General features: G+C 66.2%; 52 protein-coding genes, 2 other RNA genes and 3 pseudogenes (2 of these 57 running past the window's edge). 23 read left to right on the plus strand and 34 right to left on the minus strand.

What is annotated here, in order from left to right; translation table 11 throughout:
- The 6 genes from rpsA to gyrA all read right to left on the minus strand — a co-directional run.
- Positions 1-150, minus strand: the start of a protein-coding gene (gene rpsA, locus AVS7_RS08500) for a 30S ribosomal protein S1 (RefSeq protein WP_020228018.1). It extends 1,536 nt beyond the left edge of the window; 150 of the gene's 1,686 nt are visible here — the first part of the coding sequence; its start codon is at positions 148-150; its stop codon lies off the left edge, out of view.
- Positions 151-326: 176 nt separating this feature from the next.
- On the minus strand, positions 327-2,348 hold the full coding sequence (locus tag AVS7_RS08505; protein WP_020228019.1) for a bifunctional 3-phosphoshikimate 1-carboxyvinyltransferase/cytidylate kinase: 2,022 nt from the start codon (positions 2,346-2,348) through the stop codon (positions 327-329).
- Positions 2,348-3,247, minus strand: coding sequence for a prephenate dehydrogenase/arogenate dehydrogenase family protein (locus tag AVS7_RS08510; protein WP_020228020.1), 900 nt, complete (start codon positions 3,245-3,247; stop codon positions 2,348-2,350). The genes AVS7_RS08505 and AVS7_RS08510 overlap by 1 nt, the downstream gene beginning before the upstream one ends.
- Positions 3,248-3,259: 12 nt before the next feature.
- Positions 3,260-4,375: a prephenate dehydratase gene (gene pheA / locus AVS7_RS08515; protein ID WP_020228021.1), complete on the minus strand. Its 1,116-nt coding sequence runs from the start codon at positions 4,373-4,375 to the stop codon at positions 3,260-3,262.
- A 104-nt stretch (positions 4,376-4,479) separates the two neighbouring features.
- Positions 4,480-5,589, minus strand: coding sequence for a 3-phosphoserine/phosphohydroxythreonine transaminase (serC, locus tag AVS7_RS08520; RefSeq protein WP_020228022.1), 1,110 nt, complete (start codon positions 5,587-5,589; stop codon positions 4,480-4,482).
- Between the two features lie 67 nt (positions 5,590-5,656).
- Complete coding sequence (gyrA, locus tag AVS7_RS08525; RefSeq protein WP_020228023.1) at positions 5,657-8,287, minus strand: DNA gyrase subunit A; 2,631 nt, start codon at positions 8,285-8,287, stop codon at positions 5,657-5,659.
- A 231-nt stretch (positions 8,288-8,518) separates the two neighbouring features.
- Between gyrA and ompA the strand changes: the two genes are divergently transcribed.
- The 12 genes from ompA (at position 8,519) to AVS7_RS23595 (ending at position 19,185) form a co-directional block, all read left to right on the plus strand.
- On the plus strand, positions 8,519-9,181 hold the full coding sequence (ompA, locus tag AVS7_RS08530; protein WP_020228024.1) for an outer membrane protein OmpA: 663 nt from the start codon (positions 8,519-8,521) through the stop codon (positions 9,179-9,181).
- Positions 9,182-9,257: 76 nt separating this feature from the next.
- Positions 9,258-9,971: a bifunctional 2-polyprenyl-6-hydroxyphenol methylase/3-demethylubiquinol 3-O-methyltransferase UbiG gene (gene ubiG, locus AVS7_RS08535; RefSeq protein WP_020228025.1), complete on the plus strand. Its 714-nt coding sequence runs from the start codon at positions 9,258-9,260 to the stop codon at positions 9,969-9,971.
- On the plus strand, positions 9,968-10,645 hold the full coding sequence (locus AVS7_RS08540; protein WP_020228026.1) for an HAD family hydrolase: 678 nt from the start codon (positions 9,968-9,970) through the stop codon (positions 10,643-10,645). The genes ubiG and AVS7_RS08540 overlap by 4 nt, the downstream gene beginning before the upstream one ends.
- Positions 10,646-10,665: 20 nt before the next feature.
- Positions 10,666-11,014: a transfer-messenger RNA gene (gene ssrA, locus AVS7_RS23580) on the plus strand.
- Positions 11,015-11,149: 135 nt separating this feature from the next.
- Complete coding sequence (locus AVS7_RS08545; protein ID WP_020228027.1) at positions 11,150-12,622, plus strand: site-specific integrase; 1,473 nt, start codon at positions 11,150-11,152, stop codon at positions 12,620-12,622.
- Positions 12,619-14,862 carry a hypothetical protein gene (locus AVS7_RS08550; protein ID WP_024001181.1) on the plus strand — a complete coding sequence of 748 codons (2,244 nt, stop codon included), beginning with the start codon at positions 12,619-12,621 and terminating at the stop codon, positions 14,860-14,862. Before AVS7_RS08545 ends, AVS7_RS08550 begins: the two co-directional genes overlap by 4 nt.
- A gap of 120 nt (positions 14,863-14,982) precedes the next feature.
- Entirely contained in the window at positions 14,983-15,591 is a 609-nt protein-coding gene (locus AVS7_RS25110) for a hypothetical protein (protein WP_020228029.1), read from the plus strand.
- Positions 15,507-16,502, plus strand: coding sequence for a BREX system Lon protease-like protein BrxL (locus tag AVS7_RS08555; protein ID WP_234449986.1), 996 nt, complete (start codon positions 15,507-15,509; stop codon positions 16,500-16,502). The genes AVS7_RS25110 and AVS7_RS08555 overlap by 85 nt, the downstream gene beginning before the upstream one ends.
- Positions 16,503-16,539: 37 nt before the next feature.
- Entirely contained in the window at positions 16,540-16,707 is a 168-nt protein-coding gene (locus AVS7_RS24715; protein WP_159402781.1) for a hypothetical protein, read from the plus strand.
- Positions 16,708-16,844: 137 nt separating this feature from the next.
- Positions 16,845-17,078, plus strand: a complete 234-nt coding sequence (locus AVS7_RS25430) for a helix-turn-helix domain-containing protein (protein ID WP_369799094.1) — start codon at positions 16,845-16,847, stop codon at positions 17,076-17,078.
- Positions 17,079-17,186: 108 nt separating this feature from the next.
- Positions 17,187-17,559: a transfer-messenger RNA gene (ssrA, locus tag AVS7_RS23590) on the plus strand.
- A 411-nt stretch (positions 17,560-17,970) separates the two neighbouring features.
- Positions 17,971-19,185 (plus strand): integrase arm-type DNA-binding domain-containing protein, encoded by a 1,215-nt coding sequence (locus AVS7_RS23595; protein WP_020228032.1) that lies wholly within the window; start codon positions 17,971-17,973, stop codon positions 19,183-19,185.
- A 210-nt stretch (positions 19,186-19,395) separates the two neighbouring features.
- Here AVS7_RS23595 and AVS7_RS24325 read toward each other — a convergent pair whose 3' ends face one another.
- Positions 19,396-19,887, minus strand: a complete 492-nt coding sequence (locus AVS7_RS24325) for a hypothetical protein (protein ID WP_024001186.1) — start codon at positions 19,885-19,887, stop codon at positions 19,396-19,398.
- A gap of 13 nt (positions 19,888-19,900) precedes the next feature.
- Complete coding sequence (locus tag AVS7_RS25115) at positions 19,901-20,329, minus strand: hypothetical protein (RefSeq protein ID WP_024001187.1); 429 nt, start codon at positions 20,327-20,329, stop codon at positions 19,901-19,903.
- 586 nt (positions 20,330-20,915) lie between these two features.
- On the opposite strand from AVS7_RS25115, the gene AVS7_RS23600 reads away from it, so the two are divergent.
- Both AVS7_RS23600 and AVS7_RS08560 read left to right on the plus strand, forming a co-directional pair.
- Positions 20,916-21,098 (plus strand): AlpA family transcriptional regulator, encoded by a 183-nt coding sequence (locus tag AVS7_RS23600; RefSeq protein WP_034690361.1) that lies wholly within the window; start codon positions 20,916-20,918, stop codon positions 21,096-21,098.
- A 227-nt stretch (positions 21,099-21,325) separates the two neighbouring features.
- Positions 21,326-21,988 (plus strand): inovirus Gp2 family protein, encoded by a 663-nt coding sequence (locus AVS7_RS08560; RefSeq protein ID WP_020228033.1) that lies wholly within the window; start codon positions 21,326-21,328, stop codon positions 21,986-21,988.
- A gap of 126 nt (positions 21,989-22,114) precedes the next feature.
- On the opposite strand, the pseudogene AVS7_RS25120 reads toward AVS7_RS08560, so the two are convergent.
- A pseudogene (locus AVS7_RS25120) lies at positions 22,115-22,615 on the minus strand (transposase); the annotation flags it as partial.
- Between AVS7_RS25120 and AVS7_RS08570 the strand changes: the two are divergent.
- Both AVS7_RS08570 and AVS7_RS08575 read left to right on the plus strand, forming a co-directional pair.
- Positions 22,537-23,037, plus strand: a complete 501-nt coding sequence (locus AVS7_RS08570) for a DUF2779 domain-containing protein (RefSeq protein WP_082176424.1) — start codon at positions 22,537-22,539, stop codon at positions 23,035-23,037. The pseudogene AVS7_RS25120 and the gene AVS7_RS08570 overlap by 79 nt on opposite strands.
- A 130-nt stretch (positions 23,038-23,167) precedes the next feature.
- Positions 23,168-23,356: pseudogene (locus tag AVS7_RS08575) on the plus strand (hypothetical protein); the annotation flags it as partial.
- Here the strand turns inward: AVS7_RS08575 and AVS7_RS08580 are convergent.
- The 13 genes from AVS7_RS08580 to AVS7_RS08640 form a co-directional block, all read right to left on the minus strand.
- A complete protein-coding gene (locus AVS7_RS08580) occupies positions 23,337-23,735 on the minus strand; it encodes an ATP-binding cassette domain-containing protein (protein ID WP_020228036.1) in 399 nt (132 codons plus the stop codon). The pseudogene AVS7_RS08575 and the gene AVS7_RS08580 sit on opposite strands and share 20 nt — an antisense overlap.
- Positions 23,735-24,517, minus strand: a complete 783-nt coding sequence (locus AVS7_RS08585) for an ABC transporter ATP-binding protein (RefSeq protein ID WP_020228037.1) — start codon at positions 24,515-24,517, stop codon at positions 23,735-23,737. Before AVS7_RS08585 ends, AVS7_RS08580 begins: the two co-directional genes overlap by 1 nt.
- Entirely contained in the window at positions 24,514-25,401 is an 888-nt protein-coding gene (locus tag AVS7_RS08590; RefSeq protein WP_020228038.1) for a branched-chain amino acid ABC transporter permease, read from the minus strand. The genes AVS7_RS08585 and AVS7_RS08590 overlap by 4 nt, the downstream gene beginning before the upstream one ends.
- Positions 25,394-26,287: a branched-chain amino acid ABC transporter permease gene (locus AVS7_RS08595; protein ID WP_020228039.1), complete on the minus strand. Its 894-nt coding sequence runs from the start codon at positions 26,285-26,287 to the stop codon at positions 25,394-25,396. Before AVS7_RS08595 ends, AVS7_RS08590 begins: the two co-directional genes overlap by 8 nt.
- A gap of 57 nt (positions 26,288-26,344) precedes the next feature.
- Positions 26,345-27,475 (minus strand): ABC transporter substrate-binding protein, encoded by a 1,131-nt coding sequence (locus AVS7_RS08600; protein WP_020228040.1) that lies wholly within the window; start codon positions 27,473-27,475, stop codon positions 26,345-26,347.
- A 49-nt stretch (positions 27,476-27,524) separates the two neighbouring features.
- Positions 27,525-28,304 carry an aspartate/glutamate racemase family protein gene (locus AVS7_RS08605; protein WP_020228041.1) on the minus strand — a complete coding sequence of 260 codons (780 nt, stop codon included), beginning with the start codon at positions 28,302-28,304 and terminating at the stop codon, positions 27,525-27,527.
- Positions 28,301-29,545 carry a D-amino acid dehydrogenase gene (locus AVS7_RS08610; protein ID WP_020228042.1) on the minus strand — a complete coding sequence of 415 codons (1,245 nt, stop codon included), beginning with the start codon at positions 29,543-29,545 and terminating at the stop codon, positions 28,301-28,303. Before AVS7_RS08610 ends, AVS7_RS08605 begins: the two co-directional genes overlap by 4 nt.
- Before the next feature lie 26 nt (positions 29,546-29,571).
- Positions 29,572-29,919 carry a RidA family protein gene (locus AVS7_RS08615; RefSeq protein ID WP_024001189.1) on the minus strand — a complete coding sequence of 116 codons (348 nt, stop codon included), beginning with the start codon at positions 29,917-29,919 and terminating at the stop codon, positions 29,572-29,574.
- Between the two features lie 391 nt (positions 29,920-30,310).
- The gene (locus AVS7_RS08620; protein ID WP_020228044.1) at positions 30,311-31,198 is read right to left on the minus strand and encodes a LysR family transcriptional regulator; all 888 of its coding nucleotides are present in this window, start codon (positions 31,196-31,198) and stop codon (positions 30,311-30,313) included.
- 42 nt (positions 31,199-31,240) lie between these two features.
- Positions 31,241-32,065 (minus strand): CoA ester lyase, encoded by an 825-nt coding sequence (locus tag AVS7_RS08625; RefSeq protein ID WP_020228045.1) that lies wholly within the window; start codon positions 32,063-32,065, stop codon positions 31,241-31,243.
- Complete coding sequence (locus AVS7_RS08630) at positions 32,062-33,033, minus strand: tripartite tricarboxylate transporter substrate binding protein (RefSeq protein ID WP_020228046.1); 972 nt, start codon at positions 33,031-33,033, stop codon at positions 32,062-32,064. The genes AVS7_RS08625 and AVS7_RS08630 overlap by 4 nt, the downstream gene beginning before the upstream one ends.
- A gap of 42 nt (positions 33,034-33,075) precedes the next feature.
- A complete protein-coding gene (locus AVS7_RS08635; protein WP_020228047.1) occupies positions 33,076-34,290 on the minus strand; it encodes a CaiB/BaiF CoA-transferase family protein in 1,215 nt (404 codons plus the stop codon).
- A gap of 110 nt (positions 34,291-34,400) precedes the next feature.
- Positions 34,401-35,267 carry a LysR family transcriptional regulator gene (locus tag AVS7_RS08640; protein ID WP_020228048.1) on the minus strand — a complete coding sequence of 289 codons (867 nt, stop codon included), beginning with the start codon at positions 35,265-35,267 and terminating at the stop codon, positions 34,401-34,403.
- Positions 35,268-35,370: 103 nt separating this feature from the next.
- Here AVS7_RS08640 and bla point away from each other — a divergent pair, with 103 nt between their 5' ends.
- Positions 35,371-36,258 (plus strand): class A beta-lactamase, encoded by an 888-nt coding sequence (bla, locus tag AVS7_RS08645; protein ID WP_024001190.1) that lies wholly within the window; start codon positions 35,371-35,373, stop codon positions 36,256-36,258.
- Here bla and argA read toward each other — a convergent pair.
- Positions 36,245-37,591, minus strand: coding sequence for an amino-acid N-acetyltransferase (argA, locus tag AVS7_RS08650; protein WP_024001191.1), 1,347 nt, complete (start codon positions 37,589-37,591; stop codon positions 36,245-36,247). The genes bla and argA overlap by 14 nt on opposite strands.
- A 474-nt stretch (positions 37,592-38,065) precedes the next feature.
- On the opposite strand from argA, the pseudogene AVS7_RS08655 reads away from it, so the two are divergent.
- Positions 38,066-39,211: pseudogene (locus AVS7_RS08655) on the plus strand (PAS domain S-box protein); the annotation flags it as partial.
- 115 nt (positions 39,212-39,326) lie between these two features.
- Positions 39,327-39,797: a GGDEF domain-containing protein gene (locus AVS7_RS24855; protein WP_024001192.1), complete on the plus strand. Its 471-nt coding sequence runs from the start codon at positions 39,327-39,329 to the stop codon at positions 39,795-39,797.
- A gap of 35 nt (positions 39,798-39,832) precedes the next feature.
- On the opposite strand, the gene AVS7_RS08660 is transcribed toward AVS7_RS24855, so the two are convergent.
- The 11 genes from AVS7_RS08660 to AVS7_RS08710 form a co-directional block, all read right to left on the minus strand.
- Positions 39,833-40,987 (minus strand): acyltransferase, encoded by a 1,155-nt coding sequence (locus tag AVS7_RS08660; protein ID WP_020228055.1) that lies wholly within the window; start codon positions 40,985-40,987, stop codon positions 39,833-39,835.
- Positions 40,988-41,111: 124 nt separating this feature from the next.
- A complete protein-coding gene (locus tag AVS7_RS08665) occupies positions 41,112-41,717 on the minus strand; it encodes a class I SAM-dependent methyltransferase (protein WP_020228056.1) in 606 nt (201 codons plus the stop codon).
- A 34-nt stretch (positions 41,718-41,751) separates the two neighbouring features.
- Positions 41,752-42,495, minus strand: coding sequence for a Crp/Fnr family transcriptional regulator (locus AVS7_RS08670; protein ID WP_020228057.1), 744 nt, complete (start codon positions 42,493-42,495; stop codon positions 41,752-41,754).
- 45 nt (positions 42,496-42,540) lie between these two features.
- Positions 42,541-44,124: a nitrite reductase gene (locus AVS7_RS08675; RefSeq protein ID WP_020228058.1), complete on the minus strand. Its 1,584-nt coding sequence runs from the start codon at positions 44,122-44,124 to the stop codon at positions 42,541-42,543.
- Positions 44,117-45,337, minus strand: a complete 1,221-nt coding sequence (nirJ, locus tag AVS7_RS08680) for a heme d1 biosynthesis radical SAM protein NirJ (RefSeq protein ID WP_020228059.1) — start codon at positions 45,335-45,337, stop codon at positions 44,117-44,119. Before nirJ ends, AVS7_RS08675 begins: the two co-directional genes overlap by 8 nt.
- 3 nt (positions 45,338-45,340) lie before the next feature.
- The gene (locus AVS7_RS08685) at positions 45,341-45,820 is read right to left on the minus strand and encodes an Lrp/AsnC family transcriptional regulator (RefSeq protein WP_020228060.1); all 480 of its coding nucleotides are present in this window, start codon (positions 45,818-45,820) and stop codon (positions 45,341-45,343) included.
- Positions 45,810-46,286, minus strand: coding sequence for an Lrp/AsnC family transcriptional regulator (locus AVS7_RS08690; RefSeq protein WP_020228061.1), 477 nt, complete (start codon positions 46,284-46,286; stop codon positions 45,810-45,812). The genes AVS7_RS08685 and AVS7_RS08690 overlap by 11 nt, the downstream gene beginning before the upstream one ends.
- Positions 46,273-47,301: an Lrp/AsnC family transcriptional regulator gene (locus tag AVS7_RS08695; RefSeq protein WP_020228062.1), complete on the minus strand. Its 1,029-nt coding sequence runs from the start codon at positions 47,299-47,301 to the stop codon at positions 46,273-46,275. The genes AVS7_RS08690 and AVS7_RS08695 overlap by 14 nt, the downstream gene beginning before the upstream one ends.
- Positions 47,302-48,510, minus strand: coding sequence for a cytochrome D1 domain-containing protein (locus AVS7_RS08700; RefSeq protein ID WP_020228063.1), 1,209 nt, complete (start codon positions 48,508-48,510; stop codon positions 47,302-47,304).
- A 5-nt stretch (positions 48,511-48,515) separates the two neighbouring features.
- Positions 48,516-48,863, minus strand: a complete 348-nt coding sequence (locus AVS7_RS08705) for a cytochrome c (protein WP_020228064.1) — start codon at positions 48,861-48,863, stop codon at positions 48,516-48,518.
- Positions 48,864-48,880: 17 nt separating this feature from the next.
- The gene (locus tag AVS7_RS08710) at positions 48,881-50,599 is read right to left on the minus strand and encodes a nitrite reductase (protein WP_020228065.1); all 1,719 of its coding nucleotides are present in this window, start codon (positions 50,597-50,599) and stop codon (positions 48,881-48,883) included.
- 212 nt (positions 50,600-50,811) lie between these two features.
- Here AVS7_RS08710 and cobA point away from each other — a divergent pair, with 212 nt between their 5' ends.
- The 4 genes in view from cobA to AVS7_RS08730 are tightly spaced (at most 55 nt apart) and all read left to right on the plus strand, a layout consistent with a single transcriptional unit that may run on beyond the window.
- Positions 50,812-51,630 carry a uroporphyrinogen-III C-methyltransferase gene (cobA, locus tag AVS7_RS08715; RefSeq protein ID WP_020228066.1) on the plus strand — a complete coding sequence of 273 codons (819 nt, stop codon included), beginning with the start codon at positions 50,812-50,814 and terminating at the stop codon, positions 51,628-51,630.
- Between the two features lie 44 nt (positions 51,631-51,674).
- Positions 51,675-53,162 carry a ribonuclease G gene (gene rng, locus AVS7_RS08720; RefSeq protein ID WP_020228067.1) on the plus strand — a complete coding sequence of 496 codons (1,488 nt, stop codon included), beginning with the start codon at positions 51,675-51,677 and terminating at the stop codon, positions 53,160-53,162.
- Between the two features lie 30 nt (positions 53,163-53,192).
- Complete coding sequence (locus AVS7_RS08725; protein WP_024001196.1) at positions 53,193-54,827, plus strand: phosphoethanolamine transferase; 1,635 nt, start codon at positions 53,193-53,195, stop codon at positions 54,825-54,827.
- A gap of 55 nt (positions 54,828-54,882) precedes the next feature.
- On the plus strand, positions 54,883-55,552 hold the 5' portion of the coding sequence (locus AVS7_RS08730) for an alpha/beta fold hydrolase (protein ID WP_020228069.1). 164 nt of this gene lie beyond the right edge of the window; 670 of the gene's 834 nt are visible here — the first part of the coding sequence; its start codon is at positions 54,883-54,885; its stop codon lies beyond the right edge, outside the window.

The raw sequence follows: 55,552 nt of genomic DNA on the forward strand, positions 1-55,552 counted from the left end.
GATCGGCACGTAGGCTTCGGACTTCAGGCCAGCGTTCACGACGACGAAGTTGTGCTCCACGCGCACGACTTCGGCGGTGATGACCTCGCCCGGACGCATTTCGGTGCGTTGCAGCGATTCTTCAAACAGGGCGGCAAAAGATTCAGACATGTATTTCCTCAAGCCACGGACAGGTTTCCGGCGGCACCATTGCCACCGTTTCTAAGACTGCCTGCGGAGGTTGTGCGGTAGTTGCACCGCGGGTCAGGGTGGATGAACCGCACGGCCGGTGCGCTGTCAGGGCGCGGAGGGAGCCGTGCGGGCCGTTTGCCGGCCGTGCGGACGTGTTACGTGCCGAACGGCTGGCGTGCCTGCCACCAGTCCAGCACCTGCGCCACGGCCTCGTCGATCGTGAGCGCGGAGCTGTCCAGCAGCGCGGCGTCTTCAGCGGGCTTCAAGGGCGCGACGCTGCGGGTGCTGTCCCGTGCGTCACGCGCTTCCAAGTCCGCGCGAAGGTCGAAGATATTAGCCGAAATCCCCTTGGAAATCAACTGCTTATGGCGCCGCTCGGCGCGGCAGGCGGCGCTGGCCGTGAGGAAGACCTTGAGCGGCGCCGCGGGAAAGATCACCGTGCCCATGTCGCGCCCGTCGGCGACGAGCCCCGGCAGGCGCCTGAAGCCGTGCTGCAACCCTACCAGGGCCTCGCGCACGGCGGGCAGGGCGGAGACGCGCGAGGCGTTCATGCCCGCTTCCTCGGTGCGGATGGCGTCGGTCACGTCGTCCTCGCCCAGCAGGATGCGGCCGCCCTCGAAGCGCACGGGCAGGCCACGCGCCAGTTGGGCGATGCGCGTCTCGTGCGCGGCGTCGATCGCCAGGCCGGCGCGCAGGGCGGCCAGCGCGGCGATGCGGTAGAGGCTGCCCGAATCGAGGAAGTGGTAGCCCAGCCGCTCGGCCACCGCCGCCGCCACCGTGCCCTTGCCCGAGGCGGTGGGACCGTCGATGCACAGCACGGGGATGCGCGCATCCGGCGTGCGGGCCACCTGGAACAGCGCCTCGAAGTAGTCGGGGAAGGTCTTGGCCACGCACTGCGGGTCTTCGATGCGCACGGGCAGGCCCGCCGGGTTGAAGGCCGCGAGCGAGAAGCACATGGCCACGCGGTGGTCGTCGTAGGTGTGGATGCTGGCGGCGCGCCAATCGGCCGCGGTGGCGGGCGGGGTGACGCGCAGGTAGTCGGCGCCTTCCTCGACCGTGGCGCCCAGCTTGCGCAGCTCGGCCGTCATGGCGGCGATGCGGTCGGTTTCCTTTACGCGCCAGCTCGCGATGTTGCGCAGGGTGGTGGTGCCCTCGGCGTAGAGCGCCATCACGGCCAGGGTCATCGCTGCGTCGGGGATGTGGTTGCAGTCCAGGTCGATGGCCTTGAGCGGCCATGCGCCGCGCGAGACGTGCAGCCAGTTGGGCCCGCCTTCGACGCGCGCGCCCATGGCCTGCGCGGCTTCGACGAAGCGGATGTCGCCCTGGATGGAGTCCAGTCCTACCCCCAGGATCTTGATGCCATTTTGGCCATCAGCGCCCGTGGATAAAGCGCCAAGCGCTATGAAATAACTAGCGGAAGAGGCATCCGCCTCGACATGGATGCGCCCTGGCGAGCGGTAGCGGCTGCCCGCGGGGATGGTGAAGCGCTGCCACGCCTCGTGCCGCACGGCGATGCCGAAGCGCGCCAGCAGCTCCAGGGTGATGTGGATGTAGGGCCTGGAGATCAGCTCGCCCACCACCTCAATCACCACGTCCTGCGTGCGCGCCACCAGCGGCAGCGCCATGAGCAGCGCGGTGAGGAACTGGCTGGACACGTCGCCGCGCACGCGGATGGGCGCATCCAGGCGCAGGAGCGGCACGCCGCCGCCCTGGGCGATGGACAGGGGCGGGTAGCCCTCGTTGCCGAGGTAGTCGATGCGGCAGCCGAGCTGGCGCAGGGCGTCCACCAGGTCGCCGATGGGGCGCTCGTGCATGCGCGGCACGCCCGACAGCGTGAACTGGCCGCCCAGCAGCGCCAGCGCCGCGGTGAGCGGGCGCATGGCCGTGCCGGCGTTGCCCATGAACAGCTCGGCGGGCGAGCGCGGCACGGCTTGTCCCAGGCCGGTGATGCGCACCAGGCCGCCGCCGGCTTCCTCCACGGCGCAGCCGAGCTGGCGCAGCGCGTCGAGCATGACGCGCGTGTCGTCTGAGGCGAGCAGGTCGTGCACCTCGGTCGTGCCCTCGCTCAGGGCGGCAAGCAGCAGCACGCGGTTGGAGATGCTCTTGGAGCCCGGCAGCCGCACGTCGCCGCTGGCGTGCGCCAGCGGGGGCAGGTCGAGAAACGCGGTGCGGTACATCAGGCTTCCTTGTGTGGCTGCGCTGCGCTCTTGCGTTGCGCGCCCATGCGCCAGTGGGCGCGGGTCTGGCTGGCCAGCGTGATCAGGTCTTCCAGCGGCTGCTCGCTGCCCTCCTGCATGGCGGCCTCCAGGTCGTGCAGCGCCTTCTGGAACAGGCGCGACTGGGCCAGCACCTCGGCGCTGTTGGCGCGCAGGATGTCGCGCCACATCTTCGGGTCGCTGGCGGCGATGCGCGTGAAGTCGCGGAAGCCTGGCCCCGCCAGCGAGAGGAAGTCGTCGGCCTCGGGCTGCGCGGTGATGCTGCCCATCATGGCGAACGCCAGCAGGTGGGGCAGGTGGCTCACGGCGGCGAAGGCGGCGTCGTGCGCCTCGGGCGCCATGCTGCTCACGCGGCAGCCCAGCTGGGTCCACAGCGCCTCGGCGCGCTGCAGGTGGGCGGTGAGGGTGCGCTCGGTGGGGGTGAGGATGACCTGGCGGCCGTGGTACAGCTCGGCGTCGGCATGCTCCACGCCCGACACTTCGCGCCCGGTGATCGGGTGGGCGGGCACGAAGGAGGCGACCTGGCTTTGCAGCGCGCGGCGCGCGGCCAGCACCACGTCGGCCTTGGTGGAGCCCACGTCCATGATGAGCATCTGCGGCGTGACCAGGTGGCGGATGGCCTTGAGCGTCGATTCGGTGGCGGCCACGGGCACGGCCAGCAGCACGATGTCGGCGCCGGCGGCGGCCAGCAGGGCCGAGGGCGCCTCCACGTCGATCACGCCGAGCTGGCGCGCGCGGTCGGTGGTGGAGGGCGACTTGCTGTAGCCCACCACGCGCTTGACCAGGCCGGCCTTCTTCATCGCCAGGGCGAACGAGCCGCCCATGAGGCCGCAGCCGATGAGGCCGAGTTGCTCAAACATGGCGGCCCTTCCTCACGCGGCCACCGGGTACGTGCCCAGCACCTTGTAGAAGGCGGCGAGCTCCTGCAGCTCGGCCAGCGCGGCGGCCACGTTGGCCTGGGCGGGGTGGCCCTCGATGTCGATGTAGAAGTAGTACTCCCACTGGCCGGTGCGCGCGGGGCGCGACTCGAAGCGCGTCATGGACACGCCGTGCTTCTTGAGCGGCACCAGCAGGTCGTGCACGGCGCCGGGGCGGTTGGGCACGGAGATGATGAGGCTGGTGCAGTCCTTGGCCGAGGGGGCGGGCGTGGCCAGCGTGTGCGGCAGGCAGATGACGGCGAAGCGGGTGCGGTTGTAGGCGTCGTCCTGGATGGCGTGGGCCACCACGTGCAGGCCGTACTGCTGGGCCGCGCGCTCGCTGGAGATGCCGGCCCAGGCCGGGTTGGTGGCGGCCAGGCGGGCGCCCTCGGCGTTGCTGGACACCGGGCGGCGCTCGGCGTGCGGCAGGTGCTTGGACAGCCAGGCCTGGCACTGCGCCAGCGCCTGGGGGTGGGCCAGCACGGCCTCGATGCCTCCGGCGGAGGGGATCTGGCGCAGCAGGTTGTGGCGCACCAGCAGGCTCACCTCGCCCACCACGTGGCAGGGGGTGTGCAGGAACATGTCGAGCGAGCGCGTGACCACGCCCTCGTTGGAGTTCTCCACGCCCACCACGCCGTACTGCGCGCTGCCCGCGGCGGTGGCGTGGAACACCTCGTCGAAGTTGGCGCAGTACATCAGGTCGGCCGCGCCGCCGAAGTATTCGATGGCCGCCTGCTCGCAGAACGTGCCCTCGGGGCCCAGCACGGCCACGCGCTGGGGCGACTCCAGCGCCAGGCAGGCGGACATGATCTCGCGCCAGATGGCGGCCACGTGCGCGCCCTTGAGCGGGCCGGGGTTGGCGCGGGTGATCTTCTCGATCACCTGGGCCACGCGGTCGGGGCGGAAGAAGGGCGTGCCCTCGCGTTTCTTCAGCTCGCCCACCTGCTCGGCCACGTGGGCGCGCTGGTTCAGGAGGGTGAGCAGCTGGTGGTCCAGCGAGTCGATCTGCACGCGCAGGTCGGCCAGGGCGGGACTGGCCTGGGGGGTGATGCTTGAAGGGTTGTCTGCCATGGTTTTGATAGCTGCCTGCGCTTGCTGGTAGTGGGTTCTGGTATGAAAACTACCTGAAACCCTGGTCCTTCAAGCGCAAGCAGCTCATTTTTTATGAGTGGTTTTCAGGCGGCGCTGCGCTCGAAGTCGCGCATGTAGTCCACCAGTGCCTGCACGCCGGCCAGCGGCATCGCGTTGTAGATGCTGGCGCGCATGCCGCCCACGGACTTGTGGCCCTTGAGCTGCAGCAGCCCGCGCTCCCTGGCGCCGGCCAGGAAGGCGTCGTTGCGCGATTCGTCGCGCAGGAAGAAGGGCACGTTCATGCGTGAGCGGCAGGTGGGCGCCACCTTGTTCACGTAGAACTGCGACTGGTCGATGAAGCCGTAGAGCAGCGCGGCCTTGGCGATGTTGCGTGCCTCCATCGCCGCCACACCGGTGGCGTCGCCCTCGCGCTGGCGCTTGAGCCACTGGAAGGTGAGCCCGGCCACATAGATGCCCCAGGTGGGCGGCGTGTTGAACATGGAGCGGTTCTCGGCCACCACGCGGTAGTCGAAGGCCGTGGGGCAGGCGGGCAGGGCGTGACCCAGCAGGTCCTCGCGCACCACCACCAGCGTCAGGCCGGCCGGGCCCAGGTTCTTCTGCGCGCCGCCGAAGGCCAGGCCCACGCGGCTCCAGTCGACGGGGCGCGAGGCCACGTGCGAGGAGAAGTCGATGACCAGCGGCGCGTCGCTGCCGAGTGCGCGCAGGTCGGGCAGCTGCTGGAACTCGACGCCGTGGATGGTCTCGTTGCTGCACAGGTGCACGTAGCTCGCGCCGCGCGAGAGCTGCCAGGTGGCCGGGTCGGGCAGGGTGGTGAAGTGGCTGTCCTCGCCCGATGCGGCGGTATGGACCTCGGCCGCGTACTTCTGCGCTTCCTTGCGCGACTTCTGGCTCCACGCGCCCGTGACCACGAAGTCCACCGTGGCCGCGCGCGAGAGGTTCAGCGGCACGATGGCGTTCTCGGCCAGACCGCCGCCCTGCATGAACAGGATCTTGAACTGCGGCGGGATGGCCAGCAGCTCGCGCAGGTCGGCCTCGGCCTGCTCGCAGATGGCGATGAATTCCTTGCCGCGGTGGCTCATCTCCATCACCCCCATGCCGCTGCCGTGCCAGTCGAGCATTTCGGCGGCGGCCTGTTGCAGCACTTCCTCCGGGATGGCGGCCGGGCCGGCCGAGAAGTTGTAGGGGCGGTTCATGGTCTATGGGTCAAATAGGCCTCCAGCGCTCGGCTGGCAAGCGCTGGCAGCTATGGTTTTTGAAAATTCACTCGTCGGCGGGCGCGGGCGCATCGCCCTCTGCATCGGCGGCGTTGGCGTCGTTCTCCACGATGCGCTGCAGGCCGCCGAGCTTGGCGCCCTCGTCCAGGCTGATCAGCGTCACGCCCTGCGTGGCGCGGCCGAGTTCACGGATCTCCGACACGCGCGTGCGCACCAGCACGCCGGTGTCAGTGATCAGCATGATCTCGTCGTCGGCATGCACCAGCGTGGCGGCCACGACCTTGCCGTTGCGCTCGCTCTGCTGGATGGCGATCATGCCCTTGGTGCCGCGCCCGTGGCGGGTGTATTCGGTGATGGGGGTGCGCTTGCCGTAGCCGTTCTCGGTGGCGGTCAGCACGCTCTGCGTTTCGTCTTCGGCCACGAGCATGGCGATCACGCTCTGGCCGTCTTCGAGCATCATGCCGCGCACGCCGCGCGCCTGGCGGCCCAGCGGGCGCACGTCGTTCTCGTCGAAGCGCACGGCCTTGCCGCCGTCGCTGAACAGCATCACGTCGTGCTGACCGTCGGTCAGCGCCGCGCCGATGAGGTAGTCGCCTTCGTCCAGGTTCACGGCGATGATGCCGCCTTTGCGCGGGTTGCTGAATTCGTCGAGGGCCGTCTTCTTCACCGTGCCCATGCTGGTCGCCATGAATACGAAATGATCGGCCGGGAAGCTGCGGAACTCGCCGGTGAGCGGCAGCACCACGTTGATCTTCTCGCCCTCTTGCAAGGGGAACATATTGACGATGGGCCGCCCGCGCGAGCCGCGCGAGCCCGCGGGCACTTCCCATACCTTGAGCCAGTACAGCCGGCCGCGGTTGGAGAAGCACAGGATGTAGTCGTGCGTGTTGGCGATGAAAAGCTGGTCAATCCAGTCGTCTTCCTTGGTCGCCGTGGCCTGCTTGCCGCGCCCGCCGCGCTTCTGGGAGCGGTATTCGGACAGGGGCTGGCTCTTGATGTAGCCGGTGTGGCTCAGCGTCACCACCATGTCGGTGGGCGTGATCAGGTCTTCGGTGGAAAGATCCTGCGCGCTGTGCTCGATCAGGCTGCGGCGCGCGCCCAGCTTGGTCTGGCCGAACTCCTGGCGCACGGCGGTGAGTTCCTCGCCGATGATGGTCGAGACGCGCTCTGGGCGGGCTAGGATGTCGAGCAAGTCCTCGATCACGGACATCACGTCCTTGTACTCGGCGACGATCTTGTCCTGCTCCAGCCCGGTGAGGCGCTGCAGGCGCATCTGCAGAATCTCCTGCGCCTGCGTGTCCGAGAGGCGGTACAGGCCGCCCGCCTGCATGCCGTACTCGCGCTCCAGCCCTTCGGGGCGGTAGTCGTCGGCATTCACCACGCCGCCGTCCTCGCGGGTGCGCGTCAGCATCTCGCGCACCAGCTGGCTGTCCCACGAGCGGGCCATCAGCTCGGCCTTGGCGACCGGCGGCGTGGGCGATTCGCGGATGATGCGGATGAACTCGTCGATGTTCGCCAGCGCCACGGCCAGGCCTTCCAGTACGTGGCCGCGCTCGCGCGCCTTGCGCAGCTCGAACACGGTGCGCCGCGTCACCACCTCGCGGCGGTGCTGCAGGAAGACCTGGATCAGCTCCTTGAGGTTGCACAGGCGCGGCTGGCCGTCCACCAGCGCCACCATGTTCATGCCGAAGGTGTCCTGCAGCTGTGTCTGCTTGTACAGGTTGTTGAGCACCACCTCGGGCACTTCGCCGCGCTTGAGTTCGATCACCAGGCGCATGCCGGACTTGTCGGACTCGTCCTGGATGTGGCTGATGCCCTCGAGCTTCTTCTCGTGCACCAGCTCGGCCATGCGCTCCTGCAGCGTCTTCTTGTTGACCTGGTAGGGCAGCTCGTCGACGATGATCGCCTGGCGCTGGCCCTTGTCGATGTCCTCGAAGTGGCACTTGGCGCGCATCACCACGCGCCCGCGCCCCGTGCGGTAGCCCTCCTTCACGCCGTTGATGCCGTAGATGATGCCGGCCGTGGGGAAGTCGGGCGCGGGGATGATCTCCATCAGCTCGTCGATCGACGCCTCGGGGTTGCGCAGCAAGTGCAAACAAGCGTCAACCACTTCGTTGAGGTTGTGCGGCGGGATGTTGGTCGCCATGCCCACGGCGATGCCGGCCGAGCCGTTGACCAGCAGGTTCGGCAGGCGGCTGGGCAGCACCAGGGGCTCCTGCTCGCTGCCGTCGTAGTTGGGGCCGAAATCGACGGTTTCCTTGTCGATGTCCGCCAGCATCTCGTGCGCGATCTTCGAGAGGCGGATTTCCGTGTAGCGCATCGCCGCAGCGTTGTCGCCGTCCACCGAGCCGAAGTTGCCCTGGCCGTCCACCAGCATGTGGCGCAGCGAGAAATCCTGCGCCATGCGCACGATGGTGTCGTACACCGCGCTGTCGCCGTGCGGGTGGTACTTACCGATCACATCGCCGACGATACGGGCCGACTTCTTATAAGGACGGTTCCAGTCGTTATTGAGCTCGTGCATCGCGTAGAGCACGCGCCGGTGCACGGGCTTGAGGCCGTCGCGGGCATCGGGAAGCGCCCGGCCCACGATCACGCTCATGGCGTAATCCAGATAGCTGCGGCGCATCTCCTCCTCGAGGCTGATGGGCAGGGTTTCTTTGGCGAACTGGGTCATGGCGGCAGGCAGGGAAGAGGGCGGCGGGAAAAGTCCATTTTAGGTGCAAGACTGTGTCGCGGCAGAGCAACATAACCCCTGGATTGCGCTTTCGTCCTACGGTTCTGGCCCGGCCAAAGCCGCCTTTGCGTTGTTACGTATGGCACAATCAAATCAACGTTTTTGGTGATGGTCACTGACGACGTCCATGATTCGCAGCGCGGCTGCGGCTTTTTCCCCAAGAGGAGAACCATGAAGAAACTGAACAAAGTGGCGATGTTGTTGGCCTCTGCCGTGATTGCAACCTCGGCTGGCGCCCAAGTGAAGGCCGCAGACGGTGGCAAGGTCATCGACAACTGGCAGAACGGTTCCGGCGAACTGGTCTGGAAGAACGGTACCAACGAACTGTGCTGGCGCGATGCCAACTGGACGCCTGCTACCGCTGCCGAAGGCTGCGATGGCGCTCTGGTGAAGGCCGCCCCCGCTCCCGCCGCTGCACCTGCTCCGGCTCCCGCCGCTGCACCTGCTCCGGCTCCCAAGCCGGCTGCTCCGGCTGTGGCAAGCAAGGTGACCTACGCCGCCGACGCTTTCTTCGACTTCGACAAGTCCGTGCTGAAGCCCGAAGGCAAGGCCAAGCTGGACGATCTGGTCTCCAAGATCCAAGGCATCAACCTGGAAGTCATCATTGCCGTGGGCCACACCGACTCCATCGGCACTGACGCCTACAACCAGAAGCTGTCGGTGCGCCGCGCCGAAGCCGTGAAGGCCTACCTGGTCTCCAAGGGCATCGAGAAGAACCGCGTCTACACCGAAGGCAAGGGCGAGAAGCAGCCCGTGGCCGACAACAAGACCAAGGAAGGTCGCGCCAAGAACCGCCGCGTGGAAATCGAAGTAGTGGGCACCCGCTCCCACTAATCTTCTCCACGATCGAAGAAAGCCCCGGAAACGGGGCTTTTTTTATGGCCCGAAGCCTCCATGGGACAATGAACGCATGAATGAATCCGTGAATGCCGACCCGGCCGAACTGGCCAAGTTTTCGGAGCTGGCGCACCGCTGGTGGGACCCGGACAGCGAGTTTCGCCCCCTGCACCAGATCAATCCTCTGCGCCTGGACTGGATCGACCAGCTGGCGCCCCTGGATGGACGCAAGGTGCTCGATGTGGGATGCGGCGGCGGGATTCTGGCCGACTCCATGGCGCGCAAGGGCGCGGAGGTGACGGGGATCGATTTGGCCTCCAAGGCGCTGCGCGTGGCACGCCTGCACGCGCTGGAGGCGCAAACGCCCCGCATTCAGTACCGCGAAATCAGCGCGGAAGCACTGGCGCAGGAGGCGCCCGCGTCCTTCGACATCGTGACCTGCATGGAAATGCTGGAGCATGTGCCGGATCCGCATTCCGTGGTAGCCGCCTGCGCGCAACTGGTCAAGCCCGGCGGCTGGGTGTTCTTCTCCACCATCAACCGCAACGCCAAGGCATTCGCATTGGCGATCGTGGGAGCGGAATACGTGCTCAGGATGTTGCCGCGCGGCACGCACGAATATGCCAAGCTGATCCGCCCGAGCGAGCTGGCCGCTGCCTGCCGCGCTGCGGACCTGGATGTGGTGCAGACGCGCGGCATGCAGCACAATCCGTTCACGGGACGGTACTGGCTCAGCAGCGACACCAGCGTGAACTACCTGTTCGCCACACGGCGTCCCGCCGCATGAGTGCCTTCGCATCGGCGGGTATCCGCGCCGTGCTGTTCGACCTGGACGGCACGCTGATCGACAGTGCGCCGGACCTCGGCTCTGCCGCGGACCAGTTGCGCGTCCACCGCGGGCTGCCTTCGCTGCCGCTGGACGCCTATCGCTCCATGGCCGGGGCGGGGGCGCGGGGCATGCTGGCGGTAGCGTTCGGCATCACCCCTGAACACCCGGACTTTCCCGCCTTGAGAGAAGAGTTCTTCACCAACTACGAGCGCTGCATCCACGACCGCACCTATGCGTTCGAGGGGGTGCCGGAACTGGTGGAGGCACTGGGCCGCAATACGCTGCAGTGGGGGATCGTCACGAACAAGGCGACACGCTTCACTTCGCTCATTGCGCAGCGGATGGCGTTGTTCGGCACTGCGGGCGCTGTCGTGAGCGGAGACACGACCCCGCACTCCAAGCCCCATCCCGCCCCCTTGCTGGAGGCCGCTGCACGGCTGGGCGTGGCGCCGCAGCACTGCATTTACGTGGGCGACGATGAGCGCGACATCGTGGCCGGGCGCGCGGCCGGCATGGGCACGGTCGCAGCAATGTACGGCTACCTGGGCGCTCACGGCGCCCCGCAGGGCTGGGGAGCGGATGCGATGGTCGAATCTCCGCTCGAGGTCTTGAAACTGCTGGGACTGGACTAAAATAGATGCCATGGGGCTGTCCCGGTTTCGACGTGGGTTCGGAATCGGCGTGGTGCATGTCGAGCTTGAGTGACGCTCGTAAATCTCCATTCACTAAAGTAACTGCAAACGACGAACGTTTCGCACTCGCCGCTTAAATACCGGTGAGCCTTGCAACAGCACGCTGATGGGCTGGGCAAGGGGGCCGCAAGGCCTCCCGGCTGCAAGGGAATTCACATCAGCTGGTGGCATGCCGGGTACCTTGGCATGGCACGAGATTCAAGGGTGCTGGCATTCCGCATAGCGTGCGTCTGCGCGATGGGGGATGCGAGATTCAAAACAGAACGCTAAACATGTAGATCTGCCCGAAGAAGGCTTGCGGACGCGGGTTCTTATCTCAGGACTTCGAAGCGAGCACCTTTACTCCCCTCCAATTGAGCTACCCCTTCCTATTACAACGCCGCTCTAAGAGTGGCGTTGTTGCTTGTGCGTCTTTATGGGTTAGAGTAAACATGCAGAAGGGGCATGTTTATGGCGCTGGTCCATGTTCGGAAGGAAGAGGTCAACGTGCACGGCCGCCAGAGCTGGCTGCTCCGTGACCCCGCCGGCGTTCCCATTTCCGTCTTCTCGGAGTTCTGCCACAAGCTTCGAGGCCTCCAGTACGACACGCTGCGCAGATACACCACGGTGGTCGCGCGGTTCATCGACTACCTCTACGAAGTGAAGGTGCTTGGTGCGGTGCCGGTCACTCGGGCCGTGGTCAACGACGCCATCGACTACTACTTGGAACTGCTGCGCAGCGGTGAAGGAATTTCTCTCGCCGTTGGCGTTCGTGAGAGGTCCCGCTACAGCGAGGGAGATGAGGCGCGAGAGACGGCCTTGAGGGGTGTCGCGCGCCGCTTGGGCATCGAGCCCTTGGCCTCGGCAAGCTGGGATAACACTATCGCGGCGCTGAACCACTTCCTTCGGCTCTGCGCTTTGCTAGAGCGCGAAGCCAAGGAGATGGCCATCCTTCGCGGCGGCATCGACCGAACTGTCATCAACGACGCCGAGTGGGACTACCGGCCGTTGCTCGAGGCGGTCGACGGCAGCTCCGCCTTCAGCCCGGAGGAGGTCCAGCATCTCAAGCAATCCACGATGCTCGGCGGCGTCATCCGGTTCCGCAGCGGCGAGCTGATGCGTCCCAAAGGGCTGCGTAAGAGCGTCCGGCAGCAGCGGCAAATCGACGTGGACTGGCTGGACTTTCCGCTCGAGCACTTTCCCGCTCTGATGACGGCTGTGGCCTGCTGGCGAGACCGAGCCCTGTGGTCCCTGCTACTTGCGAGCGGCATCCGGCGCTCGGAAGCCCTGAACCTTCAGTGGTGCGACATCGACTTCGCAAATCGACAGGTCTACGTGCTCGACCCCGAGCTTCTCCGCTACGGGCGTGAGATGCCGCAGGCTGAGCGGGACCTTCGTTTCAAGGGGCGCACTGTGTCGCGGACGTACCTGTTTTTGCCGTATCGCAACTGGTTCTTCGAGTACCTGGCTCGGTACCGCAAAGAGGAGTACAGACTGCCTCAGGACGGCAACGACTTCGTCTTCCAGTACCTCATCAGGCCCCACCACGGCAGGCCGCTAGTCGAGGCGTCCGACGAGACGTTGAACTCGGCCTTCAAGTCAGCGGTGCAACGTGCCCGAATCCCGGGGCCGGTTGTCGCCAGGAGCCACATCTGGACGGCACACTCGTTGCGGCATGCCTACGGAGTTTACATGCTCAACGACTACGCCGTGCCAGACCAGCACACGCCTGGGCTGACCCTGGCGGAGGTGCAGCAGCTGATGGGCCACAAGGACGTTAACTCCACTCGCAAGTATGCGCGGGAGCGCACGAGTCGCTTGCAGGAGAAGCTCCGGTCGCATGACCGGCTGTACATCCAGGGCGACAAGTCACCCCCGTGTTTGGCTCAGCCTACTGCGACGCTACCCCTCGGTACGGAGGGACTAACTTGCGAGTGAATCTGTCATCCAATCCTGTGGTACTTCAGCCCGGCGGGCTCGCACGCGGGCTTAGCGAGGCCTTCGCCAAAGTCGCTGCGCTGACTGGAATTGCAATCGCTCCACCGTTGCCTGAGGTGGTCGACGAGAGCTGCATACAGGCCGAACTGCAGAACCTGGTGGCGCTGTCCAGCATACAAGGACCAGCGCAATCAGCGGCCGCTGCTGCGCTCCTCTCTCTGGCCTTGGAGGGGCACGTGATGCTTCCAGCCGTCGGACCTTCGCTTTTTGCGATTGCGCCACCGGACTACGCGCTGGAATTGTCATCGTTCCTTCGTCAAGTCGACGACTGGGTCCGGGGCCAGAAGCCGAGGTGGTGGCCGAAGCGAAGCCACCTGCAACTGCTCCTGGCCACTGATTGTCGGCAGGCTGGTGGTTTCAGCATCCATGACTTTGCGCAGCTGCACGGTTGGCTCATGCATGAGCATTCGGTCGACAGCAAGTTCTCTCTCTCGGCGCCTGAGTACCTTCTCCTGCGAGGTCTTGAGATGGCGGACGCGGCAACGCTCGGCCGCGACCTTCGCCATGGGTACATCATCTGGCGCGCGTCGGACTCGGACAAGACGATGGGCTTCGAAGAGTTCATGGCCGACCCGAAGAACATGGCCGGCATGCGGATTCACGGCCATGAACGGGAACGCATTGAGCTGCAACACCACATCGAGCTTCGGCAGGCCAAGTACAACAAGCGCAAAGAAGCAGAGCGCGCCTCTCGCTCATACAGCCCTTACGTCGAGGGTCTTCACCGCATAGCTCGCTCGGATGCGGCTACTTCGCCTGAGGACTACTTCGCAGAGCTCCGGGGCGGGTCCAACGTGAAGGGGTTTCGTCCAGATGGTTGGTTGGACCAGCCAATCAACTATCCCGGACGACCGACAGTCGAGGTCGCCAAGCTCGGCGACAAGTGGTTCACCGCATTCCGAGCCTTCCTGGCGCACCGTCGGAAAGACTACGAGACCGACAAGCAGGTGAGGTCCGCGCTCGCCGTACTTGCGGACTACTTGCTGCTCTACCTTCCTTGGTGGATGGAACTTCATCCGCAAACAACGCTCGAGTACCCGTCGTCCCCCAAGCAGTTCCTGCGCTACTTCTACGTCGACCGCACGCGCTTCCAATCGGAGGAAGCGGCCGAACTGGCCAACCTGCCGAAGACACTCAACGAGCTGCTTCCGCTTCGCCGACCGACGCCAGGTTCAAGGAACACCACGCGGCTCACGTTGGAGCAGTTCTTCAACTTCGTTGTCACGTACTTCGAGGACAACGAAGCGTTCGTCAGCCGGGGAATGCAGAACCCCGTTCGGACCGACTTCGATAACGAGGTCGCTGGTCGCCGAACGAAGACCAACAAGGTCCCGTTCGCCGAGGACGTCTTCCCGTTCCTCGTCCACTACGGACAGGCGGTGGAGGCGTTCGGAGAGTTCTTGCAGCAGGAGGCCTACATCCGAAACTGCTTCAGGGAACTGCCCAATGGGCCCTCTGACGGCTACAAGACTTCCGAGTGGGGCTACGTCCCCCTCTTCTGGTACCGCGGAAGGTTGTACAACCTGGACTGGTTGCCGAACATCTTCTTGATTTCGAAGCGGACGCTGCAATCGAACCCCAAAGGGCAGTCCGGGCTGTACGTTCACGGGCAGCGCATCAACTCGGGCCCATCTCGAAACGTGACCCTGAACTTTCCGCACCTCACGGTGGTTCGATTGCTGGTGTCGATGGTCGAGACCGGCCTACGCGGGCAATCAGTCCAGTGGCTGGACCGCCGTTCCTTCGACCAGCTGGCTCCGCCGGTCTCGTCGCTGGCAGACCTGCACGGGAACCCCCAGGGGCAGAACTACCACGCCCTCTACATCAACACGGACAAGACTCACGACGAGTGGAGGAACCTCGCGTCGTGGCGGGTTCGACGGTCGCTGATTGCGGAGCGCTACTTTCAGGAATCCGTTGTCGACAGGTTTACCACGTCGACCAACCGGAGCTCGTCAAGAAGCAACTCGAGCTGGTCACGCGCAACCGCACCGAGAGCGAGTTCTTCCTGCAGCGAATCGCTGACTCGAACGCGTACCCGTCGCTGGAGTCCCAAGAGGTCCGGGCCAAGGCGCTGCGTTATACGCGGCTCATCTTGGCGCAGCAGGACCGCCTCAAAGAGGCGGCTTTCCTGGACGTTCCTCCGCACAGCGAAACCACGGTCTTTGCATCGCTCCTGAAGCCATTCATCGAGGCGAAGGGCCTGAGCATTCAAGACCTGAGCTCGGCGTTAGAGGATTTGTCTAGGTTGGCTGCACTGCCAGCCTCCTCGGCTACGCCGTTGCTGGCAGGAGTCTGAGATGGGAGTCCCCAAGGGAACCGACAATTTCAAGTCCTTCCGTGCAGCTAAGCAGGAAACGTCGGTCGCGCTCCTGCGTTCGGAGCTCGAGAGGGCCAAGCGTCGAAAGATGCCGTACCCGGACAAGGCGACCCTGGTGTCGGACATGTCTTCGAGAACCAAGATTCACCGGACGACGTTGGTGCGGAACCCGCTTTACCACCGGTTGCTGCTTGAATTCTTGGTTGGACAAGCCGGTGGCTCGACTTTCGTAGCCGATAAGGACGCTCCTCCGGAGCTTCTTCGCGCCAAGCTCATCGACGCGCAGATGGAAATCGGGTCGCTCAAAGAGCAGCTGGCGATGCGGGACCGAGCAGCCAGCGCAGCGGTGCTCAAGGTGGGGCGCAGCCCAATGCTATCCGAGTCGGACGCGCACTCCGCGTACGCAGACATCTTCTCCGCCAAGCTCATCGACGACCACGGTCGGGTGCAGGATGCCACCTGTTTGGACCACTGCCTCCAGAGATGCGGAATGACACCGCGTTCATGGACCGTATCCACTGCTTCTTGCCCGGCTGGGATGTTCCCAAACTCAGCCCTGGCCTGTTCACCTCCCATTTCGGGTTGGTGAGCGACTTCCTGTCGGAGTGTTTCACGCAGCTACGCAACCAGAGCCGCGTATCCGTACTGCAGGGTCGAGTGCGATGGGGCGGAGCCCTGTCGGGCCGCGACCTGAATGGGGTCAACAAGACAGTAAGTGGTCTTCTGAAGCTGCTTTACCCCGGCGCGGACATGACGGTCAGTGAGGAAGACCTGGAGTGGGCTGTTCGACTGGCGCTGGAAGTCCGGCGCCGGGTCAAAGAGCAACAAAAGCGCATTGGGGCTGCCGAGTTTCGCAATACCCATTTCAGCTACACGATAGGGTCTGAGGGCGTCGAAAAGTTCGTCAGCACCCCGGAACTGCAAAGCCAAGGGGGCATCAGTGAAGAACCCCTGGAGTGCGGCCAGATTTGGACCATGAGCCCTGGTGGCGAAGAGGAACACCCCGGCCTGTTCAGGCTTGAAGTAAATGAAGGACCAGGCGGTGGGGTGAAGGTTCTGAACAACCCGGTGCCTGCTGCTTTCAAAGAGTCCATCCGTTGCGCAGAGCAAAACCTTTATGCCCGTGCTCAGCAACTGGTTGGCGACAGGGACCCCAGGTCACATGAGTTCTCGGTGCAGCTCAGAGGCTTTGATGCTGCCAAGTCTGGAGCCAAGACGGGCGTCGCCGCCCTGATTGCGCTCTCAAGCGCCTTGCTGAAAAAGACGGTCCGAGGTGGCCTGGTTGTGGTGGGTGAAGTCACCCTTGGCGGCACCATCGAGCCCATACACAACGCGGTCACCATCGCTGAGATGGCGGTAGAGAAGGGGGCGAAAGCGCTCCTGTTGCCGGTTTCATGCCGTCGTCAACTCTTCGATTTGTCCGACGACATGGCTACCAAGCTCGACATCGAGTTCTATCAGGACGGCCGAGATGCATTGTTGAAAGCGTTGGCGGAATAGCTCGTGCCCGCACTGATGAACAGTCCACAGTCACGCCATGACGACTGACAGCCCGTGCCTATTGGCAATCGTTGAGGTAGACAAGTCAGAGCGGGTCTACTGCGCCCAACCCGGCTGCCATCACACCATCTACAAAGCTATCCACGTCGTCAAAGAGGCTGGGCAGCTGCTGGTGCTGGGTTCGACCTGTTTTGAAAAACGTTAGGGTTCTTGCGTGTTGATGGCAACCACTGCGGGTAGCTCAACGTTGAGGAATTTTAGTTCCTATTTTATAGATGCCGTTCGCACAAGATGTTGGCCATCGGTTCCTCAGCCAACATGCAACTTCAAGATGCCTTTGCAATGGTGCTCAGGCGGGCAAGACACGATGCAGGCCTTACACAGGCCGACCTCGCCCTGCGCACTGGACTGACTTCAAGGTACATCAGAAGCCTTGAAGCTGGGAAGGCCTGCCCATCTTTGGACGCAGTTTTTAGGTTTGCCCAAGCATTGGAACTGCAAGCATGCGACCTGGTAGCAAAGGTTGAGAACGAGATTGAACCAGCGGTTGCCGGCAAGGGTACGCCGCTCCGCTAAGCACCGTGACAGTCGCACTGCAGATGGAAGTTTGACTCTTCAACTTGGGCCCAGTCGTACGGGAACTTTGGGCGAGGCGCTATACTCCAACACTCGTCGAGCATCTATGGGGGTGAATTGGTTTCGACGTGGGTACGGACACGTATCAGGGCATGCCGAGGTTCTGTCACCTCGCTAAACCGCAGAAAAAAAGTAACTGCAAACGACGAACGTTTCGCACTCGCCGCTTAATTCGGTGAGCCTTGCAACAGTTGGCCGATAGGCTGGGCAAGGGGGCGTAAGCCTCCCGGCTGCAAGGGAATCTATATTGGCTGGTCTGCGCCCGGGTGCCTTGGGTGTGGACGAGATTCAAGGGCACTGGTCTGATGCGTAGCGTGTCGCTGTGCGACGCATCGGGCGAGACTCAAATCAGACGACTACGCATGTAGAACTGGACGAAGAAGGCTTGCGGACGCGGGTTCGAACCCCGCCACCTCCATACCCTTTTCCTAATCTAAAGCCCGCCACGTGCGGGCTTTAGTGTTTCTGGAGACCTCAAAGAATCTGTTGTATCTGAGGTTAGAATAAAAATGCACATTTGAGCGTATTATTGATTGAGTCGTCGACACTCACTCACAATGAGCAAAAACTTGCCAAAATCCTGAGATAAGGGTTCAATTCCGCCAGCTCCACCACTATAACGTCCAAGGGCGTTCACTGAAGTCCAGTGAACGCCCTTTTTCTTTGGAAAATCAACAAGTTACAGTGCATGGATGTCTAGGGTTGTCTAACCGCATCCAAGGCAACGTGGGGGAACAGGTGGGGGAACAAGGACGAAAAATCGTAAACTCTGGGTGCTTGTTCCCCCACTTCCCTATGAGGAAGGCCTCTTCTCTCCTAAAAACGTTCCCCCATGTTGACCGATGCACACTGTAAAAATGCCCGTTGTTCCCCCGATGCCAAGCGCGAGCGTTTGGCTGACTCTGGTGGCCTCTATTTGGAGGTAAGCCCCACGGGGTCTAAACGTTGGTTTTGGAAATACAGACTTGATGGCAAAGAAGGTCGGATGGCGTTGGGCAGCTACCCAACAGTCGGATTGACAGCTGCTCGCAAAGCACGTGATGTAGCGAAACTGCAGAAATCCACAGGGGTCGATCCGGTTCAAGCCCGTAAGGTTGAAAAGCTCAGGGCCAGCAACCCGACAGGGGATACCTTCAAGGCGGTCGCTCTAGAGTGGTTTGGGAAGCAGAAATCGCAATGGAGCGAAGGGCACGCTGAACGCTCTCTTCGACAGTTTGAGCGCGACTTGTTTCCCTGGTTGGGGGAGCGGAAGTTGGCTGCAATTGAACCTGTTGAACTGCTCGCCACGTTACGTAAGGTAGAAGAGCGAGGAGCTGTTGAGACTGCTGACCGGGGATTGATGCTGGCACGCCAGGTTTGGCGCTACGGCGTGGCCACTGGAAGGGTAGGGCGCGACATTACCGGAGACCTCAAAGGAGCCTTGTCTCCCTACAGAGGGAAGCACTTTGCTGCCATTACAGATCCGGTGAAGCTCGGTGAGCTTTTGCGGGCTATCTACGTTTATCGAGGCGGTCCTATCGTCAGGGCTGCCCTGCAACTCGCCCCTCTATTGTTTCAGCGACCGGGAGAACTGCGTGCGGCAGCTTGGACTGAGATCGATTTGGATGCGGCAATGTGGACCATTCCAGCAGTTCGTATGAAGCGCGGTAAGGACGGCAAGGAAAACGGTGCTCCTCATCTCGTTCCTCTATCCATTCAGGCGGTGGAAGTGCTGCGCGATCTGAAACGTTTGACTGGTCACGGGGAGCTGGTATTTCCTGGGGAGCGTAGCCATGCTCGTCCCATTTCGGAAAACTCGGTTCGCACGGCGTTAATTTCGATGGGATACACCTCTGAAATTCATACCTGGCACGGCTTTCGGGCGACGGCACGTACCATGTTGGCAGAGCGGCTAGATTGTGATCCCTTGGTAATCGAAGCGCAACTTGCTCATGCGGTTAAAGATGCAAATGGAAGAGCCTACAATAGAACTCAGTATTTAGAGCATCGTGTGCGAATGATGCAAAAATGGGCTGATTATTTAGATGTGCTACGTCAGGAAAAATAGATTAATTTTTTCTGAGTTCATTTTATTTAAAGCCTGTGCCGAAAAATTGATTTTGGCTTTCTAAATATTTTAACGGGGTTGTAATCTGAATTTTTTCGTATGCACGTTGAAATACAAGGCTCACGGGTGGGCTTCGGGGAAAATCAGAATTTCAATAATCTCCTTTTGTGTTAAGTTATTCCTGTGTTGTATTGGCGACATGGGCTGATTTTATTCGGTAGAACCACGTGGGCCCAGCAATAATAGCCTGCGACTGAGGCGTTCACGGATGTAGGTTTCCTTTTCCGCTTCGCCATTGATGATCAGCTCGATGATTTCTGTGCGAGTCAAGTGATGCTTTTTGGCAAGCCTATCTAGCTTTGATATCGTCTTCAGCGGAAGTACAAAGTTGCATTGCTTCTCATCTGTTGCCTTCTCCCTGCGCAGCCGCTGGTTCCAAATTTTTCTGGCGTCCTTGCTGTAAAGTTCCTTCGTGTCTCTTATAAACATCGGATGATCAAAAAAGATCAAGAGATCCTCGTGTGATTGGAATTTGTAATAATCATTGATTTCATTGGGTATTCTATTTTTTAGAAAACTCAAAAAACAATCCCTCTTTTTTTCTGCATCCACCCCTTCAAGCCATGAAAATAGTTTGTCTGATTCTATGTGCTTGTTCCATCCAAACTCCATTTCTTTGCAATACTGAATGGCTGTAATCATCTCGCGAAATGACTTAGTCAACCAGTAATCTACGAATGCAACGTTCCTCTCCCGATTTGATAGATGGTGAGGTATAGATGTGGGTAGTGTGTGAGTTACTGGAGACAGGTCGCTCCTTATTTTTTTTTGGTTGCGATGTTTTAAGTTTGGAAATGTAGTCGCGTATCCAAAAAAACTGTCTTTGATTGTCTTTAATCCAATTAATATGCTCCTGCGGCACTAGCTTTTTTGGCATGCTGTCATTTATGAAAACTCCTGTCTCGGGATTTTTATTAACAAACTCCTTTAGTGCTTTTTGGAGATCGTGAGCATTTGGATTCAAGTCTACTAGGGATGAATCTTCGTGAGCAGCTATCAGCCAAGCGACTGTTGCAACGCGGGACGGATCTTCGCCAGTAGAGCCAATTCTTAATGAGAACCTGTTAGGAATGTTAACTGCCATGCTGCAAAAATTTGTAGGCTGATAAAAGAATGAATCCAGATTGCTTCTAGAAGCAGTCTGGATGCATTCTAGAACAAAAGTTGTTGGTTTCTAGACGAAAAATGCTTGGTCTCTCGACACTGATTTCTTCAGTGCACAGATGGGGGCTATGTAGAGCATGGTCAACAACTCGTTGTCTAGAGCTGGGCAACGATTCTGAATCGATTGCTGTGGACGGTTTCCATGGTCCGCCGGCAGTCGACCCCATAGCTTCTGTCTCTCCAGTTGAAATTGGTGCGCGGCTTGAGGGTGATTGAACGAGGCCTCGATGTGCTGCCGAGGCCGTGTGCGAGAAGCTTGCCGTCGAGGTATGGCACCTATAAGCGACTCGGAAGAAGACTCCAGTGGCTACCACTGCAGATATCGCAAGTCTCCCAGAAATGCTAGCTTACGGGAAATTCAAGTGAAAGCTATTGGGCGAACGCTTGGCCGCGGTAGCGCACGGCTTCGCGGGATTGTTCAGGGACGATTAAGGCAATGAGCTGCAGGATGATTAAGAAATAAACAATCACGCATGCATTGGACAAACTACCAACGAGTGAATGCCATGCGTATCTTGCGACTACCTGCAGTGAGTGAATTGACGGGACTGCCACGGTCCACGTTGTATCTGTACATGAGTAAGGGTCTCTTCCCAAAGCCCATAAAGCTCGGCATCAAATCTGTCGGCTGGATTCAGGAGGAGGTGGATCAGTGGCTGCGTCAGAAAATGGAATCGCGGGCTTCTTAAGCCGAATCCCATTTTTCCAGAGCAGATTAGCCATTGGTTTTTATCAATAACCCCAGGGGTTGTCTATTTTGGTGTGCCGATGTTGCTGTTGTTTTGGACTGTTCTTGCCTCGGTATTGGTAGTATAGATAGATATAGAGCTATGGGAAAATCTATACCGGTAACACATCCAGGCACAGCACATACATCGGCAACCATTCAACCAAGGGGTACTTGTGTGAGGTGGACATGTTTTACAGTGATTTTGAGATAAACAAGAATCATCGCCTGTACAGTGATGAGGTGTACCAATCTCTGCCCGTGATGAATGGGCACTACCCCATGATTGAGGAGTATCTGCGGGCACTGCATGATGTGCTTGACAAGGCGATTCACCAGTATCGACGAGTTTTTGCCTTCAGGGTGGATTTGCACTTTCCTGCCGGAACCGGGGGGCGTCACGATGAGTTCTGCAACTCTGTCGTGTCCAGGTTCATCGAATCATTCAAGGCCAAGATTCGGCATAACCGTGCGGTGGCTTCCAAGACAGGCTCATGCGCTCATGGAACCAAGGTGCGTTATTTCTGGGTCAGGGAGGTAGGTGAATGCGGGAGGGTTCACTACCATGTCTTGTTCCTCCTGAATGGGGATGCTTTTAACTGGCTGGGCAACTACCAGTCATCGACAGTAAACATGGCCCATCGATTATGGGAGTCCTGGGCCAGTGCTTTGGGCGAAAGCGTGGAGAGGGCCAAGACCTTGGTGCACTTTCCGGAGAATCCTTCGTACATGATCCTGCGCGATGATCCCGAGTCATCTGCTGCGCTCTTTCATCGGGCCAGTTATCTGTGCAAGGCAAGGACGAAGCAGTATGGGGCGGGGCACCACGGGTATGGCGCAAGCAGGGGTTAATAGACGGACTCTGAAGAGAGACTGAGGTGCACTGTTCACAGTGCATTAATCGCCCAATGTCTCAAGAAGGAACTTTCTCCCATTGCCCTGTCAGCTCTGTTCACGGCTGGCGGGGCGTAGGCGCCCCTAGAACAACACCTTCTGCGCACTCGTCAGTGCCACAAAGCTATCCCCCAGCGGCTGAAGAATCACATCGGCGATGGGCTGCAGTTGCTTGACGAGATAGTGCTCATAGTCGATGCGGGAATGCAGGGCCTCCAGAGGTTCGGGTCCGCTTTGCGTCATCACGTATTGGATCCAGCCGCCACGCTGGTATTGCTGGGGACGGTTCGCCGCGTGCAAATCGAAGAACTTGCGCCGCGCGTGCGCCAGGCAGCCGACCTCGGTCACACCACTTGCGATCAAGGCCTTGTAGCCGCTGAAGTCGTCACAGGTGAGGCTGCCTCTCCAGTCGCCCAGGAAGCGCCGGGCGTGTTCGCCCGAGCGCGATTCGCAGAAGTCGTAGACGACCGCCTTGATGTTCTCGAAGGCGCCCGTGGCATAGGCCCATAGGTACCGGGAAGCTCGAACAGCAAGCTTTTCTCGATCTCTCGGGCGGTGACCCCTCAAAAGCCTTTGCCGAGGCGTTGATCAGTGCGTGCGGTGAACGTGGTCCCATCTTTGTCTACAACGCTGGTTTTGAGACGGCCCGGATCCGCGATCTGGCGCAGCGTTTTCCATGCCTGTCTGAATCCCTCCTGGCGCTGAACGAGCGGGTCGTGGATCTTTTGCCGGTGGCACGTGAGCACTACTACCACCCAAGCCAGCAAGGGAGCTGGAGCATCAAGGCGGTACTACCAGCGCTGTGCCCGGACTTGAACTACGGTGACCTTGATGGTGTGCAGGATGGCGGCATGGCCATGGAGGTTTTTCTGGAAGCGATTTCGCCGCAAACCTCTCTGGCCCGCAAAGCCGTGATTGAACAACAACTTCTGGCTTACTGTGGCCTGGATACCTACGCCATGGTCCGCCTGTGGGCCGCGTTCTCCAACTCGTCCTTGAAGATTTGACATGGCGAAACGATCCGACACTCTCGAAACGGTCTTGCTCGCCGTGGAACTCCTGCGCCGCATTCCCCGTGGCCGAAAGGTCACTGCCAGTGAACTGCACCAGCAACTCAAGCATGCAGGGATGGAGCGAGATCCGCGCCGCTACGTGCTCGACTGGGTGTTCTGCTCGCGCCGCTGCCAGGACGCATTTCACGGGCTGTACGGCAACTGGCAGCGGGCCAAGGAAGGCCGCATCGACAAGACGGAGGTCGCCATGATCGATCCGTCTGATGTCGAACTGGCCGCGATGCGCCAGTGCCTCAAGGCCTTCGGCGAGGCTGGCAAACCTTGGTGCGCATGGTGACCAGCTGCTCCATGCGCCGCTGGCAGGCCTGCGCCGGCATGTAGTGCCCGCCCACCTGCATGTTCTCGCGCACGGTGAGGTTGGCGAACACGTTGTCGGTCTGCGGCACGAAGCCCAGGCTGCAATGGCGGATCTTGCGGTGCACGGGCATCTGCGAGCGGTCCTGCCCCTCCAGCGTGATGGTGCCGCTGCGCGGCAGCAGCACGCCCGCGATGGTCTTGAGCAGCGTGCTCTTGCCGCAGCCGTTGGGGCCGAGCAGGGTGACGATCTCGGCCTTGTCCACGTGCAGCGAGATGCCCTTGAGGATGTCCACCTCGGGCGTGTAGCCCGCGACGATGTTGTCTATCTTGATCATCAGGCGGTCTCCTCCACGGCCTTCGGTTCCACGCTGCCCAGGTAGGCCTGCACCACGTGTTCGTTCGACGCCAGCTCGTCGGGCCGGCAGCTTGCCACGATGCGGCCGCGGTCCAGCACGATGCAGCGCGTGCACACCTCGCGGATGAAGTGCATGTCGTGCTCCACGATCACCAGCGTCATGCCCTGCGCGTTCAGGCGCTGCAGCGCGGCCACGATGTCGCGGCGCAGGTTGGGGTGCACGCCGGCCGTGGGCTCGTCGAGCATCAGCAGGCGCGGGTCGCCCATCAGCGCGCAGACGATGCCCAGCAACTTCTTCTGCCCGCCCGAGAGCGCCGAGGCGGGCAGGTCGCGCACGCGGGTGAGCAGCAGCTGCTCCAGCAGCGCCGTGGCCTTGGCGTGCGCGGCGGCCTCCGCCTGCCGGCTGCCCGTGGTGCCCAGCAGCGTGCCCCATACGCCGTGGTGCGACGTGGCGGCGGCCATGGCCACTTCCATGACGGACATCCGGCGCGGCATGGAGGGCAGCTGGAACGTGCGGCCCACGCCGGCGGCCACGATGCGGTGCGCGGGCACCTGGTCGATGCGCCGGCCCTCGAACTCGATGCGGCCGCGGTCGATGGCCTCGAAGCCGGTGATGGTGTTGAGCAGCGTGCTCTTGCCCGAGCCGTTGGGCCCCAGCAGGCCGACGATCTCGCCGGGGGCGATGTCGAACTCCACGCCGTGGAGCACCTGGTTGCCGCCGAAGGCCTTGGCGACGTCGTGAACGCGAAGCAGGGGGGTCATGGGATCTTCCGCAGTTTTTCAGGAACCAGGCCCTCGCTGCGCCACAGCAGGCAGGCCAGCAGGATGGCGCCGATCAGGCCCAGGCGCAGCGCGCCAGCCACGTCGGAGTCGAAGCCGATCCAGTCCTTGGCGAAGGGCACGAGCACGTGCGCGGCCTGCACGGTGACCACGCCCACCAGGACGCCCAGCGTGTTGCCCAGGCCGCCGATCATCACCATGGTCCACAGCAGGAAGGTCTCGGAGGCCAGCATGTACTCGGGCCCCGCGAAGCTCATGTAGTGCGCGTAGAGAAAACCACCCAGCGCGGTGACGGCAGCGCTGGCCATGATGGCGCGGGTCTTGAGCGTGCGCAGGTTGTAGCCCAGGCAGGTGGCGAGCTGCGGCTCCTCGCGCATCAGCCGCAGCGCGCGGCCGAAGCGGCCGTTGCCCAGGCGCGCGCACAGCCATGCGGCGGCGGCCAGCACGCCGAGCACCAGCGCCAGGAAGGCCACGGCGTTCCAGGGGCGCGGCAGGCTGTCGAACAGCGTGGGGATGGCGCTGATGCCGTTGGCCCCGCCGGTGAGCCAGCCCTCGTTGGTGGCGATGGTGCGCAGGATCTCGGCGATGGCCAGCGTGGCGATGCCCCAGTAGTCGGAGGCCAGCTTGCGCCCCAGGCCCGCCATGAAGGCACCCAGCAGCATGGCCAGGCCCACGCCCAGCGCCAGGCTGGGCAGCGGCGCCCAGCCCAGGCCGAAGCCGATGCCCGCCGCGTAGGCGCCCAGGCCCGCGAAGGCGATGTGGCCGAAGTTCAGCAGGCCCGCGTAGCCCGCCTGCAGGTTCAGGCCCAGGGCCATCAGTGCGTAGATGCCCGCGATGGTGACGGTGGAGACGGCGAAGTCAAACACGGCGGACCTCCCGGTCGAACAGCCCGTAGGGCTTGAAGAGCAGCGCCAGCAGCAGGATCAGGAAGGAGCCGGCCGAGATGTAGCCCACGGGCATGAAGGCCAGCTCGCGCCCGAGCAGGGGGCCGAAGTTGAGGTTGGTGACGGCGGTCTCGGTCAGCGCGATCAGCAGCGCGCCGAACACCGCGCCGATGGGGTTGCCCAGCCCGCCGAGGATGGCTGCCGCGAACACGGGCAGCAGCAGGTCGTTGCCCAGGTTGATGTGCGCACCGGTCGAAAGCGCGAGCATGCTGCCCCCCAGCCCGGCGATGGCACCGCTGGCGAAGCTCACGCAATAGGTGATGCGCTCGGCGTTGAGGCCCGAGGCGTTGGCGAGCATGGGGTTGCTCGACAGCGCGCGCATGGCGCGCCCCAGCCGCGTGTGGAACAGCACCAGCATGAAGAGCGCCAGCAGCACGATGGTGGTGCCCATCAGGTAGAGCTGCGTCCACGCGATGCGCGCACCGCCGATCACCAGCGGCTCCACGCGCGGCAGGTTGAACATGCGCGGGAACGACCCGGCCAGCCCCTGCATGATGGCGATGACCAGCATGGCCACGGCCAGCGAGCCGATCATGGCGATGGCCGGCCCGCCGCGCAGCAGGCGCTGGAACACCAGCACCTGCAGCCCCAGGGTGAGCAGCCCCGCCGCCACGCTGCCAGCCAGCAGCGCGCCGACCAGCGGGAAGCCGCTGGACTGCAGGGCGTAGGTCACATAGGCGCCGAACATGGCGTACTGCACGTGCGCCACGTTGGGAAATTTCACCAGTCCGTAGAGCATGCTCAGGCCCAGCGCGATGAGCGCCAGGTCGGAGGCACGCAATACCGTGTCGACGAGGAATTGAAGCATCGGGGATCTCGGGCAAGGGGAGCGCAGGCCGTGCAGGCCTGCGCGAAAGGGCGTGGGTCAGCGCGGCGCGAGCTTGCCGCCTTCGAACTTGAGCTTGTCGTAGGGCGGGTCGACGCGCTGGCGGTCCTGGTCGAAGCGGATCGTGCCGGTCACGCCGGGAAAGCCCGCCGCGCCGATCTCCTTGAGCGCGGCCTGGATGGCCGCGGGTGTGGTGGCCTTGGCCTTCTCGATGGCGGCGGCGGTGAGCAGCACGCCGTCGTAGCCGTAGCCGGTGTAGGAGGTCTTGAAGCCCTCGGTGTACTTGGCCTTGAACGCATCGGCATAGGCCTTGCCCGCCGCGCCCTGCACCGAGCCCAGCTCCATGCCGATCTGGCCATTGGCGATGGCGGGCGGCGTGTCCGACAGGCTCATGCTCATGAGGATGGCGTACCAGGGCGTCTTGCGCAGGCCCAGTTCCTCGGCCTCGCGGTTGATGACGGCCGACTCCTGGCCGTAGGCGGTGTAGACATAGGCGTCGGGGTTGCTGCGCGACATCTGCTGCAGCTCGCGCCGGTAGGTGGACTGGCCGGCGGTGTAGAGCACCTCGGTCACCACCTTGCCGCCGAGCTTCTCGAACTCGGCCTTGTAGCCTTCGAGCACGCCCTGGCCGTAGGCGTTGTTGGGGGCGATCATGGCCACCTTGCGGTAACCCAGGTCCCACGTGTCCTTGGCCGAGAACTGGTTGCCGAAGTTCTCCAGGCCCACCAGGCTGAACGAGGTGGCGCCCAGCTGGCGGATCTTGGTGCTGCTGCTGGCGATGTTCAGGTGCGTCACGCCTTCCTTGACCAGGTACTGCGCCATGGGCAGGGTGATGCCGGAGGAGTATTCGCCCATCACCACGGGCACCTTGTCCACGGTGGCCAGCTTGCGCGCGGCGTTCAGCGCCGTGGTGGGGTTGCCGCCCGAGTCCTCGATGATGATGTTGAACTTCTTGCCGAGCACGCCGCCCTTGGCGTTGACGTGCTCCACGCCCAGCATGATGCCGCGGCGCACGTCTTCGCCCACCGTGGCGTTGGCGCCGGTGAGCGAAAGCACGGCGCCGATGTTGACACTGTCCTGCGCCCAGGCGGCGGTGCCGGCCAGGGTGAGCAGCGAAGCCGCGGCCGCGATGCGGGCGCGGCGGAATCCGGGAACGCGAGAGGAACGCATGGTGAACTCCTGTGGTGAGGGAAGGGAATGCCGTGGGGCGATGGGGAACTCAGATGTCGAACAGGCGGCCGAACTGCGGCAGCGCATCGCGCACGCCGGCCAGCCGCAGCGCGTGCCAGGCCATGGCGGAGTTGCTGGCGACGACGGGCTTGCCCAGCTCCTGCTCCACGCTGCGGATCAGCGTGGCCATGCGCAGGCTGGTGCACGAGACGAAGACTGCATCCACGTCGCCGTGCCCGCCGGTGGCCAGGATGGCCGCGCGCAGCGAGGCGGCGTCGATGCGCGCGACCTCGTTGTCGTTGCCGTGGTTGAAGGTGCCGATGCGACTCACTTCCAGCCCGCAGCCCTGCAGGTGCCGCTCGAAGAGCTGGTTCACGCTCTGCACGTAGGGCGTGATGAGCGCTACGCGCCGCGCCCCCAGCGCCTTGAGGCCTGCCACGGCGCCGGTGATCGGCGTGGTGACGGCCACGCCGGGGCGCGCATTGCGGATGCGCTGGGCCACCTGCTCCTCGCCGATCACGATGGAGCCCGAGGTGCAGCCGAAGGCCACCACCTGCAGCGGCACGTCGGGCACGATCAGCTCCACGGCGGCGGTGATGTCCTTCTCCATCGCGGCCAGCGTGGCCGGCGAAATGTCGGGCGAGTTGTACATGCGCGACTCGAAGAAGGCCACGCCGGGCAGGTCGATGATCTGGCGCCACTCGTGCTCCAGCGTCTGATCGGTGGCCAGCACCACCAGGCCGATGGCGGCGCGGGCCATTACGCCCTCGTCCATGGTGAAGGGCAGCACCGTATAGGTGCTCTGCTCCAGGGTTGCGGTGTCGTTCATGCGAGGGTCATCCCGGTGATGTCGATGGCGGGTTTGCGGCCGTCCATGAGGTCGGCCACGATCTGCGCGGTGCCGCAGGCCATGGTCCAGCCCATGTGGCCGTGGCCGGTGTTCAGGAACAGGTTGCGGTGCCGGCTCGCGCCCAGGATGGGCGTGTTCTCCGGCGTCATGGGGCGCAGGCCGGCCCAGTAGTCCGGCTGGCTCCAGTCCGCGCCGTTGGGAAATAACTGGCGCGCCGCACGCAGCATGGGCTCGAAATCGCGCGGGGTATGGCGCGTGTCATAGCCGCTGAACTCGGCCGTGGCGGTGAAGCGCAGCCGGTCGCCGAAGCGCGCCCAGGCCACGAGGTTGTTCTCGTCCACGCCCGCGAGCGTGGGCGCCTCGTGCCCCTCGCCGATGGGGAAGGTGACCGAGTAGCCCTTGACCGGATAGATCGGCAGGCTGTAGCCCAGCGGCCGCGCGAGGATGGGCGAGTAGCTGCCCAGCGACAGCACGTATTCGTCCCCCGTGACGGGGCCCGCGCTGGTGTGCACAGCGGCGATGCGGTCGCCCTGCGCCTCGATGCGGTCGATGGACGTGTCCATGAGGAAGCGCACGCCCGCCGCGCGGCAGCGCTCGGCCAGCGCGCGGGTGAACATGCGCGCGTCGCCGCTCTCGTCGCTGGGGCAGTAGATGGCGCCGGCGATGTGCTCTCGGGCCGAGGCCAGCGCGGGCTCGCGGGCGACCACGCCGCCTGCGTCCAGCACGTCCAGGCGCATGCCGCCGTCCGAGAGGATGCGCATGTTGGCCTGGCCGCGCTGGAACGAGGCCGCATCGCGGTACATGTAGAGCGCCCCCTGGCTGATGCAATCGTACTCCAGGCCCTGGGCGGCCGTCAGCGCCTGCAGCCGCTCCTGCGAATAGCGGCACAGCACCAGCTTGCGGCTGGTGTTGATGCGCGAACGCTCGGCCGTGCAGTTCTGCAGGAATTTCCACAGCCAGACCCACATGTGCGGGTCGGCGTTGAGCTTCAGGCGCAGCGCCTGGCTGCTGTCGCGCAGCGAGCGCCACAGGATACCGGGCGCGCGCGGCGACGCCCAGGTGTACGAGTGGCCCGGCGCGACCATGCCGGCGTTGGCATAGCTGGTCTCGGAGGCCGCCAGCGGCTGCCGGTCGATCACCGTCACCTGGCGGCCCTGCGCGGCCAGATACCAGGCGGTGGTGATGCCCGCGACGCCGGCTCCCAGAACGACGGTGTGCATGGAAAGGGTTTCCTTGCGGCCGTGCGTCAGAGGGCGGCCACCACGCCGATTTCCACCGTGTAGGGCGGGAAGGCGAGGGCCGATTCCACGCAGGCGCGCGCCGGCGCATGGCCTGCGGGCACCCAGGCGTCCCACACCTCGTTCATCTCGGCGAAGGTCTTGTGGTCGGCGAGCCAGATGGTGGCCTGCACGATCTTGGTCTTGTCGCAGCCGGTCTCGGCCAGCAGCGCGTCGATCTTGTCCAGGATCTGCTTCGTCTGGCCGGCCACGCTGGCCGAGGTGTCGTCGGCCACCTGGCCCGCCAGGAAGACGAAGCCATTGGCCACCACGGCCTGGCTCATGCGGTTGTTGGTCTTGATGCGCTGGATCGTCATGCGAGGAATCTCCGGGTCGTTGAACAAAGGGCTGCCTTCACCAAGTGAAGACAGTTGTGCAGTCACCGCTATCCACTACCAAGAAGCGTGCCAGGTACAGGCAGTCTGGCTGGTCCGCCACTGCCATGGCGCATGCAAGTGGCTGATTTGCAAGGAAAATTTTCTTTGCAAGGTGCGTTGCGCTGTTCCTGCAGAAGCCGCGTCTGATTGATAGATATCAGTGTCTAATCAAGTGTAGACACTTGTGACTTTTCAGGTCAATGCAACGAGCTAATGGTTTTCACCGACACGGTGCACGGAGAACCAGCCTGGTGCGATGGCTGTCCGCCACGGGCATGCGAACGCTGGCCGGGTGGTCGCAGGGCAGGAGGAACGGGAGGAGGACGGCGCCCTAGGCGAACGCGGAGCGCACGGCCGCGAAGGCCGCCATCACCGGGCCGTCCTCGGCGCGGTGGGCCTGGGTGATGAACGACAGGTCGGCCGAGGTGGTGAGCTTGCGGACCACCACGGTGCCCTCCGTCTGCGCGGTTTTCAGCGCCACCGAGTCCCGCGCCAGCGTGAGGCCCACGCCGGACTTGACGAGGCCGAGCATGGAGGCTTCCAGATCGACTTGCGCCACGATGTGCGGCTTGACGCCCGCCTGCGAGAACTTGCGCACCAGCATGCGGTGGTGCGTGGAGTGGGGCGGCGTCCAGATCCATGGCAGCGCCGCGATCTCCGCCCAGCCCTTGCCCTTGACGCGGTCGCGCCAGCCCTTGGGGGCCATGACGTAGTAGGTGAAGGACGTCAGCCGCAGGGCGAGGATGTCGTCCGCGTCCACCTCGTCGTTGCGCGGGCCGAGATAGTAGCCCGCGTCCAGCGCGCCGCTGCGCACCTGGCTCAGCACCCAGCCGGACATGCCGTGGCGCAGCACGGTCTGCACGCGCGGGTAGCGCTCGACGAGGTGTTGCAGCGCCTGTCCGAGGCGGATGGTCTCGGGTGTCAGGACGGTGCCCATCGTCAGCCGGCCGGAGACGTCGCTCTGCATGTGTCCGGCGCGCCCCTCGAATTCGCCGATGGAAGCCAGTATCTTCTCTGCCAGCGGCAGCAGGACGGCGCCGCTCGCGCTGATCTTCAGGCCGCGCGAGGTGCGGTCGAACAGCGCGACCTTCAGGCTTTCTTCCAGCCCCTTGATCTGGAGGCTGACGGCGGGCTGCGTCAGATGCAGGCACTGCGCCGCCCGGGTCAGGTTGCCCTCCCGGGCGATGGCGACGAAGGCGCGGATGTGCTGGAGGTCCATGGGATTGGCAAAAGCGCGCGCCCGGCCGGGGCGGCGCGCGGGTCAACGGGCGCGGGCGAGCAGCTGGCGCGCCTGCTCCAGGACGGGGGCGTCCACCAGCTGTCCATCGACTTTAATGGCTGCGCCGCCCGCGTGCGCCGCGCCCTCGACCACGCGCCGTGCCCAGGCGAGGTCTTCGGCGGAAGGCGCGAAGAGCGCATTGATGGGGCCGACCTGCGACGGATGCACGCAGAGCTTGGCGCCGAAGCCGAAGCGTTGGGCCCGGCGGATTTCGCCCTGCAGCGCCTCGCCGTCGTCCAGCGCCGTGCACACCCCGTCGACGGGCGGTTCCAGGCCGGCGAGCCGGGAGTGCATGAGGATGAGCGAGCGGAAGTGGTGCAGCGGCACGTCGGCGTCGGTGATGCCCATGTCCAGCATCAGATCGACCGTGCCGAACATCATGCGGCGCACGGCCGGCGCGGCCGCGATGGCGTCGATGCGCGAGAAGCCCCGCAAGGTTTCCACGAGCAGGTAGAGGTCCTTGCCGGGCAGGGCATCGGCCAGGGTGCCCAAGGCCTGCACGCAGTCCGGCTTGGGCACGACGATGCCGTGCAGGCCCAGCGTGGCGCAGAGGCGCACATCTTCACCGTGCCAGGGAGTGGCCCTGGCGTTGATGCGCACCAGCAATTGCATGCCCCGCGCATCGCATGCGGCCTTGAGGGCCGCTGCCTGCGCTGCGAGATGCGCGCGGGCCCGGTCCTTGTCGTCCGCGTTGACGGCGTCCTCCAGATCCACGATGACGGCATGGGCGCCCGTGTCCACGGCCTTGGAGAAGCGGTCGGGCCGGGTGGCGGGCACGTACAGGAAGGAATGCATGCGCGTGCTCATTGGGGCTTGATGTGGGCGGCCTGGATCAACCCGCCCCACTTCTTGATTTCCGCATCGATGAACGCGCTCCAGTCCTTGGCGCTGCGCGGATCCGGCAGCAGCCCGCGCGCGAGCATCTGGTCGCGCACCTGCGGCGTGTTGACGATGCGGGCGACATCCGCGCCGATGCGCTCGACCACGGCGGGCGGAGTGCCCTTGGGAACCATCAGCCCGCCCCAGCTCACGGCTTCGAAATCCGGATAGCCGAGTTCGGCGATGGTGGGCACGTTCGGCAACTGGGGCATGCGTTCGCGCGTCGCAACCGCGATCGGGCGCACGGTGCCTGCCGCGATGTGGGGCAGGGCGGATGCGACGCTGTCGAACAGCAGCTCGACCTGGCCGCCAATCAGATCCTGCATGGCTGGTGCGCTGCCCTGGTAGGGAACGCCGACCAGATCCAGTCCGGCGCGGTGCCGGAACAATTCCAACGACAGGTGCTGCGTGGTGCCGATGGGTCCGCCGTGGGCGACCGAGACCTGCCCGGGCTTGCTGCGCGCGGCGGCGACCACGTCTTCCAGCGAGCGGTAGGGCGATTTGTTATTGGCCACCAGCATGATCGGCCCGAGGTAGACGCCCGTCACCGGATCGAAGTCCTTGACGGGGTCGTAGGGCAGTTTGGGAAACAGGCCCGGGTTGATGCCGACGGTGGACGACGGCCCGAAGATGATGGTGTAGCCATCGGGGGCCGCGGCCTTGCCGGCCGCCATGGCGGGAATGCCCGCGCCGCCGCCCTTGTTTTCCACGAAGACCGATTGCTTCCACTGCTGGGTCAGCCCATCGGCCAGGATGCGGGCCGAAATGTCCAGCGCATTGCCGGGCGGCGTGGGCACGAGGATCCGTACAGGCTTGCTCGGCCAGTCGGTCTGGGCGTGCACGGCAGGCGCAAAGGCGAAGGCGGCGAGCAGCGCCAGGCAGGTTCTTTTGTCCATGGTTGTCTCCTTTGTTGTGAGAAGGGTGTGCCGGTCAGGGCCTCAAATCACGCCGGCGCTCCGGAGTTCGGCGCGCTCCTGCCCGGACAGGCCCAGCAGTTCGCCGAAGACGGCATCGTTGTGCGCGCCCAGCGGCTGCCCGAGCCACTCGATGCCGCCGGGCGTGCCGGACAGTTTGGGAATCACGTTCTGCACGGCGAGCGGCCCGATGCGTGAGTCGACCAGGGTAATGTTCTCGCGCAGCTTGTACTGCGGGTCTTCGAAAATGTCGGCCACGCTGTAGAGCGTGGCCGCGGGCACGCCGCCCGCATCGCATTCGGCGAGCAGCTCGGCGCAGTCGCGCTGCGCGGCCCATTCGGCCACGCAGGCGTTCACCGCGCCGCGTTCGGCCAGGCGCGCCTGCACCGTGCCCCAGGCCTGGTGCGAGGCCAGCTCGGGCCGTCCCATGACGTGGGCGAGGCGCTCGAAGATCTTGTCGTTCGTGCAGGCGATGGCCACCCACTTGCCGTCGCGCGTCTGGTAGTGGCTGTGCGGCACGACGTTGACCGTGTCGGCCCCCTGGCGCTCGCGCACCTCGCCGGTCTGGTGGTAGACCGGCACCATCTCGTCGAGCACGCGGAACATGGACTCGTACAGCGCCAGGTCCACGCACTGGCCCTCGCCGGTCTGGTCGCGTGCGCGCAGCGCGAGCAGCACACCGATGGCGCCATACATGCCCGAGCCATAGTCCGCGAGCGATGTGGAGCCCGGTGTGACCGGCACCCGCCCTGGCTCCCCCGCGAGGTAGGCCAGGCCCGAGAACGCATGCGCCACGCGCGCGAAGCCGGGGCGGTTGCGGTACGGCCCTTCCTGGCCGTAGGCGGAGATGCGCACGAGGATGGCGCGCGGGTTGATCTTCTTGATCTCGTCGTAGCCCAGCCCCCAGCGCTCCAGCACGCCGGGGCGGAAGTTCTCCACCACCACGTCGCTGTGCGCGACCAGGTCACGCAGCAGGGCCTGCCCGCGCGCGTCGCGCAGGTTCAGCGTCACGCATTTCTTGTTGCGGCTTTCGTTGAGCCACATGAGCGTGTCGCCGCAGGCGGTGGGCGTGCCGAAGCGGCGCAGGGAGTCGCCCGTGCCGGGCGGTTCGACCTTGATGACCTCCGCGCCGAATTCGCCGAGGATGGTGGTGCAGAAAGGGCCGGCGACGAAGGTCCCCAGGTCGAGGACGCGGATGCCGGCCAGCGGCTTCTTGGAGGGGGCGTGTGCTTGTGTCATGTCGGATTCCAGGGTGGAGGAATCCTATGAACACGCCCCTGCCGGCGTCCATTGAGTTGTTTTTAACTGCGCCATAAGTCCCGCAAATACCGCTGGCGCAGTGGGGCGCTTCAGCCGGCGGAGGCCGTCTCTCGCAGCAGCCAGGCGCGGAACGCCTGCAGCGCCGCCGTGGGCGGGCGCGACTTGAGGCGGCACAGCCAGTATTGCCCCAGCGCGACGGTGTGGCCGAAGGGCTGCGCCAGCCGGCCCTGGCGCAGCTCGCGCTCGAACATGCGCACCGGCAGCAGCGCCACGCCCGCGCCCAGGGCGGCGGCCTCGGCCAGCGTGAGCGAAGAGTCGAACACCGCGCCGCGCAGCACCGGGCAGGGCGCGCCCGCGGCATCGAACCAGGCGGGCCACTCGTGGGCGCGGTAGCTGCGCAGCAGCACCTGGGCTGCCAGGTCGGCAGGGTGGTGCAGGCGCGCGGCCAGCTCGGGTGCGCACAGCGGCGCCAGCGGCGCGGGCAGGAGCCGCTCGGCATCGGTGCCGTGCCAGGCGCCGTCGCCGAAGCGGATGGCGCAGTCGAGCCCTTCGCCGGCCAGGTCCACGCGGTTGTTGTTGGTCAGCAGGCGCAGGTCCACGAACGGGTGGGCGTCCTGGAAGCCGCGCAGGCGCGGCAGCAGCCAGCCCACGGCGAAGGTGCCTACCACCCCCACGGTCAGCACCTCGCGCGGGCGTGCGTCGGCCATGCGGGCCAGGGCCTGCGCCATGCGCGCGAAGCTCTCCGTCAGCACGGGCACGAGCTGCAGGCCCTCGTCCGTCAGCGCCAGCCCGCGCGGCAGGCGGCGGAACAGCGGCTTGCCCAGCCGTTCTTCCAGGTTGCGGATGTGCTGGCTCACGGCCGTCTGCGTCACATTCAGCTCCTCGGCCGCGCGCGTCAGGTTCAGGTGGCGGGCTGCAGCCTCGAAGGCGCGCAGAGCGTTCAGCGGCAGGTGCATGGGTGCAGTTTTTTTGGGGTCTGGGCGCGATTATTGTCGATGGTCAGGCGACCGTGGCACCGCTATCGTCGCGCCATTCCAACCCAGGAATCAAGGAAAAAATATGCAAAGACGGATGGTGATGGCGGGTGTGGCGCTGCTGCCGCTGTGGGGCTGCACACAGCCCAGGACCAAGAAAAACAGGGGGGAAGCCACGGCCCTGTTCGAGCGCGAGGCGCGCCGCCTGGAGGCACGCTTGGGTGGCCGGCTGGGCATGGCGGTGCTCGATACGGACACCGGCGCATTCGCCGCGCACCGGGGCGGCGAGCGCTTCGCGCTGTGCAGCACCTTCAAGCTGCTGCTGGCGGCGCAGATCCTGCGCCGCGTGGACGAGCGGCGCGAGCGCCTGGATGCACGCGTGCACTTCGGCTGGGGCGACCTCGTGGAATATTCGCCTCGCACCGAACCGCATGCGGGCGGCGCGGGCATGACGGTGGCCGAACTCTGCGAGGCCGCCATGGTGCTGAGCGACAACACCGCCGCCAACCTGCTGCTGCGCCGCCAGGGCGGGCCCGAGGGGCTGACGGCCTGGCTGCGCACGCTGGGCGACGCGCACACGCGGCTGGACCGCACCGAGCCCGCGCTCAATGACGTGCCGCCCGGCGAGGTGCGCGACACCACCACGCCGCTGGCCATGGCGCGCACCCTGCAGACGCTGGTGCTGGGCGATGCGCTGGCGCCGGCCTCGCGCGAGCGGCTGCAGGGCTGGCTGCTGGGCAACCTGACGGGCGACAGGCGCCTGCGCGCGGGCATGCCGCCTGGCTGGCGCGTGGGGGAAAAGACGGGGACGGCACAGGGCACAGGCAACGACGCGGGCGTGGTCTGGCCCGCGCAAGGTGCGCCGGCCGTGGTGGCCTGCTACCTCACCGAATGCCCGGGCGCGCCGGCGCTGCGCGATGCGGCCATCGCCGAGGCCGGAGCGCTCGCGGCCGCCTGGCTCAGAGCCGCTTGACGAGCACCTGGCTCCTGCGGTCCCAGTTGTACTTGCGCTTGCGCGCATCGGGCAGCCAGTCGGGATCGACGGGCTGGAAGCCGCGCTTGATGAACCAGTGCATGGTGCGCGTGGTAAGCACGAAGATGCTGGCGAGGCCCAGCAGGCGCGCGCGCTGCTCGATGCGCTTGAGCAGCTTCTCGCCGTCGCCCGTGCCCTGGCTTTGCGGCGAGACGGTGACGGCGGCCATCTCGGCCGTGCCCGCTTCGGGGTAGGGGTAGAGCGCGGCGCAGCCGAAGATCACGCCGTCGTGCTCGATCACGGTATAGGCGGCGATATCGCGCTCGATCTCGGTGCGGTCGCGCTTGACCAGCGTGCCGTCGCGCTCGAAGGGCTCGATGAGCTGGAGGATGCCGCCCACGTCGTCGATGGTGGCCTCGCGCAGTTCTTCGAGCTTTTCGTCGATGACCATGGTGCCGATGCCGTCGTGCACGTAGATCTCCAGCAGCAGCGCGCCGTCCACCGCGAAGGGCAGGATGTGGCTGCGCTCCACGCCGTGCTCGCAGGCGCGCACGCAGTGCTGCAGGTAGAAACCCACGTCGGTGGGCTGCGCGGGCGGGGGCAGTTGGGCCAGCAGCAGGCGCGCGGCGGCCAGGGGGAGTTCGGTGTCGATGGGGTTGTCGTCGCCCAGCGGCTCCAACGGGCGGGTGGCGATGCCGGGCAGCTCGGTGAGGAAGAGCAGCTTGTCGGCCTTGAGCTCGCCCGCCACGCGCGTGGCGACTTCCTCCATCGCCAGGTTGAACGCCTCGCCCGTGGGCGAGAAGCCGAACGGCGAGATTAGCACCAGCGCCTGCGATTCCAGCGCGCGGCGGATGCCCTCCACGTCCACCTTGCGCACCAGGCCGGTGTGCTGGAAGTCCACCCCGTCCATGATGCCCACCGGCCGCGCGGTGAGGAAGTTGCCCGAGATCACGCGCACGCGCGCGCCCGCCATGGGCGTGTTGGGCAGGCCCTGGCTGAAGGCAGCCTCGATCTCGTAGCGCAGTTGGCCCGCGGCCTCCTGCGCGCAATCGAGCGCCACGGAATCGGTCACGCGCATGCCGTGGGAGTAGCGCGGCTCTTGGCCCTTGAGGCGCAACTGCTCGTTGACCTGCGGGCGGAAGCCGTGCACCAGCACGATCTTCACGCCCATGGCCTGGATCATCGCCAGGTCCTGCACGATGCTCTGCAGCTTGCCGGCGGCGATGGCCTCGCCCGTCAGGCCCACCACGAAGGTCTGGTTGCGGAACTTGTGGATGTAGGGCGCCACCGACCGGAACCAGGGCACGAAGGTGAAGTTGAAGACGGCGGACATGGCGTGGGGCTGCAAAAGCGGAGCGCGCAGTGTAGCGGCTGCATGGGGCCTGGATTTGATGCTATCGATACAATAGCTGGCTGCGCTTGCTGCAAGCGCACATGAGGCGATTTTTCCGATGAAAGCGCCGCGCGCCAAGCGCCAGCAGCTATGGAAATGCTAGCGCCTGTTGCGCGGCCCCCACGCGGGCGGCGACGCCGCGGCGGTAAACCCGCTGGCGGTTCTTGCCGATAATGCTATACATTTTGAAACGACTTGCGGCCGTGATGCCCGGAGAGCCATGCGATGACGCCCGACCAGCCCGTGGGTGAGGTGCCCGAAGGAGCCCGCTCCGCGGCTTTGCCGTGGCATGCGCGCATCGACGTGCCGCTTACCCTGCTGATCGTGCTGGTGTGCGGCGCCCTCATCGCCGGGCTTTGGCTGACCACGCTGCAGCGCATCCTGTCCGAGCGCGAGCAGGCGGTGGCCGCGGCGATGAAGTCCAACTCCAACCTGGCCATCGCCTTTGAGCAGCAGGTGTTCCGCACGCTGAAGTCCGCCGAGCAGGTGGCCGCCTTCGTGCGCGAGCAGTACCGGCGGGAGGGCTCCAGCATCGACCTGGGGCAGTGGGTGATGCAGCACGTCATCCGCGAGTCGATGTTCAACATCGTCAGCGTGGTGGACGCCAGCGGCGCCATCGTCAGCAGCAGCCTGCCGACGGGACACGTGAACTATGCCGACCGTGCCTTCTTCCAGGCGCAGCAGCGCGCCGAGAGCGACGAGCTGTACGTGAGTGCGCCGGTGCTCGGCCGCGTGACGGGCCGCTGGCAGATCCCCATGTCCATGCGCATCACGCGGCCCGACGGCGGCTTCGGCGGCGTGGTGGTGGTGTCGGTCGATCCGGTGAACTTCACCGACTTCTACCGCCAGGCCGACCTGGGCGGCCAGGGCCTGCTGGAGCTGGCGGGCACCGACGGCATCGTGCGCGGCCGCAAGACCGGCGGGCAGGCCAGCTTCGGCGGCGACGCGCAGGGCCTGGCGTGGTTCCAGCGCCAGGCGTTCGATTCCGAGGGCGGCTTCGTCGACGGCGGCGAGGGAGTGGATGGCGTGGCCCGCATCCTCAGCTACCGCGCCGTGGCTGGCTACCCGCTGATGGTGGCCGTGGGCACGGCCTACGACGACGAGATGGCGCCCGTGCTGCAGCGGCGCGCCGTGTACCTGGTGATGACGGCCTGCGCCAGCGTGGCGCTGCTGGTCTTCGCCGCCGTGCTGATCCTGGTGCTGCGGCGCCAGCGCGCCGTGGCCGATGCGCTGCGCACCAGCGAGGCGCTGTTCCGCGCCACCTTCCACCAGGCGGCCATGGGCATCGCGCACATCGCGCCGGACGGACGCATCCTGGGCGCCAACGACAAGTTCTGCCGCATGCTGGGCTACAGCGGCGACGAACTGCGCAAGCGCACGGTGTTCGAGCTCAGCGACATGGACCGGCGCGAGGAGGCGCGGCAGTTCCTGGCGCACCGGCTGTCCGCCCACGCGGCGGTCTTCTCGCCCGAGATGGAGAAGACCTACCGGCGCAAGGACGGCACGGTGCTGTGGGTATGCGAGGCGCTCGGCGTGGTGCGCGACATTCAGGGGCGGCCCGAGTTCCTGGTGGCAGTCACGCAGGACATCACGGCCCGCAAGGACCTGGAGGCACGGCTGTCGCACGACGCGCTGCACGACGCGCTCACCGGGCTGCCCAACCGCGTGATGTTCCATGACCGGCTCTCGCAGGTGCTGGAGTCCGCACCGCTACGGCCGCCGCGCGGCGGTGCTGTACATCGACCTGGACGGTTTCAAGGCCGTCAACGACAGCCGCGGCCATGCGGCCGGCGACGCCCTGCTGCAGCAGGTGGCGCGGCGCTTGGAGGACTGCGTGCGTGCGGAGGACACGGTCTCGCGCTTCGGCGGCGACGAGTTCGGCATCGTGCTGGCCACGGTGAACCGGGAGCAGGACTGCGAGACCATCGCCCTCAAGGTCATCCAGGCCCTGTCGATGCCGTTCCAGCTGCAGGGCGATGCGGTGAGCATCTCGGCCAGCGCGGGTGCGGCGCTCTACCCCCTGCACGGCACCGACGCCGAGACCCTGGTGGCCCACGCCGACCGCGCTATGTACGCGGCCAAGCACCTGGGCAAGAACCGCTTCAGCTGGGAGCCCTCGCCGCGCGGCAATGCGCAGCGGTTCTGAGGGAGTGCTATCGAATCAGGAGCTGGTCGCGCCTGCTATTCCAAGGTTCCCAAGGTGATGGGTACCACGGACAAGGACAGTCCAGCGCAGGCAGCTACGGTTCTGATAGCGCCTGCCCGCCGCCGCGGGAGCGCGTCGCGCCGGCGCAGGCCCCAGCGCTCCACCGTGTGGTACGACAGCGCAGCGAGCAGCAGCGAAACCGCCAGCCCCAGCACCACCACGGCGGGCCAGGGCAGGTCGGCGCGCAGGTAGCGCACCACCGGGTAGTGCCACAGGTACACGCCGTAGGACAGCCGGCCCAGCAGCACCAGCGCCGGTGCGCCCAGCGCCTCGTACACCGCGCCGCGGCGCTGCAGCACGGCCACCAGCACCAGCAGGGTGGCGCATTCCACCACCGTCATGCCCCAGACCATGGCGTTCATGTCGTCCCAGCTCTGGGCCATGAGCAGCGGCACGGCCAGCACCAGCCACATGCAATGCGCCAGCCGCTGGCGCAGCCAGAGGAACCAGGCCGGCTGCTCCAGCACCAGGGCGGCCAGCAGGCTGCCCATCAGCAGCCCCGTGGCGCGCGTGTCGAAGCGGAAGAACACCTCGTAGAACTGCTGGCCTTGCGCCACCCACAGCACGCGCCAGGCCCAGCCCAGCAGCCACAGCCCCAGCACCGGGCGCCACAGCTGCCCCGGCGGCGAAAAGCGCACCAGCAGCACGAGCAGCGGCGGCCAGGCGAGGTAGAAATGCTCCTCCACCGACAGCGACCACATGTGCAGCAGCGTGTCCGGGCTGTCGAAGAAGGCGATGCCGTAGTCCGCCAGGTAGAGCAGCGACACCAGCGCATCGGAATAGACGTCCGCCAGGCCGGGCCACAGCAGCGGCGCGAACGCGCAGTACGCCAGCAGGAACAGCGCTAGCGCCGGCATCAGCCGGTACAGGCGCCGGCGGCAGAAGCGCCAGTAGTCGATACGGCCCTCGCGGCGCAGTTCCTGCAGCAGCAGCGAGGTGATGAGAAAGCCGCTGAGCACGAAGAACAGATCCACCCCGTAGAACGCGCCGTCGAACATCGGCGCGTGTGCGTGCGAGAGGATCACCAGGACGATGGCCACGCCGCGCAGCCCGTCCAGCGCGGGGTTGTAGGGAAGGGCGGCCGGGCCGCCCGCATGAGGGGGATTGCTGTTGTTCTTGGTGTGCGCCAAAACCTGAAACTCCGTTGACGGCGCCGGGCGCGCAGGTCCCGGCGAAGCGGCGGATTCTAGAGAAAATCAGGGGTTGCGCGGATTGCCAAGTGTTAATGGGACGATGTCCTACAGGGCGCCACGATCAGGGCACAGCGGACTCCAGGGCGAACAGCGGCACGTCGGCCCGGCGGCTCAGCCACACGCCGCCGCCCATCTCCCGCGCATGCTCCGACAGCCCCCGCCGGTACAGCGACGCGCGGTGGCGGAACAGGCGCGGGTCGGTCAGCGTCTCGTCGATGATGTCCTGCTCGTAGTCCTCGCGCGTGACCGCCTCCACGTACAGCGCGCCCTGGCACAGCCGGCCCAGGTTGGCCAGCGCGGCCTTCAGGTCGGCCGGGCCCAGGTAGGGCAGCACGCCCTGGCAGATGACGAAGTCGAAGGGCGCCGTGGCCCGGTAGTCGACCACCGAGCCGCGCTCCCAGCCGTAGCGCTGGCACAGGTAGTCGCTGTACTCCACGCCATGGTAGGCCGCGCCGGGAAAGTGCCGCTCCACCGCCTCGCGCCACAGGCCGATGCCGCAGCCCACGTCCAGCACGCGCCGCACCGGCACGCGCAGGTACTGCAGGTAGGCGCAGACGAAGTTGCCCAGCCGCTGCGTGTGCTGCGCGTCCACCACACGGGTTTTCTTGTCGAAGTAGTAGCGCTGGTAATACGCCTCGTCGAACCATTCATCGCTTGCCGATTGCACGCTGGGCTTCTCCTGTTGAAGCAGCGAGTATCGGCTACAGGGGATGGCTGGCCAGGCGCGCGGCGTCGGGGATGTGGATGTCGCGCTTGTCGATGCGGATCAGCCCGGCCGATTCCAGGTCGTGCAGCACGCGCGAGAAGTATTCGGGCGTGATGGACAGCCGCGAGGCGATGGTGGCCTTGCTCACCGGCAGCGACACGCTGCGCGCGCCGGGCGGGTGCGCCGCTGCCTGTGCGGCAGTGGCGGCCAGGGCCAGCGCGGCGGCGTCTGCGGCGTGCTCGGGCAGGGCGTGCAGCAGGTAGCCGATCACGCGCTGCGCACCGCTGTGCAGGGTGTAGGTCTGCACGTCATGCACCAGCCCGTGCAGGCGCCGGGAGATGCCGGCGAGCATGCGCATGGCAAAGCGCGGGTCGTTGCCGATCTCGCGCACCACGGCGTCCTTGCCGACGGACAGCAGCAGCGTGTCGGCCAGCGCCTGGGCGTTCACGATGTAGGGCTTGCCGGTGAACATCAGCGCCTCGGCGAAGCTGATGCCGGGGCCGGCCAGCTCGATCACCTTCTCCTGCCCCGAGGGCGAGAGCGCGAACAGCTTGACCTGGCCCGTCACCGTGACGTGGAACTCCTCGCATGGCTGGCCCACGTGGAAGATGCCTTCGCCGCGCGCATAGCGCCGCAGGCGGCAGCCCGTGGCCAGGCGCTGCAGCTCGGGCAGCGTCATCTCCTGGAACAAGGGCAGGGCCGCGAGGTAGCGCGCGATGTCGAAGTGCGAAATATCCATGCGCCGGATTGAAGGGGAATTCGCTCTGTACGTTCGTGACGTGCGTCAATGCGACGTGCCTTCGCTGCGCGTGATCTTGTTCCACACGTTGTATTTGCCCACCGGCTTCTTCATGGGCAGGCGCTTGACCTCCTGGAAGGTGGCGGCATCGAAGACGATGAGGGCGCCGTCCATCTCCCACACGCTGGCCAGGGCGTAGCGCCCGTCGCGCGTGAACTCGATGTGCGCCAGCGTCTTGCCCGGCTCGCGCACCTGGGCCACCGGCTCCAGCGTGCGCTTGTCGATGATGGTGAGCGTGTCCTTGGCGGCGGGGCTCATCATCGAATCCGTCCAGGCGTAGGGCGTGTCCTCGTGGCTGCGCATGAAGAAGCCGGGGCCGGGCGTCTTGAGGGTGCGCACGGTCTTCCAGGTCTTCATGTCGATCACGTCCACCGCGCCACCGCCCAGGTTGGGGCTGGCGAGCACGGTGGTGCCGTTCCATGCGAAGGTGATGCCCGAGCCCAGGTGCGGCATGCCGGCGATGGGCAGGTCGGCCACTTTGGTGCGCGCGTCCAGGTTCACCACCTGGGCGCTGGCGCCCGCGCCTTGCTTGGGGCGCGTGGCGCCGAGCACGTGGCGGTAGCTCTGGTCGAAGAAGAAGTCGTCCAGCGGCTCGCTCAGGGGCGTGCGGCGCACGCCCAGGTAGCCGGGCTTGGCGATTGCTTCGCCCATCTTGTAGTCGTGCACCAGGCCGTCGTGGATGGGCCCGGCCTGCGGGTCGTAGGAGATTTCCCAGATCTCGGGAATGTCCTTGAGCGCTACCACGAAGCTGTGGCGCGGCGTGGCGTCGTAGACGGCCGAGACGCGCGAACTGGCCTTGCCGTCGAGCGTGGCGGCGCCGTAGGTCTTGACCAGGTTGAGGTCGGCGTCGAACAGCGCCAGCGTGTGCGGCAGGTAGTTGGCGGCCATGACCCAGCGCCCGTCGCCGCTCACTGCCACGTTGCGCATGTTCAGGCCGGCGCGCACCTCGGCCACCACGGCCAGGCGCCACAGGTCGTACTTGGTGATCCAGCCGTCGCGCGAGCCGAAGAACACGTAGCGCCCGTCGGGCGTGAACTTGGGGCCGCCGTGCAGCGCGTAGCGGCTGGCGAAGCGCGTGATGACCTCGAAGCGGTCGCCGTCGAGCAGCGAGACGTGGTGGTCGCCGCCTTCGACGACGACGAACAGGTTCATCGGGTCGGCGTCCCACTTGGGTTTCACTGGCTCATCGTCCGGCAGGGGCGTGAAGCTGCGCGAGGCGCGGATGTCGGCCTCGCCCCAGCGCGGCGCGGGTACCACGGGCGTGCGCACCCAGGTGGCCAGGGCGGCGATTTCGCCTTCCGAGAGCTGGCCGCTGAAGCTGGGCATCTGCGTGGCCGGGCGGCCTTGCGCGATGACGCGCTGCAGCTCGGCCGGGCGCGTGCGCTCCAGGCTCTCGGGCAGCAGCGCCGGGCCCATCAGTCCGGTGCGCTGCGCGCCGTGGCACACGGCGCAGTGCTGCTGGTAGAGGGCGGGTGCGTCGGGCTTGGCGGGCGCCGGGGCCTGGGCCAGCGCGGCAAGGGAGGCGAGGGTGATGACGGCGGTCAGCAGGGGGCGGAGGGCTTTAGGCATGGGCGATCTCGATGGTGCGGCGCGCGTTTTTCCTGGCGTGTGCCTCGAACGGCGTGCTAGCGGCGCCCACCTCGGCATCGCCGAGGTAGCAGCCCGGGTCCTCGAACCACGGGTTGCCGGTGAGCTGCTGGGCGCGCACGCGCGTGTTGCCGTTGCAGATGGCAAGGTACTGGCACGCCGCGCAGCGGCCCTGCACGGGGCGCGGGCGCTGCTTCAGGCCGGCCATCAGCGGGTCGCTGGTGTCGTTCCAGATCTGCGAGAACGGGCGCTCGCGCACGCAGCCCAGGTCGTGGTGCCACCACATCGTGTCGGGGTGGACGCGGCCCAGGTTGTCGATGTTGGCCACCATCTGGCCGCTGGCGTTGCCGCCCCAGGCCACCAGGCGCTGGCGCAGTGCGCCCTCCCACTGCGGCAGGCGCTGGCGCACCCATTGCAGCAGGTAGGGGCCGTCGGCGTCGTTGTTGCCGCTCACATAGTCGTCCAGGCTGCCGGCCTGGGCGGCGGCCCAGGCGTGGTCGAACAGCAGGTCCATGGCGGCGCGCGTGGCCTGGTGGTGCGCGTCCTTGTCGCGGTGGATGTTGCCGCGCCCGGCGTAGTTGAGGTGCGAGAAGTAGAACTTGTTCGCGCCCTCGTCCTGCATGAGCTGCAGCAGCGCGGGCAGGTCGTGCGCGTTCAGCGCCGTCATGGTGAAGCGCAGGCCCACCTTGACGTTGTGCGTGGCCAGGTGGCGGATGGCGGCCAGGCTGCGGTCGAACGCGCCGTCGAGGCGGCGGAACTTGTCGTGCGTGGGCTTCAGCCCGTCGAGGCTGATGCCCACGTAGTCGAAGCCCGCGCCCGCGATGCGCGCGGCCAGGGGGGCGTCGATCAGCGTGCCGTTGGTCGAGAGGCCGGTGTAGAAGCCCAGGTCGCGTGCGCGCGCGGCGATCTCGAACAGGTCGAGCCGCAGCAGCGGCTCGCCGCCCGAGAGGATGAGCGCGGGCACGCCGAAGGCCTTCAGGTCGTCCATCACCGTGAAGACTTCCGGCAAGGACAGCTCGCCCGCGTAGTCGTGGTCGGCCGAGAGCGCGTAGCAGTGCTTGCAGGTGAGGTTGCAGCGGCGGATCAGGTTCCAGATGACCACGGGGCCGCGCGCGTGCCGTTCGCGGGGCGTGGGGTAGCTGCCGGTGGCTTGTGCCTGCGCGAGTTCGCGCAGGTACTGGCTGATGCGGAACATGGTTCAGTCCTTTAATCGGAGACCGGTTTTCTTGAGGATGGCGGTGGAATACAGGATGTCGTGGCCCCGGCAGGCGCCGCCCAGCAGCGCGGCGATCTCGCCGGCCTGCTGCGCCACGCTCTCGCGGCTAGTGCCGTGCAGCATGGCGAACAGGTTGTAGGGCCAGCCGGGCAGGTGGCGCGGGCGGCGGTAGCAGTGGCTCACGCCTGGCAGGGCGGCCACGCGCGGGCCGAGCGTGGCCACGTGTTCGTCGGCCACGTCCCAGACGCTCATGCCGTTGGCGGTGTAGCCCAGGCGGTAGTGGTTGGGCACGGCGCCGATGCGGCGCACCAGGCCCCGGGCCAGCATGTATTCCAGGCGTTCACGCACCTGCTCGCCAGGCACGCCGAGCATGGCGCCCACGGCCTCGTAGGGGCGCGCCACCAGGGGCAGGCCGCCCTGGGTGGCGGCGATCAGCGCGCGGTCGAAGGCATCAAGCGCCATGGGGTGCTCCTGCGAGGGGCAGCGGAGGCAGGCGCAGTTCCACGAAATACTCCTCCTCCTTGGGAAACGCGTGCACGGGCAGGCCCGTGGCGGCCTCGATGTGCGCGAGCGCGTCGGCCGCCTGCGCGGGGGATTCGGCGGCCACGACGAACCACATGTTGAGCGCATGCGTGCGCCGGTAGTTGTGCGCCACTTCCGGAAAGGCGTTGACGGTGGCAGCCACGGCGCTGAAGCGTTCCTCGGGCACGGCGATGGCGGCGAGCACGAACAGGCCGCCCGCGCGCTCGATCTGGAACAGCGGGCCGAAGCGCGTAAGCACGCCCTGCGACAGCAGGCGCCGCAGGCGCACCAGCACCTGCTCCTCGGTGCAGCCCAGCGCGGCCGCCACGGTGGCGAAGGGGCGGTCCACGAGCGGAAAGCCGCCGTGCAAGTGGTCCACCAGGAGTGCGTCGTCAGGGCTCAGCATGGGCGGGCTCCTGGAGTTCGGGCGCCGGGCAGGCATGCGGCGCGTGGTGGGCGAAGCGGCGCGCGCCGGTCTGCTTGAAGCGCCGCAGCGAGAACAGCACGGCGCTGGGATAGGCCTGCAGGCCGGCCTGTGCGCTGGCGTGGGAGAGCGCTGCATGTACTGCTTGCCGGTCGCGTCCGTGCACCATGCAGTACAGGTTGAAGGGCCAGCCGTCCGCACGGGCGCGCCGGTAGGCCAGCGTGACGCCTGGCGTGTGCGCCAGGGCCGCGCCGTGGCGCTCTACCAGCGCGTCGGGCACGTCGAACACGGCCATGGCGTTGGCGGTGTAGCCCAGCTCGTGGTGGCGCACGACGACGCCGAAGCGGCTGAGCTGGCCCTGGGCCAGCCAGCGCGACAGTGTGTCCAGCACGGCCAGCGTGCTGCCGTGCAGCTGGTCGGCCCAGACGTCGTAGGGCCGCAGCGTGAGCGGCAGGCCTTCCTCGGCCAGGGCGGCGAGCGGCCGGTCGGCAGGCGCCAGCGGGGCGGCCGCCGCGGGCGTGGGCTGCGCGGCGCCGGCCAGGCCGGCCTGCAGGTCGAAGGCGGTGTCGATGCGGTAGGGGCGCAGCATGGGCAGGCGCAGCACCGGCAGGGCCGTGGCCTGCTCGATGGAGCGCAGCAGGCGCTCCACCTGCTGTGCATCGCGGCCGGTGGCGACGAACCAGAGGTTGGTGGCGTGCTCGCGCTCGTAGTTGTGGTTGACGCCGGGGTGGGCAGAGACGGTGGCGGCCACGTCGTCCAGCCGCGCGGGTGGCACGGCCATGGCGGCCAGCAGCGACGCGCCGCCCGCGCCCGGCGCGAACACGGCGCCGATGCGGCTGAGCGCGCCGGCCTGCCACAGCCGCGCGTAGCGGCCCAGCACCTCGCCTTCATCCAGGCCCAGGGTCCGGCCGATGGCTTCGAATGGCCGCTCGCACAGCGGAAAGCCGCGCTGCCAGGTGTTGAGCAGCGCCAGGCCCAAGGCATCGCCGGCAGGCATTCAGAACCCCATGCGCTGTGCGCGCGCAGTGAAGAAGATGCCGCTGGGGGCATCCACGGGCAGGCTGGCCTGCGCCTGCAGCGTGTGGGTGTCGTAGACCTGCACGCGGTTGTCGTCGCGGCAGCTGATCCACACCGACTCGCCGCGCGGCGTGAACTCCATGTGCAGCACGGCCTTGCCGGGGCGCAGCGTCTCCGCCACGCGCTGGCTGGGCGTGTCGATCACCTGCACCCGGTCGTAGTCGGGGACCGAGAAGTTGACCCACACCTGGCGTCCGTCGGGCCGCGCCATCACGAACACGGGCTGGCCTGCGACGGGGATGCGGCCGACCTCGGCCCAGGTGTCGGTGTCGACGACGAGCACTTCGTGGCGGCCGACGGCCGGCAGGTAGGCGTGCCGGCCCGCGATGGCCCAGCCGCGCAGGTGCGGCATCTTGTACACGGGCAGGGGCTGCTGGCCGCGCCCGTAGCCTTTCATGATGCGGCGCGCGCGGGGTGCGGGGTCCCACAGGTCCACCATGGCCAGGCCGTCTTCGCCGAACAGTCCGGCGATGTAGTGGCGGCCGTTGGGCGAGACCAGGGCGTCGTAGGGCTGCTTGCCGATGTCAGGCAGGGTGGCGATGCGCGGCTGGCGCGGGTCGGCGCAGTCGGCGATGCAGATGGCGCCGGCGTCGAACAGGCTGTAGATGAAGCGCCGCTGCGGCAGGTCGGCCAGGCCGACCACGCGCGAGCGTTCGCCGCCCGGGGTGAGCGCGGGCACGTCGGCCAGCAGCTCCAGGGTGGCGGCGTCGAACACCTTGATGCCGCCGGGCGTGTAGTTTTGCGCAACGACCAGGCTGCCGTCGGCGCTGATGGCGCCGCCGATGGAGTTGCCGGCCTGCATCACGCGGTGGGTGATGCGCCCCGCGAGGATGTCCACGCGGGTCAGGCCGCCGTCACGGCCGAAGACGTAGGCGTAGCGCGCATCGCGCGAGAACACCACCGAGGCGTGCGACAGATCGCCCAGCCCGGTGACGCGGCCCATGGCGGCGCGGCGGCTGGTGTTGACGAGGGTGAGCGCGCCCTGGGCGCGCTCGACGACCACGCCCAGGTCGCCCGTGCCTTGCAGCGTGGGCGCCTGCGGCGGCGATGCAGGCGAGGAGGGGGCCGCGCAGCCGCTGGCGAGCAGCGGCGCGCTGGCGGCGAGCGACAGCAGGTTGCGCCGTTTCATGGGAGTCATGGAGCCGGGCTCCTGTTTTCTTCGGGAAAGCCGCTGGCCAGCCGCTCGGCGATCCACCGCGCCTCGCTGCCCTGGAGCAGGGCGCTCCAGGGCGGCATGGGAGTGCCGGGAATGCCGTGGGTGATGACGGCGGCCAGGTATTCGGGGGGCTTGCCGGCCAGGGACTCGCGCGTGAGCGCGGGGCCCAGGCCGCCGGTGAGGCGCATGCCATGGCACGAGCCGCAATCCTGGCGCACCATGCGCACGAGCTGCGCGCTGCGCTCGGCTGTGGGCACCGCGCTCTGCGCCATGGCTTGCGCCGCGCAGACGGCCCCGGCGAGGAGGAGGATGGCGGGACGCACCATGACAGTCCTCGTCGACGTCAGTAGACGTCGTGCATGGTGTTGTAGACGTTGAACTTGCCCGTCGGCGTGACCAGCTTCGCATCCTTGATCACGGTCTTGCAGGTGCGCGTCTTGTCGTCGACCACCACGATGGCCGATTCCTTGTCCTTGGCGCTCCACACCGAGAACCAGACCTCGTCGCCCTTCTGGTTGTACTCGGGCTGCACCACGCGCTTGGCGCCGTCGTCCTTGAGGTTGGCGCAGCCTGCGATGTCGATGATCTGCGGCGCCTTGCCCAGGTCCTTGATGTCGTACACCGCCACGCTCTGGCTGATCTTCGGGTCGGGGTTGAGTGCCGTGTCCACCCACAGGTTGGTGGATTTCGGGTGCGTCTTGATGAACAGCGAGCCGCCGCCCTGGCCCTTGAGCGACTGCACCACCTTCCAGGCGTTGGCCTTGTGCTTGGCCGGGTCGGTGCCGATGATGGCGATGCTCTCGTCACCCAGGCCGGAGGTGGACCATACGGGACCGAATTTCGGGTGCACGAAGTTGGCGCCCCGGCCCGGGTGCGGGATCTTGCCCACGGGCACCAGAGCGGCCAGCTTGCTGGTCTTGGTGTCCACCACGGCGATCTTGTCCGACGCGTTGGCGGCGGTCAGGAAGTAGCGGCGCGTGGCGTCGAAGCCGCCGTCGTGCAGGAACTTGGCCGAGTCGATCTGCGTGGTCTTGAGGTTCTCCAGATCGGTGTAGTCGACCATCCAGATCTTGCCGGTCTCCTTGGCGTTGACCAGGAACTCGGGCTTCTGGTGGCTGGCCACGATGGCGGCCACGCGCGGCTCGGGGTGGTACTCGTTGTCCACGGTCATGCCGCGGGTGGAGACGATCTTGCGCGGCGTGAGCGTATCGCCGTCCATCAGCACGAACTGGGGCGGCCAGTAGGTGCCGGCGATGGCGATCTTGTCTTCCCAGCCCTTGAACTTGCTGGTCTCGACGCTGCGGGCCTCCAGGCCGATCTTGATCTCGGCCACGTTGTCGGGCTTTTCCATCCACAGGTCGATCAGGTTCAGGCGCGCGTCGCGGCCGATCACGTAGAGGTAGCGGCCCGAGGCCGACAGGCGCGAGATGTGCACCGCATAGCCGGTCTTGACGATGTTGATGATCTGCTTGGTGTCGCCGTCGATCAGCGCGATCTCGCCCGCGTCACGCAGCGTGACCGAGAAGATGTTGTTGATGTTGTAGTTGTTCATCTTCTTCGCGGGCCGCTGGGCGACGGGCACGTATTCCTTGCGCGACTTCTCCATGTCCGCCAGCGAGAACTCCGGCGGTGTGGGAGGGTCTTGCTGCACGTAGCGCGCCATCAGATCCACGGTGGCCTCGTCGAAGTCGCCCGACGTCAGCCAGTTGGGCATGCCAGCAGGCGAGCCGTAAGCGATGAAGACCTTCAGGTAGTCCGTGCCTTTGCCCAGGGTGATGTCCGGCGTGAGCGCCTTGCCGGTGGCGCCCTTGCGCAGCACGCCGTGGCACCCCGCGCAGCGCTCGAAATAGATCTGGCGGGCGCGGTCGAACTCGGCCTGCGTCATCGCAGGCGCCTTGGGGTTCGTGCTCTGGTGCATGGGCACATCCGCCAGAGGCGAGCCGCCGGCCTGGTAGTTTTTCTCGGCCTCGGAGACCGGCTTGGCGTCCTGCGCCATCGCGGTGGCCGACACCAGGGTGGCGGCGGCAAGCGCGACCAGCCTGGCGATCCTCTTTGCTGTCATTGTGGGTCCTCTGCGTCACGGATCAGCGCATGGGTGGTCCCCCGGCGGATGCCGCGGGCCCTCTCGCGAGGTCGCTGTCCATTCCCTCTTCATGCGAGTGGCTGTGATCGTCGCGCCGGCCCGCGCGCCTGTCCTTGAACTGGTTCAAGGACGGATGCACAGGGCCTTTGAACAATCGGCACCACCACGATCCGCGAAGAAAGAAGACCTGTATGAGCTTCATAGAAGACGCGCGCTGGTTCGCAGCGCCTCCCGCCGCCGGGGCGAACGCCCGTCCCGGGCGCGTGACCCTGGTGGGCGCCGGCCCCGGCGACCCCGAGCTGCTCACGCTGCGCGCCGTGAAGGCGTTGCGCGGCGCACGCCTGGTGCTCTACGACCACCTGGTGGGCAAGGAGGTGCTGCGCTACGTGGCCGACGATGCCGACCTGATCTACGTGGGTAAGGAGGCCGCTCATCACACGCTGCCGCAGGAATCCATCATCGACCTCATGCTGCGGCTGACACGCAGCGGGCGCAGCCTGGTGCGCCTCAAGGGCGGAGACGGCTTCATCTTCGGCCGCGGCGGCGAGGAGGCGCAGGCCCTGGCCGACGCCGGCATCGCCTTCGACGTGGTGCCTGGCATCACCGCCGCCCAGGGCGCCGGCGCCTGCGCCGGCATCCCGCTCACCCACCGCGACCATGCGGCCACGCTGGTGTTCGCCACCGGCCACCTGCAGGGCGACGGCGAAGTGGCGCTGGACTGGCAGGCGCTGGCGCGCCCGCGCCAGACGGTGGTGATCTACATGGGCATCGGCAACCTGCCCGTGATCTGCGCCGAGCTGGTGCGCCACGGCCTGCCGCAGGACACGCCGGCGGCGCTGGTGGAGCAGGCGTCGCTGCCGGGGCAGCGCTGCATCGAAGGCACGCTGCAGAGCCTGCCGCAGCTCGCCTTGCAGCACCGCGTGCGTCCGCCCGCGCTGATCGTGGTGGGCGGGGTGGTGGCGCTGCGCCCGCAACTGCTCAAGGGCTTGCAGGCCATGAACACGCGCTGATCGGGTGGTTTCGGGCATCATCCGGGCTTCACTTGGCGAAGCCCATGCAACAAGACATTCTGATTAACTGGTCGCCGCAGGAGACGCGCGTGGCCGTGGTGGAGAACGGCGCCGTGCAGGAGCTGCACGTGGAGCGCACGCTGGAACGCGGCTTGGTCGGCAACATCTACCTGGGCAAGGTCTCGCGCGTGCTGCCGGGCATGCAGTCGGCGTTCATCGACATCGGCCTGGAGCGGGCCGCCTTCCTGCACGTGGCCGACGTGTGGCACCGCCAGGAGGGCGGCGAGGCGCCCATGTTCGCGCGCAAGAACGAGCCGCCCGTGCCGATCGAGAAGCAGGTGTTCGAGGGCCAGTCGCTCATGGTGCAGGTCATCAAGGACCCCATCGGCACCAAAGGCGCGCGCCTGTCCACCCAGGTCAGCATCGCCGGGCGGCTGCTCGTCTTCCTACCGCAGGACGACCACGTGGGCGTCTCGCAGAAGATCCCGGCCGACGAGCGCGACGCCCTGCGCGCGCGCCTGCAGGCGCTGGTGGGCGACAAGGCCGCGGGCGGCGGGGGCGGCTTCATCCTGCGCACCAACGGCGAGGATGCGAGCGACGAGGAGCTGGCCGAAGACATCGCCTACCTGCGCAAGACCTGGACGGGCATTCGCCAGGCGTCCCTGAGCCGCCCGCCCACGTCGCTGCTCTACCAGGATCTGAGCCTGCTGCAGCGCGTGCTGCGCGACATCGCCAGCGAGGAAACGCAGTCCATCCGCATCGACTCGCGCGAGCAGCACGCGCTGCTGGCCGCCTTCGGGCGCGAATTCATGCCCGCCGCGGCCTCCAAGCTGCAGCTGTACAAGGGCGAGCGCCCGATCTTCGACCTGTTCGCCATCGACGAGGAGGTGGCCCTGGCCCTGGGCCGGCGCGTCCAGCTCAAGTCCGGCGGCTACCTCATCGTGGACCAGACCGAGGCGCTCACCACCATCGACGTGAACACCGGCGGCTACGTGGGCGCGCGCAACTTCGACGACACCATCTTCAAGACCAATCTGGAGGCCGCCGGCGCCATCGCGCGCCAGCTGCGGTTGCGCAACCTGGGCGGCATCGTGATCGCGGATTTCATCGACATGCTGCGCGAGGACCACAAGACGGCCGTGCTGGCGGAATTCCGCAAGCAGCTCGCGCGCGACCGCGTGAAGACCATGCTGGGCGGCTTCTCGCAGCTCGGCCTGGTGGAGATGACGCGCAAGCGCACGCGCGAGTCGCTGGCCCACATGCTCTGCGAGCCGTGCCCCACCTGCCATGGCGTGGGCGAGGTGAAAACTGCGCGCACCGTGTGCTACGACATCCTGCGCGAGGTGCTGCGCGAGGCGCGCCAGTTCAACCCGCGCGAGTTCCGCGTGATCGCCTCGCCCAAGGTGGTGGAACTGTTCCTCGACGAGGAAAGCCAGCACCTCGCGGGCCTGTCGGACTTCATCGGCAAGCCGATCTCGCTGCAGGCCGAGAACGCGATGGGGCAGGAGCAGTACGACATCGTCCTGCTCTGAAGCGGCCGTTTTTCCGGGAAAGCATCTTTCGTGTCTGGATCGACCACGGGCGCCGCGGCGCCGTTGCGCGCCCGCGGGGCGCTGGCATGTCTCTGGGGCCTCGCGGCCGTGTTCGTGGTGCTGGGGCACGACGGGCGCCGCGTGGCGCAACTGCTCATCCTGTTCCTGCCGCTCATGGCCTGGCTGGCCTGGCCGGTGCGCAGCCCGGCGGTGCGGCGATGGCGGCGCGTGCTGGCGTGGGCCGGCTTCATGTGCTTCGCGTTGGACGGCGCGGCCCGGGGATTCCTGCTGGATGCCTACCAATCCGCGCCGGACAGCTCGCTGGTGCTCGGTGCCGCGGCCAACACCAATGCGCGCGAGACGGGCGAGTACCTGCAGGCGCACTGGCGCACCCTGCTGCTGTGGCTGGCGGGGCTGGCCGCAGCCGGCGCGTGGAGCTGGCGCCTGGCCGCGCAGGCCGGCGCGCAGGGCACGGGCCGGCTGTCCCGCGGCCTTGTGGTGCTGCTGGCCGTGGGCTTGCTGGTCGGCGCTCTGGGGTATGGGAGCAAGCCGTGGCGCCGGCTGCATCCCGTCGTTTTCTGGGCCGGCTGGAGCCAGTCCGTGCAGGTCTTGCGCGGCACCCTGGGGGACCAGGAAGCGTTCCGGCGCGCGGAGCTGGCGCGGGCGCGCGCCGCGGCGCCGTCGGTGGCCAGGGAAGGGCCATCCACCGTGGTGATGGTGCTCGGGGACAGCGTGAACCGGGACAACATGTCGCTCTACGGCTACGCCAGGCCGACCACGCACCGTCTGGAAACCCAGGTGCGGCAGCTGGGCGACCAGATGCTGACGCTGCGCCACGCCTGGTCCGCCGATGCCAGCACGCTGCCCGCGCTGCGCAACATCTTCGGCTTCGGCGGCCTGGGTCGGCAGGATGCGCCGCCCCACCTGCTCGCGCTCGCCCGCGCGGCCGGCTACAAGGTCTGGTGGGTGAGCAACCACGACGACGTGGCCGTGGAGCAGACGCATGCACGGCTGGCCGACGTCGTGGACTTCATCAACCGTACGCCGGGCCGCTCCACCATGTCGCTGGACGGCGAGCTACTGGACGAGCTGCAGAAGGCGCTGGAGGACAGCGCGCCGCGCAAGCTCATCGTGGTGCACCTGCTGGGCACGCACCCGCACTACCGGCTGCGTTTTCCTGCCGACGCCAATCCGTTCGACGATGCGCCCGACAGCGTGGAGCGCGAGCTGGAGCGCCAGGGCCGGCCCTACTGGGTGCGCCGCCTGCGCCAGGACTACGACGCGGCCATGCTCTACCATGACTTCGTCGTCTCCGAGACGCTGGCGCTCACGCGCAACGCCGGCGGCAACCCGGGCTACCGCGCCTGGATGTACCTGTCCGACCATGGCCAGGAGGTGGGCCATGCGACCGACCATGCCGGCCACAGCCCCGGCACGGCCGCGGGCTACCGCATACCCGCGCTGCTGTGGAGCAACGATGCGCCGCGCCCGGAGCGCGCCGCCATCGCCGCGCGACCCTTCCGTGGGGACTGGGCCGGCTGGACCATGGCCAGTCTGCTGCACCTGCGCTGGCCCGGCCTGCAGCCCGCGCGCGACGTGCTCGCGAAGGACTATGTGTGGCAGGCACCGCGGCTGCCCATCGCCATCTCCGCGTATGACCGGTGACGGAGGTTTCATATGAAAATGGCGTCAAACCCCTATCCAGCAAGCGCAAGCAGCTATGAAAACAGGACCCGACAGGGGTAGTGAAGCGTCCGCCCCCGCCGTACGCGACCTGCCTCTGGCAGGGCCGGGCGGCGTTGCGCTGCACGGCCGCCTGTGGCAGCCCCAGGGCGGCGGCGCCCGTGCGCCCATCGTGCTGCTGCACGACTCCCTGGGGTGCGTGGCGCTGTGGCGGGACTTTCCCGCGCAGCTGTGCGCCGCCACGGGCCGCGAGGTGCTGGCCTACGACCGCTGGGGCTTTGGCCGCTCCGCCGCGCGCACCGGCCTGCCGGGCACCGGCTTCGTGCGCGAGGAGGGCGAGCAGGTCGTGCCGCGCCTGCTGGCGCAGTGCGGCAGGGAACGCGCCGTGCTGCTGGGGCACAGCGTGGGCGGCGGCATGGCCGCCTTCGCCGCGGCCCACCTGGGCAGCGCGTGCGAGGCACTGGTCACCGTGTCTGCCCAGTGCTATGTGGAGGAGCGCACGCTGGAGGGCATCCGAGCGGCCGGGGCCGCCTTTGCCGACGAGGCCGAGCTGGACCGCCTGCGCAAATACCACGGGGACAAGGCGCGCTGGGTGCTGGACGCGTGGACGCGCACCTGGCTGTCGCCTGCCTTCGCGGATTATTCGCTGGAGCCCGCGCTGGCGCGCGTGCACTGCCCCACGCTCGTGATCCACGGCGCCGAGGAAG

The sequence above is a fragment of the Acidovorax sp. MR-S7 genome (assembly GCF_000400995.2).
In the GTDB taxonomy this organism is placed as follows: Bacteria; Pseudomonadota; Gammaproteobacteria; order Burkholderiales; family Burkholderiaceae_C; genus MR-S7.

What these genes read in the sequence shown, in the direction of transcription:
- AVS7_RS08505 (WP_020228019.1), bottom strand. Translation starts at nt 2,348, where the DNA reads ATGTACCGCACCGCGTTTCTCGACCTGCCCCCGCTGGCGCACGCCAGC.
- AVS7_RS08510 (WP_020228020.1), bottom strand. Translation starts at nt 3,247, where the DNA reads ATGTTTGAGCAACTCGGCCTCATCGGCTGCGGCCTCATGGGCGGCTCG.
- pheA (WP_020228021.1), bottom strand. Translation starts at nt 4,375, where the DNA reads ATGGCAGACAACCCTTCAAGCATCACCCCCCAGGCCAGTCCCGCCCTG.
- serC (WP_020228022.1), bottom strand. Translation starts at nt 5,589, where the DNA reads ATGAACCGCCCCTACAACTTCTCGGCCGGCCCGGCCGCCATCCCGGAG.
- gyrA (WP_020228023.1), bottom strand. Translation starts at nt 8,287, where the DNA reads ATGACCCAGTTCGCCAAAGAAACCCTGCCCATCAGCCTCGAGGAGGAG.
- ompA (WP_020228024.1), top strand. Translation starts at nt 8,519, where the DNA reads ATGAAGAAACTGAACAAAGTGGCGATGTTGTTGGCCTCTGCCGTGATT.
- ubiG (WP_020228025.1), top strand. Translation starts at nt 9,258, where the DNA reads ATGAATGAATCCGTGAATGCCGACCCGGCCGAACTGGCCAAGTTTTCG.
- AVS7_RS08540 (WP_020228026.1), top strand. Translation starts at nt 9,968, where the DNA reads ATGAGTGCCTTCGCATCGGCGGGTATCCGCGCCGTGCTGTTCGACCTG.
- AVS7_RS08545 (WP_020228027.1), top strand. Translation starts at nt 11,150, where the DNA reads ATGTTTATGGCGCTGGTCCATGTTCGGAAGGAAGAGGTCAACGTGCAC.
- AVS7_RS25110 (WP_020228029.1), top strand. Translation starts at nt 14,983, where the DNA reads ATGGGAGTCCCCAAGGGAACCGACAATTTCAAGTCCTTCCGTGCAGCT.
- AVS7_RS08555 (WP_234449986.1), top strand. Translation starts at nt 15,507, where the DNA reads ATGGACCGTATCCACTGCTTCTTGCCCGGCTGGGATGTTCCCAAACTC.
- AVS7_RS24715 (WP_159402781.1), top strand. Translation starts at nt 16,540, where the DNA reads ATGACGACTGACAGCCCGTGCCTATTGGCAATCGTTGAGGTAGACAAG.
- AVS7_RS25430 (WP_369799094.1), top strand. Translation starts at nt 16,845, where the DNA reads ATGGTGCTCAGGCGGGCAAGACACGATGCAGGCCTTACACAGGCCGAC.
- AVS7_RS23595 (WP_020228032.1), top strand. Translation starts at nt 17,971, where the DNA reads ATGTTGACCGATGCACACTGTAAAAATGCCCGTTGTTCCCCCGATGCC.
- AVS7_RS24325 (WP_024001186.1), bottom strand. Translation starts at nt 19,887, where the DNA reads ATGATTACAGCCATTCAGTATTGCAAAGAAATGGAGTTTGGATGGAAC.
- AVS7_RS25115 (WP_024001187.1), bottom strand. Translation starts at nt 20,329, where the DNA reads ATGGCAGTTAACATTCCTAACAGGTTCTCATTAAGAATTGGCTCTACT.
- AVS7_RS23600 (WP_034690361.1), top strand. Translation starts at nt 20,916, where the DNA reads ATGCGTATCTTGCGACTACCTGCAGTGAGTGAATTGACGGGACTGCCA.
- AVS7_RS08560 (WP_020228033.1), top strand. Translation starts at nt 21,326, where the DNA reads ATGTTTTACAGTGATTTTGAGATAAACAAGAATCATCGCCTGTACAGT.
- AVS7_RS08580 (WP_020228036.1), bottom strand. Translation starts at nt 23,735, where the DNA reads ATGATCAAGATAGACAACATCGTCGCGGGCTACACGCCCGAGGTGGAC.
- AVS7_RS08585 (WP_020228037.1), bottom strand. Translation starts at nt 24,517, where the DNA reads ATGACCCCCCTGCTTCGCGTTCACGACGTCGCCAAGGCCTTCGGCGGC.
- AVS7_RS08595 (WP_020228039.1), bottom strand. Translation starts at nt 26,287, where the DNA reads ATGCTTCAATTCCTCGTCGACACGGTATTGCGTGCCTCCGACCTGGCG.
- AVS7_RS08600 (WP_020228040.1), bottom strand. Translation starts at nt 27,475, where the DNA reads ATGCGTTCCTCTCGCGTTCCCGGATTCCGCCGCGCCCGCATCGCGGCC.
- AVS7_RS08605 (WP_020228041.1), bottom strand. Translation starts at nt 28,304, where the DNA reads ATGAACGACACCGCAACCCTGGAGCAGAGCACCTATACGGTGCTGCCC.
- AVS7_RS08610 (WP_020228042.1), bottom strand. Translation starts at nt 29,545, where the DNA reads ATGCACACCGTCGTTCTGGGAGCCGGCGTCGCGGGCATCACCACCGCC.
- AVS7_RS08615 (WP_024001189.1), bottom strand. Translation starts at nt 29,919, where the DNA reads ATGACGATCCAGCGCATCAAGACCAACAACCGCATGAGCCAGGCCGTG.
- AVS7_RS08620 (WP_020228044.1), bottom strand. Translation starts at nt 31,198, where the DNA reads ATGGACCTCCAGCACATCCGCGCCTTCGTCGCCATCGCCCGGGAGGGC.
- AVS7_RS08625 (WP_020228045.1), bottom strand. Translation starts at nt 32,065, where the DNA reads ATGAGCACGCGCATGCATTCCTTCCTGTACGTGCCCGCCACCCGGCCC.
- AVS7_RS08630 (WP_020228046.1), bottom strand. Translation starts at nt 33,033, where the DNA reads ATGGACAAAAGAACCTGCCTGGCGCTGCTCGCCGCCTTCGCCTTTGCG.
- AVS7_RS08635 (WP_020228047.1), bottom strand. Translation starts at nt 34,290, where the DNA reads ATGACACAAGCACACGCCCCCTCCAAGAAGCCGCTGGCCGGCATCCGC.
- AVS7_RS08640 (WP_020228048.1), bottom strand. Translation starts at nt 35,267, where the DNA reads ATGCACCTGCCGCTGAACGCTCTGCGCGCCTTCGAGGCTGCAGCCCGC.
- bla (WP_024001190.1), top strand. Translation starts at nt 35,371, where the DNA reads ATGCAAAGACGGATGGTGATGGCGGGTGTGGCGCTGCTGCCGCTGTGG.
- argA (WP_024001191.1), bottom strand. Translation starts at nt 37,591, where the DNA reads ATGTCCGCCGTCTTCAACTTCACCTTCGTGCCCTGGTTCCGGTCGGTG.
- AVS7_RS24855 (WP_024001192.1), top strand. Translation starts at nt 39,327, where the DNA reads ATGACCGGCTCTCGCAGGTGCTGGAGTCCGCACCGCTACGGCCGCCGC.
- AVS7_RS08670 (WP_020228057.1), bottom strand. Translation starts at nt 42,495, where the DNA reads ATGGATATTTCGCACTTCGACATCGCGCGCTACCTCGCGGCCCTGCCC.
- AVS7_RS08675 (WP_020228058.1), bottom strand. Translation starts at nt 44,124, where the DNA reads ATGCCTAAAGCCCTCCGCCCCCTGCTGACCGCCGTCATCACCCTCGCC.
- nirJ (WP_020228059.1), bottom strand. Translation starts at nt 45,337, where the DNA reads ATGTTCCGCATCAGCCAGTACCTGCGCGAACTCGCGCAGGCACAAGCC.
- AVS7_RS08685 (WP_020228060.1), bottom strand. Translation starts at nt 45,820, where the DNA reads ATGGCGCTTGATGCCTTCGACCGCGCGCTGATCGCCGCCACCCAGGGC.
- AVS7_RS08690 (WP_020228061.1), bottom strand. Translation starts at nt 46,286, where the DNA reads ATGCTGAGCCCTGACGACGCACTCCTGGTGGACCACTTGCACGGCGGC.
- AVS7_RS08695 (WP_020228062.1), bottom strand. Translation starts at nt 47,301, where the DNA reads ATGCCTGCCGGCGATGCCTTGGGCCTGGCGCTGCTCAACACCTGGCAG.
- AVS7_RS08700 (WP_020228063.1), bottom strand. Translation starts at nt 48,510, where the DNA reads ATGAAACGGCGCAACCTGCTGTCGCTCGCCGCCAGCGCGCCGCTGCTC.
- AVS7_RS08705 (WP_020228064.1), bottom strand. Translation starts at nt 48,863, where the DNA reads ATGGTGCGTCCCGCCATCCTCCTCCTCGCCGGGGCCGTCTGCGCGGCG.
- AVS7_RS08710 (WP_020228065.1), bottom strand. Translation starts at nt 50,599, where the DNA reads ATGACAGCAAAGAGGATCGCCAGGCTGGTCGCGCTTGCCGCCGCCACC.
- cobA (WP_020228066.1), top strand. Translation starts at nt 50,812, where the DNA reads ATGAGCTTCATAGAAGACGCGCGCTGGTTCGCAGCGCCTCCCGCCGCC.
- rng (WP_020228067.1), top strand. Translation starts at nt 51,675, where the DNA reads ATGCAACAAGACATTCTGATTAACTGGTCGCCGCAGGAGACGCGCGTG.